This is a genomic window from Enterobacter sp. SECR19-1250 (assembly GCF_013391025.1).
In the GTDB taxonomy this organism is placed as follows: domain Bacteria; phylum Pseudomonadota; class Gammaproteobacteria; order Enterobacterales; family Enterobacteriaceae; genus Enterobacter; species Enterobacter cloacae.
In genome coordinates, this window is sequence record NZ_JACASJ010000006.1 from 1 (window position 1) to 57,671 (window position 57,671).

Below are 57,671 nucleotides of genomic sequence, written 5' to 3' on the forward strand. Positions count from 1 at the left end.
TGAACAAAATGACGAAAGCAGGTATGCCTGAAAGCGTGCGTATTGCCTGAAAACACAACCCGCTACGGGGGAGACTTACCCGAAATCTGATTTATTCAACAAAGCCACGCAGGGGAAACAATCCGGCAAGAAAACGCTATACGTTATAGCCATCAGGATCCCGTAAGGCTATGCTTCATTCAGCACGATAATAATTACAGAGGCAATGTCATGGATAAAGAACTACTGGATGCGGGTTACCGGGCCTATACCGGGGAGAAAATTGACGTCTACTTCAATACCGGGATCTGCAAACACTCCGGTAACTGCGTTCGCGGCAGCGCAAAGCTGTTTAATCTGAAACGTAAACCGTGGATCATTCCTGATGAAGTGGACGTGGAAACCGTTGTACGCGTGATTGATACCTGCCCGAGCGGTGCGCTGCAGTATCGCCAAAAATAAGCGAGGAACCATGGATATTCTGGAAGGCCATAACAAGTTTTATGTGAACGATGCGAACGGCAATCAGGTTGCAGAGATTGTCTTCGTACCCACAGGTGAGCATCTGAGTATTATTGAGCACACCGATGTCGATCCGAGCCTGAAGGGGCAAGGGGTTGGTAAGCAGCTGGTGGCGAAGGTGGTGGAGAAAATGCGCGGTGAGAATCGCAAAATTATCCCGCTGTGCCCGTTTGCAAAGCATGAGTTTGATAACACGCGGGAATATGACGATATTCGGGCGTAAAACACACCGGCGATGGCCGGTGTTTTTTTATCTCACCTGCTCCAGCAGCAATCCCAGCGCGATCGCCACCATAATCCCCCCTGAGGCCATACTCACCGCACGTGCCGCCTGCGGACGGGTCGCCAGCACCGCTTTCGAACCATACCCCACCAGCAAATAGACCAGTGTGCAGGTAATAAGATGCATCACACCCAAGGCTGACATCTGCGTGGCAATCGACCAGCTTCCCTTTGGATCGGTAAACTGCGGAAGCAACGCCAGAAACAGTAAGAAGACTTTTGGGTTGAGCCCGCTGATACATAATCCCTTCACCGCCCACTGTTTCCAGTTTCCTGCATGCTGCACGGTGCTTTCCGGCGCAGCAGGATGGCGTAACAGCGTGATGCCGAGCCACAGCAGATAAACCGCCCCCGCAATTGTCAGCCCTGATAATGCCAGTGGATGTTGAGCAATCAACACACCCACGCCCGCCACTACGACCAGCGTGGCGAGCAGATGCCCGGACATCAGCCCCATCACCGCCGGCACTACGCGCCGCCCGTTGATCCCGGCGCTGATCGCATAGGCCCAGTCTGCACCCGGTGTCATGATGAGCAGGAAGGACACCACCCAAAAACCGGCCACAATACTCATTTCCATCGTCTGTGAAACTCCTGTACCTGAATTACCCGGAGAGAAAGAATATCGGTATCGGTACGAAATGAGTTTTCAATGTTATGCTCATAAAACGCTAAAATTGAGAAAATCTTCCATATGGATAGCATTGATCGAAAAATTCTTGCTGAACTGCAGGCTGATGGCCGTTTATCTCTTACGGAGCTGGCGGAGCGGGTGAACCTGAGCCTCTCTCCGTGTCACCGACGCGTACGTGCGCTGGAGCAGAGCGGAGCCATTACGGGGTATCGCGCCAATCTCGATCCCGCCAAAATGGGGTTTAATTTCCTGGCGATTGTGTTTGCCACCCTGAAAGAGGGTGATAAGAAAGCGGTCAGCGCGTTCGAAGAGGCGGTGGAAGAGATCCCGCAAATCGTGCTGGCCCAGCGATTATTTGGCGATCCCGACTACCTGATGCATGTTGTCACCCGCGATCTGTCGGCTTTTCAGAAACTGTATGACGAGAAACTTTCTGCCATGCCAGGCGTACAGCATCTTCGCTCTACGCTGGTGATGAAAACGGTCGTGCAGGACAGACCGTTTCCACTGTAAAAATCAGACGCGCCCGGCAGAAGGCCGGGCACGCGAGGGTTAGCCGACAAACATCACCGACACGCACAGCACGCCAACAATGAGCGTGAGCAGGCTGCCAATGGAGCGATACGGCTTCAGGGCGGGGATCAGGTAGGTCGACAGCGTCGGCATGATAAACAGGATCATGGCGATAAGCGGACCGCTGATGGCGTAAATCATCGAAATGGCGTTCGGGTTAATGCAGCAGACCGCAAAGGTGATCAGCGACACGCCCAGAATAGAAATCGCACGGTTAAAGGCGCGGCTCTTCTTCACGCCGACCTGATTCAGCGACGACTTTACGATTTCCGTCGCCCCTTCAATCACCCCAAAATAGGTGCCCAGGAACGATTTCGACATGGCAATAATCGCCACAATAATGCCGGAAATGCCGAGCCAGGCCGGAGAAGAGGGCATCATCGACAGCGCTGACAGGATCGTCACCCCTTGCTCTTTTGCGGTCACAATATAGGACGGCGGAATCGAGAGCAGGCAGCTGAACACAAAGAACAGCACGCTCAGGCAGATGATCAGATACGCCACCTTCATGATTTTCTTGCACTTGTCCATGGCTGCGTCACCGAACTTCTCGCGGCGATCGACGGCAAAGGTGGAGATAATCGGCGTATGGCTAAACGCGAACACCATCACCGGGATTGAGATCCACACCTGATGCAAAGTGTGGCGATCAAACGCCATCTGGCTGGTAAGCAGTGAGGGTTGCCAGCTGCCGGTCAGGTACAGGGAGACAAACAGGAAATAGGCGATCAGCGGAAACACCAGGAAGCCCATCACTTTGATCGTGATATGTCGCCCCATCAGGAAGATAAGATTCAATACCAGCACCACGCCAAAACTGACCAGCACGCGAGTGGCGGTATCCACCGTCATCCTTTTTGCCAGTTGCTCGGTTAATGAATTGGTGATGGCCACGGCGTAAATCTGCACCACCACGAAGAAGGCGACGAAATAGAGCGTGGTGATCAGATTCCCGATTTTCCTGCCGTAGTAGTGGGAGACCGCGCCGGTGATCCCTTCATTGCCTTTCGTTTTTGACGACAGGATAAATTGCGCCAGCGCTTTATGCGGCCAGTAGGTTAATGGGTAGGCCACAAGGGCGGTAATGAACAGGACAATAGCGCCTGCGGAGCCCAGCTGGATGGGCAAGAACAGCGTTCCTGCGCCCACGGCCGTGCCATAGAGAGCGAAACACCACAGAGTCTCATCTTTTGACCAAATTTTCGACATTAGAGCAACGTATCAACTAGCAAACCATTCAGAATGGAGTGCAATTTACCATAGTTATGCGTTGAGAGCGCAGTTGCTTCGACGGAGTTTGGCCGGACCAGTCGTCCGGCCAGGGGGGAGTTAGCCCGCCAGAGCGCGTCGCTGCTGACGGCGCTTCAGGAATTTCTCACGTAACGTGTCATACGCCCAGTTGTAGAACATGGTGTAGGGCAGGAAGAACAGGAAGAAACCTATTTCCAGCGTGAATGCCTGCACCAGCGTGACGCCAAGAACCGCAGCGACAATCGACACGCCAATCACGATAAACCCACATTCGAACCCCAGGGCATGCAGCGCGCGGACTTTTGCCGTGCGTTTTACGCGCTGGACAGGCCAGAAACGGTCGAAACCGAAGTTATAGATAATGTTCCAGAGCATGGCCGTAGTGGCGAGGATAATGGTCAACCCACCCATCTCCACCACGGAACGCTGCATCAGCCACGCTGCTGTTGGGGCGAGGATCGCCGTGGCAATCCCCTCAAAGCAGACCGCGTGGAAGATCCGCTCCGGCAGTTTACGTTGGAGTGCATCCAGATGTTGCATAGCTTTCGACCTCATTAATTCGCCGGTATGGGCGTTGATGGCGCCTATTTTTATCGCTAAAGGTGATATATTAAAGATGGTATCCATCGATAAAGTAGATAGGTTATGCGCTACTCACCTGAAGCCCTTACCGCGTTTGTTGAAACCGTGGCAGCGGGCTCTTTCTCTGCTGCCGCACGGCGGCTGCGTAAAAGCCAGTCAACAATCAGCACCTCGATTGCCAATCTTGAAGCTGACCTCGGCTTTGATCTGTTCGACCGTTCGGCGCGCCAGCCGGTGTTAACCGCTCAGGGAGAGCAGGTGCTGGGCTATGTCCAGGCGATCCTCGCCGCCAGCACGCGGCTGGACGAACTGGCGGTATCGTTGACCGCGCAAACGGAGGCGCGCCTGACGTTTGTCCTCTCTGATACGCTTAACCCGGACGTGCTGGAAGATCTGATGAACCAGTTTGACCAGCGTTTTCCCAATACGGAATTTGAGTGCCTGATTGGCGAGGAAGAGGACGTCATCGATCTGCTGCAAAAGGAGAGGGCGCAGGTTGGCCTGACGGAGGCGCGTGACGCTTACCCGACCGATATTGGCGTCACCCGGTTGCCGATGCAAACCCGGATGGCGATTTATGTCGCGACCACGCATCCTCTGGCCGGGCAACATGAAGTGCAGGCCGATGAGCTGCACGGCTGGCGGGAACTGCGGCTCAGCACCTACCTGGAGCGCGAGGCAACGCTCGCCCGGGGGCCGGTCTGGTCGGCACCGAATTACCTGTTACTGCTGAGTATGGCGGTGCAGGGATTTGGCTGGTGCGTGTTGCCGTGTGCGCTGGTGGAAGAATTTGCCGCCGCGAAATCGCTGGTGCAGTTGAATGTTCCTGGCTGGCCTCGCGCGATCGGTATCGATCTGCTGTGGAATAAACGATCCCCTCCCGGCGTCGCCGGAAGCTGGCTGCGGCAGTATCTGCAGGACGCACGCTGATCCTTGTGATTAAACTCACTATTTTTAAACAATTAAGATAAATGCCAGTAACAATCCTCTACTATCGTCATGTCCTTTAACGCAGAGGTGGTGATGAAAGATGTCGTTATAGTGGGTGCGTTGCGTACAGCTATCGGCTGTTTTCAGGGAGCGCTGGCGCGTCACTCGGCTGTTGAACTGGGTAGCGTGGTGGTGAAAGCGCTGGTGGAGCGCAGCGGGATCCCGGCACATGAAGTCGATGAGGTGATCCTCGGACAGGTCCTGACGGCCGGCGCCGGGCAAAACCCTGCCCGTCAGGCGGCGCTAAAAGGCGGCCTGCCCAACACCGTCTCGGCAATCACCATCAACGACGTCTGTGGCTCAGGGTTAAAGGCGCTGCATCTTGCCACGCAGGCCATCCAGTGTGGTGAAGCGGATGTAATCATTGCCGGTGGGCAGGAGAACATGAGCCGCGCGCCGCATGTCCTCACCGACAGCCGCACCGGCGCGCAGCTGGGTAACAGCCAGCTGCTCGACAGCCTGGTGCATGACGGGCTGTGGGACGCGTTTAATGATTATCATATGGGCGTGACGGCGGAAAACCTGGCGCGTGAGTACGGTATAAGCCGTGAGCTGCAGGATGCTTACGCGTTGAGCTCGCAGCAGAAAGCGCGTGCCGCGATTGATTCCGGGCGTTTTCGCGATGAAATTGTCCCGGTGTGCACCCAGCGCCAGAACGGTCAGACGATTGTCGTCGACACCGATGAGCAGCCGCGAACCGATGCCAGCGCAGAAGGGCTGGCCATGCTCAATCCTGCTTTTGAAACGCAAGGGTCGGTCACGGCGGGAAATGCCTCTTCGATTAACGACGGTGCGGCAGCGGTGATGATGATGAGCGAAAGCAAAGCGCAGGAACTGGATCTCCCCGTGCTGGCCCGGATTAAGGCGTTTGCCAGCGTGGGGGTTGATCCGGCGTTAATGGGGATCGCACCGGTGTATGCGACCCGCCGCTGCCTGGATCGTGCGGGCTGGCAGCTTTCCGATGTGGATCTGATTGAAGTCAACGAGGCCTTTGCCGCGCAGGCGATCTCAGTGGGCAAAATGCTGGAGTGGGATCCGCTGCGGGTGAATGTCAACGGCGGTGCGATTGCGCTCGGTCATCCCATCGGCGCTTCCGGCTGCCGCATTCTGGTATCGCTGGTTCACGAGATGAAAAAGCGTAACGCCCGTAAAGGCATTGCCACGCTCTGTATCGGCGGTGGGCAAGGAGTAGCGCTGGCTATCGAACGTTAATCCCTTCCTTCATAAAAAAACCTCCCGATGGGAGGTTTTTTTATGCGCGTTATTCCTGCCTGACGTGATCTCCCTCCATTAATTTCGCCTAAATCCCACTTGTTTGTTGACGTGTATCACGCCGATTTGTACCGAAAAAAATGAAACAAATAATTACGATCTTGCTCACTAAAATAGCATTTATTAAAAAATAAACTGACATTTCATAAAAATGAAACGTTATTTTAATTGAGGGTTTTTGTCATGTTTAACAAATCTCTGGTTGTAGCTTCTCTTATTGGTACTTCTTTCGCCGCGCAGGCGGTGACCGTCGATCTGCGTCATGAATACATCGACAACGGCGCAAATGCAGACCGTGTTTCAGTCTCGCATCGCTTTGCGAATGGCGTCGGTTTTTCTGTAGAAGCGAAATGGAAATCGGGTGGCGATAAGGCCGACCAGCCGTTTGCGGATGTGGTGGGTAACGGTCATGAAGATCAAATTAGCTGGCGCTGGAAAGCGACAGAGAATATTGCGCTGACTCCCGCGTTCACGCTTGAGAGTAACGACAGCCGTACCATTTATAAACCGAACCTGCACCTGCAATACAGTTTCGATAATGGCTTTTACGTGGCCGCGCGTTACCGTTATGAATATACCCGTTATCCGTCGAGCTCTAATAAAGACGATGACAAAGTTAACCGTGGTGATGCCTGGGTCGGCTGGGTCATGGGAGACTGGCGTACCGAACTGAATTATGTTTATGCAAAAAGTACGGAAGGGATGGTCCGTAATAATAATAAAGATTATTCCACCGAATATAACGCGAAGCTGGCGTATAAATGGGATAAAAACTGGGCGCCGTATGTTGAGGTGGGTAACGTGGGTGTGAAAGAGAGCGATGAACGTCAGACCCGCTTCCGTTTAGGCGTGGCGTATTCCTTCTGATATTTCCCTCCAGGCCCGGTGAGCGCGGCGTCACCGGGCAAAACGTTCAGAGCAAAAAAAGCCCTCCGTAAGGAGGGCAAGGCCAGTTACAGAAACACATTTTTAAATCATGCAGACAACATATCCGGTTGCGCGGGGAGTTTCGCAATATAGAGGGCAGGTTTACCGTCTTTATCGGAACTGAATAGCACCGCTTTCTCGTCCGGTGTAAAGGAGGGATGCGGATGGGTGACCTGGCGGCTATTTTCTACCGTCGCCCAGGAGGTGTCATGACGGGCGATGCGATAGTAGCGCTTTTTGGCCACGTCAAAGGCGTAGAGATAGGGATCGTTATCGATGGTGTAACCGTGGGTGTCTTTCACATCCACCGGTGTGCCGGAACCGTCGCCCACCAGTAACGTGCCGTCGAAATTACTCATCAAATGTGAACAGGATGGCATCTGCATTATCGTCTCATTCACGCCGGTTTGTGGATCGAAGCGGCAGATGGAACGACCCTGCTGGCCTTTCAGATACGAGACGTATACCAGCGCGGAGCCATCCGGGACCCAGAATTCGTGGGTACAGCTTTCACCTTGTGCATGCGTTTTGACTTTACGTATGTCGGTGCCATCTTCGTTGACCAGCCACATCCGGGCATCGACCAGATCGTGTGGTCCCTCGTGACAAAACGCCACCGTATGGTCATCAAACGGACGATAAATAGGATGCCCCAGCCACTTCTTCTCTTCATGAATGATTGAGCTCTCGCCGGTTTTCAGATCCACGCGCAGCAGCCGGCAGTGTGGCCCTTTATGAAAGAAGTCGTGGAAAATTTGCCAGTCGTTCAGCGGTGTCCAGTCGCGTTTCGCAATTTCAATGCCCACAAGGCTGGTGCAGTCACTGTTTGCCACCCAGGTGCCGTAACCGACCCAGTCATCCGGGACGCGGTACACTTCACGCTCTGCCCGTGTCTTAAGAGAGACCTCCATAAGCGTGCGATCGTTCTTCACATAGTAGAAGGCGCGATCGTCCGGGGAGAGAAATCCGCCAAAGGTGTTATCGCCTGCGCCCTCTGTCAGCTGTACGGCTTCGGCGTTCTGCAGATCCAGCAGGTAATAGTTCCAGTGACCATCGAACGCTCCGGAGAACAGCAGATGACTGCCGTCATTAAAGAAGCACTTCTGGTAAAAGTAGTTGCGATGACAGGTTACTTCAGGCGGGGTCAGACGCGTGACTTCCACGCCTGTATCCGGATCCCGGCCGATCTCGTAGTTCAGCTTGACCCGCATACCTTTAGCCATAATGCGCTCCTTTCGGCAATAAAAAATAAGATTAAAAAGTAGGTATTAAATTATCAAAACACTGTTTTATTTAGTGTGACTTATCGCGCAGTTTGTCAGTTTGAGGGAGATGAAGCGGCGAATCCTGACGCTTCCGTGATCGGAACACCATTTCTGGTATAAAGAATCACAAAAAATGAAACGATGTTTTAAATGTAATTGAAAACCCCATTATGGGCGTTTACACTGTGCTTATCCTTAAAACGGAACGTCGTTTCGTTAATTTTCTGCCTTCGGGCACGATCCATTCTGGAGGTTATCGTGGACGTCAGACAAAGCATCCACAGCGCGCACGCCAAAACCCTCGACACGCAGGGGCTGCGCAGTGAATTTTTAGTTGAGCAGGTGTTCGAAGCCGATCGCTACACCATGGTCTACAGCCACATTGACCGCATTATTGTGGGTGGAATTATGCCGGTGACCAAAACTGTCTCCGTGGGTGGGGAAGTGGGGAAGCAGCTCGGCGTGAGCTATTTCCTGGAACGGCGTGAACTGGGCGTGATTAACATTGGCGGGCCGGGCACCATTACGGTTGACGGCCAGTGCTACGAAATTGGTCACCGCGACGCGCTGTATGTCGGCAAGGGCGCGAAAGAGGTGGTCTTTGCCAGCGTCGATGGCAGCACGCCAGCGAAGTTTTACTACAACTGCGCCCCGGCTCACACCACCTGTCCTACCAAAAAAGTTACCCCGGCAGACGTAGCCCCGGTGACGCTGGGCGATAACCTCACCAGCAACCGTCGTACCATCAACAAATACTTCGTTCCGGATGTGCTGGAGACCTGCCAGCTCAGCATGGGGCTGACCGAGCTGGCGCCGGGCAACCTGTGGAATACCATGCCGTGCCATACCCACGAGCGCCGCATGGAGGTCTATTTCTACTTCAACATGGATGAGGATGCCTGCGTATTCCACATGATGGGTCAACCGCAGGAAACACGCCATATCGTGATGCATAACGAGCAGGCGGTTATCTCTCCGAGCTGGTCAATTCACTCCGGCGTGGGGACGAAGGCGTATACCTTCATCTGGGGAATGGTCGGTGAAAACCAGGTCTTTGATGACATGGACCACGTCGCGGTAAAAGATCTGCGCTAGTCGCGGGCAGTTAAGCATAAATCTGCCTGTTGCTGACAGGCATCGAAAGAGTAAGGAACAAACATGATTCTGGATGCATTCTCTCTGCAAGGTAAAGTGGCTGTGGTTTCCGGTTGTGACACCGGTCTGGGCCAGGGCATGGCGTTGGGGCTGGCAGAAGCGGGCTGCGATATCGTGGGCATCAACATCGTCGAGCCTACGGAAACCATCGAGCGCGTGACCGCGCTGGGCCGCCGTTTCCTGAGCCTGACCGCGGATCTGCGTAAAATCGACGCCATTCCTGACCTGCTGGATCGCGCCGTGGCGGAATTCGGTCATATCGATATTCTGGTCAATAATGCCGGGCTGATCCGCCGTGAAGACGCGATTAACTTCAGCGAGCGCGACTGGGACGACGTGATGAACCTGAATATCAAAAGCGTGTTCTTTATGTCTCAGGCGGCGGCGAAACACTTCATCGCTCAGGGGAACGGCGGCAAGATTATCAATATCGCTTCCATGCTCTCCTTCCAGGGGGGCATCCGGGTGCCGTCTTACACCGCGTCAAAAAGCGCAGTGATGGGGGTCACCCGTCTGCTGGCGAACGAATGGGCGAAGCACAATATCAACGTTAACGCCATTGCCCCGGGCTACATGGCGACCAACAACACCCAGCAGCTGCGTGCGGACGAGCAGCGTAGCGCGGAAATCCTTGACCGAATCCCGGCAGGGCGTTGGGGGCTGCCGGACGATCTGAAAGGGCCTGTGGTGTTCCTGGCATCGAAGGCGTCGGACTACATCAACGGTTATACCGTAGCGGTTGATGGCGGCTGGCTGGCGCGTTAATTCGCGCTGACGAAAGAGCCTCTGCCTGCGGGTGGAGGTTTTTTTTGCTCAAAAATTGTCATTATCCATATCGACAAAGATGAAAAATCCATACTAAAAAATCATAAATGACACGCATCACAGTTTTATTACTTAAATATTAATCAATTAGTAAAATATGGCGATATTTCACCGCGAGTTGAAATTGTAATGTCCATCACAGATCGCCATGCCATAGCGAAATAATCCATATCTTCGCGAATTCCGGCCTGACACTTTTCTTCGCTATCTCGTAATTTCACTTAACGAATTTCTCTGTTCAGGCAGGAAACTATGACATCTATAAATGACTCTACCCTCATGCCCGCGGCGCTGCGCGATACTCGCCGCATGAACCAGTTTGTCTCCATTGCGGCGGCAGTGGCTGGCTTGTTATTTGGACTGGATATCGGCGTCATTGCTGGCGCATTACCGTTTATTACCGATCACTTTACGCTGAGCAGTCGCCTGCAGGAGTGGGTGGTGAGCAGCATGATGCTTGGCGCGGCCATCGGCGCGCTGTTCAACGGCTGGCTCTCGTTCCGTCTCGGGCGCAAATATAGCCTGATGGTCGGGGCAATTCTGTTTGTGGCAGGTTCCATTGGCTCTGCGTTCGCCACCAACGTGGAAGTGCTGCTGCTCTCCCGCGTCCTGCTGGGCGTGGCGGTCGGGATTGCCTCCTACACTGCGCCGCTGTATCTCTCGGAGATGGCGAGCGAGAACGTGCGCGGCAAGATGATCAGTATGTACCAGTTGATGGTCACGCTCGGCATCGTACTGGCGTTTCTGTCAGATACTTACTTCAGCTACAGTGGTAACTGGCGCGCCATGCTGGGGGTGCTGGCGCTGCCCGCGCTGTTGCTGATTGTGCTGGTGATTTTCCTGCCGAACAGCCCGCGCTGGCTGGCGCAGAAAGGTCGTCACGTGGAAGCGGAAGAGGTGCTGCGCATGCTGCGTGATACCTCAGAGAAAGCGCGTGAAGAGCTGAACGAGATCCGCGAAAGCCTGAAGCTGAAGCAGGGCGGCTGGTCGCTGTTTAAAGCCAACCGCAACGTGCGTCGCGCGGTGTTCCTTGGCATGCTGCTGCAGGCGATGCAGCAGTTCACCGGGATGAACATCATCATGTATTACGCGCCGCGTATCTTCAAAATGGCCGGATTTACCACCACCGAACAGCAGATGATTGCAACGCTGGTGGTCGGGCTGACCTTTATGTTTGCCACGTTTATCGCGGTATTTACCGTGGATAAAGCCGGTCGTAAACCGGCGCTGAAGATTGGCTTTAGCGTAATGGCGCTCGGTACGCTGATCCTCGGTTACTGTCTGATGCAGTTTGATAATGGCACCGCTTCGAGCGGTCTCTCCTGGCTCTCTGTCGGGATGACCATGATGTGTATCGCCGGATATGCCATGAGTGCCGCACCGGTGGTGTGGATCCTGTGCTCTGAAATTCAGCCGCTGAAGTGCCGCGACTTTGGCATCACCTGCTCCACCACCACCAACTGGGTGTCGAACATGATCATCGGCGCAACCTTCCTGACGCTGCTGGATGCCATTGGTGCAGCAGGAACGTTCTGGCTCTACACGGTACTGAACGTGGTGTTTATCGGGGTGACCTTCTGGCTGATTCCTGAAACCAAAGGCGTGACGCTGGAGCATATTGAACGCAAGCTGATGAGCGGGGAGAAATTACGTAATATTGGCGTGTAATTTATTCCCTCGCCCTAACCCTCTCCCCAAAGGTTGAGGGATCCCCATAAAATAATGTCTGCACGGAGGACCCCCTCTCCCTTGAGGGAGAGGGTTGGGGTGAGGGGGAACATACGGCTGTAGAGGTAATTCCGTTCACTTTCTGTTCCTTGCTACTCTGTAACGGCATGACTTGTGAACGTGCCAGGGTGGCTCAATCGCCACCACCCTGGCGACCCGGGCTCCCGGCGGTAAATCGCCGCTTCGCGGTGCCCTCGGCTTATTCCTTCCGGCTGATCGGGGACGGGCGGATGTAACATCCCTGTAAAGCCGCCCTCTCGGCGCATCCATGCGCCTCGCCCCGGCCTGCAGGGAACGCCTCAGCGATTTACAGCCGGACCAGGGCGTCGCTGTAAGTCATTAATTTTCCTGAAGCAACATTCATCGCTTTCGGTAAAAAATTACTGGGGATCCATCAGCCCCAAAGGAGAGGGAATGGTTTGCTCCCTCTCCTTTTAAGGGAGAGGGCCGGAGTGAGGGTTAACGCATCGCCCGCTTCAGAATACGCTCAGCCTGACGCTGGAAATCTGCAGCGGTCTCTTCCACCGATTTCTGACCATAGTCGATATACTGCAGCGAGGTGCCGAACTGCGCCACAATCTGCGGATCGTCAAAGTAAGGGGACACGCTGAGTTTTGCAGGCAGCGACTGCGCCAGACGCAGGCCTGCAACCGACGGGTCGTTTTCTTTAATGGTACCGGCTTCAGTCAGGTACTGAACCGCCACTTTGCTCAGCGGTACGCCACGCTCCAGGCCCAGCGTCTCCACGCCCTCTTTACTGTTCAGCAGGAAGTTAATCAGCTTTGCCGCCGCTTCCGGGTTTTTGGTCGATTTACCGATCGACAGCATCTGTGCCGGTTTGAAGAACAGGCCCGCATCCGTGGCACCCGGCAGCATCGGGTAACTGCCCAGCACCAGTTTTGCCGGTGGCTTGAGGTTATCGGAGTATTTATTGATGGTGGAGTTCCACATATAGGTGCCGCCCCATTCCCCCTGGATCCACGGCTTCATCTCATACATGTTGCTCTTGCCAAACGACGCATAGTATTTGGTGTCCGGCATCACATGGCTATCAATCAGTTTTTTGTAGGTCTGGAAGAACTCCACCCATTGCGCCTTGCTGTAGGTGAATTTTTTGGTTTTCTCGTCCACGGCAGGGATGTTGTATTTCTGAACCATGTAAGAATTCAGCAGCGCCAGCGTGTCCTGGTGTTCCAGTATGACAGGGTAATACTGCTTGCCGAGCTTGCTTTCGAAGGTTTTACCGGCGGCCATCAGTTCGTCCCAGGTTTTTGGGTACTCGATGCCCGCTTTTTTCCACGTTTCGTCGTTAAAGTAGAAGACGCGCGCGGTCACGGAGATTGGGATCCCGTTCAGCTTGCCGTTGACCGTTGTGGACTGGAGCTCTTTGGCATCAAACTGGCTTAGATCTATCACGTCCTTCATTTTATTCAGATCGTAAAAGCCGTCGCCGGTTTTCGAGAAGATCGGCAGCCAGTTCCAGTTGGTTTGCATCACATCCGGCTCTGTGCCGCCTGCGATCTGGGTGGTCAGACGGGAAAGATGGCCGTCCCAGCCGGTGTATTCCGCCTTAACGTTAATGTCCGGGTTCTGTTTATGGAACTCTTCTAACGCTTTCAGCGTCACCTGGTGACGGCCATTACCGCCCCACCAGGACATACGTAAATCGGTAGTTTGCGCCATCGATGGCAAAGCAGTAAGGCCCAGGGTCGCGGAGATTGCTGCGCTTAAAAGCACATTTTTCATTTTTCTTGCTCCATCAGAGAGAGAGGTTCAGTTCAGTTTTTGCGTCAAAAATATGGCACTTATTCATGTCGAAGCGGAAATAGACTTTGCGGTTAAGCCCTTTAGCAATCATCGGCTTAGCCTCTTCCGAAGGGATTCTGGCGGTCAGTTCGTGGTCTGCTACCTTCAGGTACACAAAGAATTCGTGGCCCATGTTCTCCACGCGCACCATTTCGCCGCTGCACCCATCCGGGAAAGGCGAGTCTGAGATCGACACAAATTCCGGACGCACGCCGTAGAACACGTCCTGACCGGCGTAAGCAGCGACTTTTTCCTGCGTTTGCGCATTGAGCGGCATGGTTTCATTGCCGAGGGTGATGTGCAGTTGACCGGCTTTTTCCACCAGCTGGCTTTTACGAATGTTCATCTCCGGTGCACCGATGAATCCCGCGACGAACATGTTGTTGGGCTTGTGGTAGAGGTTATCCGGGGTATCGACCTGCATGATGTGGCCCAGCTTCATTACACAGATACGGTCGCCCATGGTCATCGCTTCGGTCTGGTCATGCGTGACGTAGACGGTGGTGGCCGGTTTACCGGACTGCTTCAGCTGCTTATGCAGATCAGAAATACGAATACGCATCGAGGCACGGAGCTTGGCATCAAGGTTTGACAGCGGTTCGTCAAAGAGAAACACGTCCGGCTTTTTCACAATCGCGCGGCCAACCGCGACTCGCTGGGCCTGTCCACCGGAAAGCTGACGCGGCAGGCGGTCAAGCAGCGACTCCAGTTCCAGGATTTTGGCCGCTTCGTTTACCTGCGACTCAATTTGCTCTTTCGGCAGTTTGCTTAGCTTCAGACCAAAGGCCAGATTTTCGCGCACCGTCATGTGCGGGTAGAGCGCGTAGTTCTGGAACACCATAGCAATGCCGCGCTCCTTCGGTGCGAGGTTGTTCACGATCTTATCGCCGATCCGCACTTCACCGCCGCTGATGGTTTCCAGCCCCGCCAGCATGCGAAGGGTGGTGGACTTGGCACAGCCGGATGGACCGACGATCACCATAAACTCCCCCTCGGCGATCTTCAGGTCGATAGCATGTACGGCTTTGAAGCCGTTGGAGTAAACCTTTTCCAGTTTATTGAAGACAACTTCAGCCATGATATTTCCCTCTTAACCTTTAATTCCGCTGCTGGAGACGCCCTGCACGAAGTAGCGTTGGGCCAGGAAGAACACAATGATGGATGGCAGAATGGAGATGCTCGCCATTGCCAGAATTTCGTTCCACGGCGCACCTTCGGTAACGTCGATGGACATTTTCAGCGCTAATGCAATCGGGTATTTATCCACGCTGTAGACGTAAATCAGCGGCCCGATAAAGTCATTCATTGACCACATGAACTGGAACAGGGCGACGGAGATAATGGCCGGTTTCAGGATCGGCACCACCACGTACCACAGCACCTGAAGGGAGTTACAGCCGTCGATTTGCGCCGCCTCTTCCATGTCACGCGGCACGCCGCGCAGGAACTGGATCAGCATAAAGACGAAGAACCCCTGCGTGGCGAAGGCCAGCGGCAGGTACAGCGGCATGTAGCTGTTCAACATGCCCATTTCACGGAACATCAGGTACTGCGGAATCAACAGCACGGTGCTGGGCAGCAGCATGGTAGTGATGAGCGTGGCGAACCAGAATTTTTTCCACGGGATCTCAAAGCGGGCAAAACCATACGCCACAATGGTGGAGGAGATAATGGTCAGGATCACTTTGGGGATCACATACTTAAAGGTGTTCAGCATGTAATGGCCGAAGGTGTACTCGGTCCCGGTCTTCCAGCCGTTGATAAACCCGTCCCAGGTGGCATGTGCTGGCCACAGGCTCAGGGTAGTGAAGATCTCGTGGTTCGGTTTGAACGACGCTGAGAACATCCACACCAGCGGGTAGAGCATCAGCAGGCCGACAAACAGCAGGATCGTATAGCGAACGGTGGCGTTGATTTTCTCTCTGCGCTGCGTACGGGCAACCTCGCGTTCGGCGACGCTTCTTGCCGCGGAAAGGTGTTGAATATCAGCCATTTTTGCCTCCTTTATCGGCGGAGTAGAACACCCAGTATTTCGACGACTTAAAGGCGATACCTGCAAAGACGGCCACCACCAGGAACAGGATCCACGCCAGCGCCGCGCCATAACCCATATCGAAATATTTGAACGCCGTGTCGTAGATGTAGAGCGAGAACAGATAGGTCGAGTAGGTTGGCCCGCCGCCGGTAATGACGTACGGCCCGGTAAATTCCTGGAATGCCTGAGTGGTTTGCATGATGAAGTTGAAGAAAATCACCGGCGTAATCAGCGGCACGGTCACTTTCATGAACATTTGCCATCTGGACGCGCCGTCGATCATTGCCGCTTCATACTGAGACTGCGGAACGTTTTGCAGCGCCGCCAGGAAGATGACCATCGCGGAGCCGAACTGCCAGACGCGCAGCAGGGTCACGGACATCAGCGCCAGAGAGGGCTCACCCAGCCAGTTCACCGGGTCGAAGCCAAATACGCCAATAAAGCTGTTCAGCAGACCATCTATCGCAAATAAGGCGCGCCACAACACAGCAATCGCCACGGAGCTGCCGAGGATCGACGGAATATAGTAAGCGGTACGGAAAAAGCCGATCCCGCGTAATTTGAAGTTGAGAACAAACGCAATCCCTAATGCAAACGCGAGCTTCAGCGGAATGGTCAAAAATACATACGCGAACGTGACACCCATTGATGTCCAGAAGAGCGTGTCTTCAGTAAACATATAGCGATAGTTTTCGATGCCGTTAAACACCGGTGGGCTCATCAAATCGTAATCCGTAAAACTGAGGAAAAACGATGATACGAAGGGGAAAGCCGTAAAGAGTATCAACCCAATAATGTAGGGTGATATCCATGCGAGCCCCAGCAGCTTGTTTTCATTCATACAGACCTACCTGGCAATCAGTGGGTGAAATGACGGTATGAGTTTCATGACATCCGAACCGTAGTTTTCGAATAATAAAACAGTGTTTTATTTTATATTATGGCTATTTTTTCCCGCGTCATTCGCTTAATGATGGAAATGTGATCAGCATCGAAACGCTGTTTCAATAAAGTGAGGAGGGTGGCATTTTGCCGCTATTTCTGGCGATCAAGGCAGGTCTTGCATGTAAGCAGAAAGAAAAGCGGATGATTAATAACAATAATACCGGTAAGGTACTAACTACCAACTTTGATAGCCAGTACACAGATAGATCAATATCGCGTTCAGATTATTCTTACTTTCTTGTATCATCGGACCACTTGAACTCACGAGGCAGAAATTACCTGCACTCTTAACAGAAGAACGTCTATGTCAGCGATGGATTTCAAAAAAAACACGGACCTCGATTTTCCTTCTTATGCCACCCCGGCTGTCAGCACTAAAGAAATCGACCTTTTGGGGCTGTTAGACATCCTGCTTGCCGCCAAAAAACGCATCATCGCAATTGCGTTCGCGTTTGCGCTGGCCGGACTGGCGATTGCCTTTTTACTGCCGCAGAAATGGACCAGTAAAGCGGTGATCACGCCTGCCGAACAGACGCAGTGGAACCCGCTGCGCCAGATGATGGTGGCACTCCAGGTTTTGGATGTGGACGTAAAAGTGTCCCGTGATGAAGTGTTTGGACTGTTTATCAAAAAGTTTCAGTCGCAGTCATTGCTTGAAGAGTATATGAAATCCTCCCCTTACGTTATGTCACAGCTTGAAGGGACAAACGTGGATCCGCTGGAGCTGCATCGTGCGGTGGTCAATATCTCTGAGAAGATGAAAGCGATTGATAACACTCAGGTAAAAGACGCGGATAAAGCGCCTTACGTCTCCTGGACGCTCAGCTTCACCGCCCCCACGGCGGGAGATGCGCAAACCGTTCTGGAAGGGTATATCAAGTATATTGCCGCGATTGTCGAGCAAGAGATCATGCTGAATATCCGTAACCAGCTCGCCCTGAAAACGAAGGTGGTAGAGCAGCAGCTGGATCTGGATCGGGTGCGTCTGACCAATATTCACAACACCAATCTGCAGCGTCTTAACTATTCGCTGGAAGTGGCTAACGCGGCGGGCATTAAGAAACCTGTCTACAGCAACGGACAGGCCGTAAAAGACGATCCGGATTACTCCGTTGCCCTCGGCGCTGACGGTATCGCGCAGAAATTGCAGATTGAGAAAAATCTTAAGGATGTGTCTGAGCTGAATGCAGACTTCCAGAACCGTGAATATTATCTGGCGCAGCTGAAAAAACTCTCCGTTGAAGACGTTAAACTGGAACCCTTCAAGTATCAGCTTTCACCTTCCATGCCGGTGAAAAAAGATGGCCCGGGGAAAGCGCTGATTGTCATGCTGGCGGGGATCCTGGGTGGGCTGTTCGCCTGCGGTAGCGTGCTGCTTCGTGAAGCGATGCTTAGCCGTAACCCGCTGCCAGAGCCGGTAGCGGAATAACTGACGCAGAGAAAAAGGGCGCTGAAATCAGCGCCCTTTTTTATTGCAAAAAATCTTCCCGTACGGGGGTAAAGGTATCCAGCAGGGTGCCGGGTTGAAGACATACGCAGCCGTGCATGACATGCGGCGCTTTGTAGAGCGTATCGCCGGCCCTGACAATATGCTTCTCTTCACCAATGGTGAATTCGAACTCACCGGACAGCACATAGGTTAGCTGTTCATGCGGATGGCTATGCATCGGGCCAATCGCGCCCTGGGCGAAATTCACTTCAACCGCCATCATCTTACCGCTATGGGCCAGGATCCGACGGGTTATGCCGTTACCCAGATCGTCAAGCGTGGTCTCGTTGTGGAAAATAAACATGCTTTCCCTCGTCATAAAATGAAATATTGTTTCATTTAATTTATATCACCTTCTTTTAAAAAGAAACGGCGCGACAAAGAACTGGAAACGCGATCACAAGTTTGCTTCACTGAGATAAACAGAGAAGGAGGGATAATGAAAACAATCGGCCTGCTGGGTGGCATGAGCTGGGAATCGACCATTCCCTACTATCGTTTAATTAATGAAGGGGTGAAGCAGCGCCTCGGGGGACTGCATTCTGCCAGTCTGCTGCTGCACAGCGTGGATTTCCATGAGATTGAAGCGTGCCAGTCGAGCGGTGAATGGGACAAAGCCGGAGAGATACTGGCGCAGGCGGCACTCGGGCTTCAGCGTGCCGGTGCCGAAGGGATTTTGCTCTGTACCAACACGATGCATAAAGTCGCTTCGCACATTGAAGCGCGTTGCCCGCTGCCGTTTTTGCATATTGCGGATGCGACCGGGCGCGCGATTGGCGCGGCGGGGATGCGTCGCGTGGCGCTGCTGGGAACGCGCTACACCATGGAGCAGGATTTTTACCGTGGCCGGTTGAGCAGTGAGTTTGGTATCGAAAGCCTGATCCCGGATGACGCCGACCGGGCGCGCATTAATCAGATTATTTTTGATGAGCTTTGCCTCGGCACCTTCAGTGAGTCTTCCCGGACGTATTACGTCAGCGTGATTGAACAACTTGCCCGGCAGGGGGCAGAAGGGGTGATCTTCGGCTGTACCGAGATCGGCCTGCTGGTACCGGCTGAGCGAAGCGCGATCCCGGTATTCGACACTGCCGCCATTCACGCTGCTGATGCGGTGGAGTTTATGCTGTCATAACGGATTTTGCCGGTCAGGTAAGCGAAGCGCCACCTCACGCGCATGCTCAATCAAATGCCCGGTAAAGGCGTCAACCAGTGCCGACGCCGGGCGATGCAGGGGGCGGATCAGGCTGACGGTAAACGGGACGGAGAGGCTAAACGGGCGAATCACAATCTCGCTCCCGGCATAGTCCAGTGCCGTAAGCGGGTTAACCACGGCTACGCCTACCCCGGCACGTACCATCGCGCATATTGAGGCCGCGCTGTGCGTTTCCACCACCATCCGGCGTTTTACCTGATGTTCGGCAAACAGCGTGTCCAGCAGTTGTCGATAGCTGTCGGTCTGCGACAGGCTAATGTAATTTTCCCCGTGGAAATCAGCGGGGGTCAGCATTGCTTTACTGGCAAGCCGGTGCCCGGCAGGAAGCACGCAAACCTCATCCAGCGTGAGCAGTTCCGTGCGCTCCGTACCTGCAGGGGTGGTGAGGGTTTCGGTTAACCCCAGGTCGTGACGCTGCGCTGAAAGCCACTCTTCCAGCAGCGGAGATTCCTGCGGCACGATAGTGAGACTGACCTCCGGATAGCGGGCCAGAAAAGGCTGCAGCAGCGTCGGTAAAAAGGATTGTGAAAAGACGGGCAGGCAGACAATCGACAGTTCGCCCTGACGAAACTCGCGCAGGCTTTCCGCCGCACTGACAATTCTGTCCAGCCCATACCACGAGCGCTGCACTTCCTCGAACAGACGCAGCCCTTGTACCGTTGGGTGCAGCCGGCCCCGGGTGCGTTCAAACAGTTTCAGTCCCAGCACTTTCTCGAACCGTGCCAGCTCGCGGCTTACCGTAGGCTGCGAGGTGTGCAGCATCTGCGCGGCTTCGGTGAGGTTGCCGGCGGTCATCACGGCGTGAAAAATCTCAATATGGCGTAGGTTGACGGCGGGCATAGGGCACCTGAAAGCGAAGGACTGTCCATATCATTTTTGCATAGACTCGCGATAAAACGATATTTTTTATTCTCTTTCTGCTGTGGCGTAATCATAAAAAAGATGACCACCCGGAGAAGACCATGCCACGCCCGCTTAACCAGACTGACACCGATTTAAATGCCGATAACCTGCTGCGCCTGCCTGCCGAGTTTGGCTGCCCGGTATGGGTCTACGATGCGCAAATCGTTCGCGAGAAGATTGCTGCGCTGCATCAGTTTGACGTGGTGCGTTTTGCCCAGAAGGCGTGCTCCAATATCCATATCCTGCGCCTGATGCGCGAGCAGGGCGTGAAGGTTGACTCCGTGTCGCTGGGTGAAATCGAGCGCGCGCTGGCGGCTGGCTTCGATCCTAAAACCGATCCTGACGCAATTGTCTTTACTGCGGATCTGATCGACGACGCGACGCTTGCCCGCGTGCATGAACTGCAGATCCCGGTTAATGCCGGGTCTGTGGATATGCTGGAACAGCTTGGACAGGTTTCTCCCGGCCACCGCGTCTGGCTACGTGTGAACCCCGGTTTTGGGCATGGTCACAGCCAGAAAACCAACACTGGCGGTGAAAACAGTAAACACGGCATCTGGTATGCCGATATGCCAGCCGCCCTGGAGGTATTACAGCGTTACAACCTGAAGCTGGTGGGCATTCATATGCACATTGGTTCGGGCGTGGATTACGGTCACCTGGAACAGGTGTGCGGCGCGATGGTGCGTCAGGTTATCGACTTTGGGCAGGATCTGGAGGCGATTTCCGCCGGTGGTGGCCTCTCGATTCCTTATCGTGAAGGGGAAGAGGCGATCGATACCGATCACTATTACGGCCTGTGGAGCGCCGCCCGCGACAAAGTTGCCGCGCATGTGGGGCATCCGGTGAAGCTCGAAATTGAACCGGGTCGTTTCCTGGTGGCGGAATCTGGCGTGCTGGTTGCTCAGGTGCGTAGCGTGAAAGAGATGGGATCGCGCCACTTCGTGCTGATTGATGCGGGCTTTAATGACCTGATGCGTCCGTCCATGTATGGCAGCTACCACCATATTTCAGCGCTCGCCGCCGATGGCCGCGATTTAACCGACGCCCCACGTATTGATACGGTTGTCGCAGGCCCGCTGTGTGAATCGGGCGATGTCTTTACCCAGCAGGAAGGGGGGAAAGTAGAAACCCGCGCGCTGCCGGAGGTGAAACCCGGGGATTATCTGGTGCTGCACGATACCGGCGCTTATGGGGCGTCGATGTCTTCTAACTACAATAGCCGCCCGCTGCTGCCGGAAGTGCTGTTTGATAACGGCAAGGCGCGGCTGATCCGTCGCCGCCAGACCATTCAGGAGCTGCTGGCGCTGGAACTCGTCTGAGTAAAATATGGCCCCGTGGTTACCGAGTCGCGTAGTACCAGCGTACCGGTAAACGGCGGGATCGCTTCTACCGGCTGGTTTTTTGCCAGCCGGATCGCCTGGTCGATGGCCGTGACAATCATATTATCTATCGGTAGATAAACCGATGAGAGCGCAGGCTCCAGCCATTTTGCGCTGGGCGCATCGTCAAAGCCAAACAGTGAAATATCCTGCGGGATCTTCAGCCCTGCCTGGTGCAAGGCTTTGGAGGCTCCCAGCGCCATATCATCGTTACAGGCAAACAGGGCGCTAAACGGCACACCGTCAGCAATCAACTCCCTGCACAGTTCATACCCCCGCGTCATGCCCGCATCGCCGTACTTAATCCGCCGCTCATCCAGACGAATGCCGTGCTTTTCCAGCGCCTTACGGTAGCCCATCAGGCGGGCTTTACCGGTAGGGGTGTGGATAGGGACGGTAATAAAGGCGATCTCCCGGTGGCCCTGGTTTATCAGGTAATCCACGGCCTTAAAGGCGGCATCCTGCTGTTCGAAGAAGACGCAGCGATCGGGAGCCTGGCTGACTTCCCGGTTGATGACCACCAGCGGGGTTTGCACGGAGTGGATCAACTTCATGATCGCTTTTTCGCTCATGTACCGCGTGTAGAGCACAATGGCGTCACACTTGCGATCGGCCAGCATCTGTACCGCCTGTTCTTCCTGTTCCGGCGCGTCATGACCATCGGTGACGATCAGCTGCTTCCCGTGCGTTTCGGTCTGCCGGGAGGCCTGCTGAAGGAGGCGGCCAAAGTAAAAGCCATCGAAGGTTGAGACCACCAGACCAATGCTGTTGCTGGTCTGGTTAGCCAGCGAACGCGCGAGAAAATTCGGGCGATACCCCAGCTCTTCCATTGCCGCGAACACCTGCTGACGCGTGCTCTCTTTGACCTGACCTGTGCCGTTCAGCACGCGCGATACCGTGGCTTTTGATACACCTGCGCGCAGTGAGACATCCAGCATTGTTGCCATTAGACATTCCTGATTCCACGTAACGATCTGCAGTTTAACACAGACCATCCGGCGCATAAGCGACGCGGGAAGGGCAAAACGCCCATCACGATCACGCTTTTCAGTAACGATCTGTCAGAACCGAAGAAATTGCTGCAATTGGTATACCAAATTGGTCATAAATCACGATCTGGAATACCGCTGGTGGTGTTGAGAGCTTAATCACAGAACCATTACCCTCATAAAGCTATTTTTGGTATGCCAATAGTATCCGGCTGTACACCTTATTCAATAAAAGCCCTTTTACTGAGGTAATACCCTATGGCATTGCAGGAAAAACTGATCGACGCTCTGGGCAGTTTCGCCACTAAATTCAACAGTTATCGCTATATCATGGCGATCAAGTCAGCCTTCATTACCTTAATGCCGGTCATCATCGTTGGGGCGTTCTCTGTGCTGATCTCCAATATGGTGCTGGATCCGAAAAACGGCCTGGCGAGCTTTTCGTCGCTGTCGTTCCTCGCCGCGCTAAAGCCGATCACCAGCGCGCTGAATTACGCCACGCTGAACTTCCTCAACATTGGCGCGGTATTCCTGATTGGCATTGAGCTGGGGCGCATCAACGGTATCAAATCCCTTTTCCCGGGGCTGCTGGCGGTGATCTGCTTTATTTGCGTGACGCCCACCACCGTGGAAATGCTGGTGGATGGCGAAATGCACGTGGTGAAAGACGTGCTGCTGCGCCAGTTCTCAGATACCCGCAGCCTGTTCCTCGGCATGTTTATCGCCATTCTGTCCGTTGAAATCTACTGCTGGCTGGAGAACCGCCCGGGGCTGAAGATCCGAATGCCGGACACCGTGCCGCCTAACGTGGCCGCGTCGTTCTCCGCGCTGATCCCGGCGATTATTACCACCACTGCCATTGCCACGCTGGGGTTTGTGTTTCATCAGATCACCGGGATGTATCTCTACGACGCGGTGTATCAGGTGGTGCAACAGCCGCTGGAGCGGGTGGTGCAAAGTCTGCCTGGGATCCTGCTGCTGATGTTCGTTGCACAGCTTTTCTGGGTGATTGGTATCCACGGCAACCAGATGATCAAGCCGATCCGCGAGCCGCTGCTGCTGGGGGCGATCACCGTCAACATGAGCGCGTTTGAACAGGGTAAAGAGGTGCCGAACATCATCACCATGCCGTTCTGGGATGTATATATGAGCATCGGCGGTTCGGGCCTGACTATCGGCCTGCTGATCGCGGTGATGATTGCCACCAAACGCAAGGAGATGAAAGAGATCGCCAAGCTTTCCATCGGCCCGGGGATTTTTAATATCAACGAGCCGGTGATCTTCGGTATGCCAATCATGCTTAACCCGATCCTCGCCATTCCCTTCATTATCACTCCACTGGTGACGGGCTCCATCGGCTACTTCGCCACCGTGACCGGGTTTGCCGGTAAAGCGGTGGTGATGGTGCCGTGGACGCCGCCGCCGCTGATCAACGCCTGGCTTTCTACGGCAGGTTCGATGGGGGCGGTGATCACCCAGCTCATCTGCATTGTGACTGCCGTCATTATCTATCTGCCGTTTGTGAAAATCGCTTCACGCCGCGCAGAGCAGGCCGCGCTGCAGCAGGCCACTGACAACCCGTGAGGATGCGATGAGCACAAAACAGATAGTCATACCGCAGGATTTTATTCTCGGCGCGGCCGCATCGGCCTGGCAGACCGAAGGCTGGAGCGGTAAAAAGCCGGGGCAGGATTCATGGATCGATCTCTGGTACAAGAATGACCGCCACGTCTGGCACAACGGCTATGGCCCGGCGGTGGCGACCGATTTTATCAACCGTTTTCGCGAGGATGTGGCCCTGATGAAGCAGGCGGGGCTGACGCACTACCGCACCTCGATCAACTGGTCACGCTTTTTAACCGACTACGAAAACGCGACGGTGGATGAAGAGTACGCTGCCTACTACGACGCGCTGTTCGATGAGATGCACCGTCAGGGCATTGAGCCGATGATCTGCCTCGAACATTACGAACTGCCGGGCGTGCTGCTGGATACCTACGGCGGCTGGGCGTCAAAGCATGTGGTTGAGCTGTTTGTCCGCTATGCGGAAAAGGTCTTTGCACGCTACCACGGTAAAGTGACCCGCTGGTTTACCTTCAACGAGCCGATTGTCGTGCAGACCCGCGTCTATCTGGACGCGCTGCGTTGGCCGTATGAGCAGAACACCGGCACGTGGATGCAGTGGAATCACCATAAGGTGCTGGCGACGGCAAAGGTGGTGAAGCTGTTTCGCGAGAAAGGCCATCGCGGTTCTGTGGGCTGTATTCTCAACCCGGAGGTGACCTATCCCCGCTCCCGCGCACCGCATGACCTGCGGGCCGCTGAGATGTACGATCTTTTCTACAACCGTCTCTTCCTCGACCCCCTGGTGCACGGGCGCTATCCAGCAGAGCTTTTTCTCCTGCTGGAGCAGCATCAGGTTGAGTGGGAGTACACCGCGGACGAGCTGGCGCTGATTGCGGATAACACCGTCGACGAACTGGGGATTAACCTCTACTACCCGCACCGTGTGAAGGCACCTTCCCGCGCCTGGCATCCGGACACGCCATTCCACCCGGCATACTACTACGAGCCGTTTGAACTGCCGGGGCGGCGCATGAACCGCTCCCGCGGCTGGGAGATCTACCCGCGCATTATTTACGACATGGCGATGCGGATTAAAAAAGACTATCGCAATATCGACTGGTTCGTGGCGGAAAGCGGAATGGGAGTGGAAAACGAAGCGCAATTTCGCAATCGCGATGGGATTATCGACGACACTTACCGCATCGATTTCATCAGCGAACACCTCTACTACACGCTGCTGGCGCGGGAGGAGGGGGCGAACTGCCATGGCTATATGCTGTGGGCATTTACCGACAACGTCTCGCCGATGAACGCGTTTAAAAACCGCTATGGGTTGATTGAGATCGATCTGGATAACCAGCGTGCCAGACGAGCAAAAAAATCAGCCTCCTGGTTCCGGCAGCTACGCGATACGCGGAGGCTCACGCTTCAGGTTGATGATGAATGGAAGTAGGCGAAAAGCATGCCGGTTCTGGTAAAATAGCGCACAAACTGGCCGGGAGGACGCCCGGTCTGCGCATTAACTGAAAAAACAGGTGAAAACGTGGATAAGGCTGTCATCCTGCCGGAAAAAAAACAGTACCAGGAAATTGGCGAGGATTTACGGGCGCAGATTATCCAGGGGCACTATCCCGTTGGTTCGCGTCTTCCTCCTGAGCGCAATATTGCCGAGAAGTACGGCGTAAGCCGCACCATCGTGCGCGAGGCCTTACTGATGCTGGAGTTGCAGGGCACGGTGGATATTCGCCAGGGCTCCGGTGTTTATGTGATGCGCATCCCCGAAGAGCATGAAAACGAAGAAGAGCGTTTTCTCAATAGCGACGTGGGGCCGTTTGAGATTTTACAGGCCCGTCAGCTCCTCGAAAGCAATATTGCCGCGTTTGCCGCCAAAATGGCGACCCGTGCAGACATCGACAATCTGCGCCGTATTATCGAGCAGGAGCAACGCGCGATTGCCGCCGACGATAATAGTCAGGACAACAATAAGATGTTCCATCTGGTCCTGGCGGGCGCGACGCAAAATCAGATGCTGCTGGCGACGGTGGAGAGTATCTGGCATCACATGGACAGCAGTCCGCTGTGGCAGCAGTTTAATGGCCACATCGCCAGCCGCGCGTACCGCCTGAAATGGCTGGGTGACCGGCAAACCATCCTGGCCGCGCTGCGCCGCCGTGACGTCATGGGCGCCTGGCAGGCAATGTTCCAGCATCTGGAAAACGTGAAAAAAAGCTTACTTGAACTCTCAGACGAAGACGCGCCGGATTTTGACGGCTATCTCTTTGAATCTGTGCCTATTTTCCAGGGGAAGCTGGTATGACTATTCTGCCGCTCTACGCCGCACCGCAGTATGCGGAGCAGGTGACCGACTGGATCTGGCAGGCCTTTGGCGACGGCCTGCCCCGGGCGTTTTTCCACAGTATTGTTGAGCACAGCCAGACGCCGGGCGCATTACCGCTGACCTTTATTGCCCTGAAGAACGAACAGCTTGTGGGCACCGTGGGGCTCTGGCGCTGCGATCTGATCACCCGACAGGATCTTTGCCCCTGGCTGGCAGCCCTGTACGTGGATGACGCGGCGCGAGGCAAGGGGCTGGCGGGGCTGCTGCAAAAGCATGTTATCCACTATGCCGCACAGGCCGGGTATGACACGTTGCATCTCTGGTCTGCCTGCCGTGACTTCTACGAACGTTACGGCTGGCAGTATATCGGCGATGCGCTGGAGTACCCGGACAAAACGGTACATCTCTATCGCTATTCGTCCGGGGCTTCGGCGGGTGATCCAACAGAGTGACGGCGCACTAACGTTGGACTAAACAGGTGGGTGATTTCCGGTGGCTGACGCTGCTCGGCGAGTGCTAACGCCAGCTCGGCCGCCTGCGTGGCCATGGTGATAATGGGGTAGCGGACGGTGGTCAGGCGAGGGCGCACGTAGCGGGAGACCAGCACATCATCGAAGCCAATAAGGGAAATTTCTCCCGGCACCTCAATACCGTTGTCATTTAACACCCCCATAGCTCCGGCTGCCATTGAGTCGTTATAGCTGGCGACAGCGGTGAAGTTCCTTCCACGTCCTAACAGCTCTGTCATTGCCTGTTCGCCGCCGCTCTCGTCGGGTTCACCGTAAGCCACCAGCCGGTCATTGCACGGCAGACCGTTTTCGCGCAGGGCATCGTAATACCCCTGCAGGCGATCTTCGGCATCGGAAATGGGGTGATTTGAGCAGAGATAACCAATGCGGGTGTGACCCTGTTGAATCAGATGGCGGGTGGCAAGCCAGGCACCGTAGCGGTCGTCGAGCGCCACGCAGCGTTTCTCAAACCCGGGAATAATCCGGTTGATGATCACCATTCCGGGGATCTGCTTCATCAGATGAATGAGTTCGGCGTCGGGGATCATTTTGGCATGGACAACCAGCGCCGCGCAGCGGTGGCGGATCAGTTGCTCGATAGCCTGGCGTTCTTTTTGTTCATTGTGATAGCCATTGCCGATCAGCAAAAAATTCCCGGTCTGATAAGAAACCTGCTCAACCGCTTTCACCATGGCGCCGAAAAAGGGGTCAGAGACATCACCCACAACCAGCCCGATGGTTTCGGTTGACTGTTGAGCGAGCGCACGGGCGTTAGCATTAGGATGGTAGTTCAGAGATTCCATGGCGTTTTGCACCGCCTGGCGTGATGCGTCACTGGCTTTTGGGGAGTCGTTGATCACGCGCGACACGGTCGCGACGGAAACACCTGCCAGACGGGCCACATCCTTTATTGTCGCCATTCATTACCTTCTTAGTGGGGGTAAGCGTTTACACGCCAATAAGTGTTGCGGAAAAGCGCCGTGCATTCAAGGGGGGCGCACTTTCCCTCTCCACAAACGTGACGCAGCACAACCCCGGCGGTGTAATCGTTACACGGCCAGACATGTCGGAATAATGTCAATCTGAACCTTTAGTTACACTTTGCCTCAGGCTGTTGCGATTGTCCGATAGCGGGAAAGAAGACGACATTGATAAAGTTGAGATCCCAGAGGTATTGATTGGTGAGATTTCTTAGTACGGTTTCGTACTCATCTCTTGCACCAACCTGCGCGGATGCGCAGGTTTTTTTTCGCCTCTATTTTTGCTGTCGCTCCTGTACCACTTCTCGTGTAATCTGCCACCATTTACTTACCCTTCACACTGGCTGGCAAAGGGAGTTGAGATGCTTTTTGGGTTCTTTCGCACACTGTTCCGTATCCTCTTTCGCGTCCGTTTAACGGGCGATGCAACGGCGCTCCGCGGCGAGCGTGTACTTATCACACCAAACCATGTTTCCTTTATCGACGGCATCCTGCTGGCGCTGTTTCTGCCTGTGCGCCCGGTGTTTGCGGTCTATACCTCTATTAGTCAGCAGTGGTACATGCGCTGGCTCACCCCGCTGATTGATTTTGTGCCGCTCGACCCGACAAAACCGATGATGATTAAACATCTGGTACGTCTGGTTGAGCAGGGACGTCCGGTGGTGATTTTCCCGGAAGGGCGGATCTCGGTCACCGGCTCGCTGATGAAAATCTACGACGGGGCAGGGTTTGTGGCGGCGAAGTCAAAAGCGACCGTTGTGCCACTGCGTATTGAAGGGGCGGAGCTCACCCATTTCAGTCGTCTGAAAGGGTTAGTGAAGCAGCGCCTGTTCCCGAAAATTACCCTGCATATTCTGCCGCCAACCTCATTACCGATGCCCGACGCGCCGCGTGCGCGCGACCGCCGTAAAATCGCCGGTGAAATGCTGCACCAGATCATGATGGAAGCGCGGATGGCCGTCCGCCCGCGCGAAACGCTCTATGAATCTCTGCTGTCGGCGCAGTACCGCTATGGCGCGAAGAAAAACTGCATTGAAGACATTAACTTCACTCCGGACACCTATCGCAAGCTGCTGACCAAAACCCTGTTCGTGGGACGTATACTTGAGAAATACAGCCAGAAAGGCGAGAGAATTGGCCTGATGCTGCCGAACGCCGGGATCAGCGCGGCGGTGATTTTTGGCGCGGTTTCCCGGGGCCGTATCCCGGCGATGATGAACTACACGGCGGGCGTAAAAGGGCTGACCAGTGCCATCACCGCGGCTCAAATCAATACCGTTTTCACCTCGCGCCAGTTCCTCGATAAAGGCAAGCTGTGGCACCTGCCGGAGCAGCTGACGCAGGTACGCTGGGTCTTCCTGGAAGATCTGAAAGCGGACGTGACGGCGGGTGACAAGCTGTGGATTTTCGCTCACCTGCTGATGCCGCGTCTGGCCCAGGTCAAACAGCAGCCGGAAGATGACGCCATTATCCTCTTTACCTCTGGCTCAGAGGGAAACCCGAAAGGGGTGGTTCACAGTCACAAGAGCATTCTGGCAAACGTGGAGCAGATTAAAAGTATTGCTGACTTTACCGCCAATGACCGGTTCATGTCGGCGCTGCCGCTGTTCCACTCCTTTGGCCTGACAGTGGGGCTTTTTACCCCGCTGTTGACCGGTGCCGAAGTGTTCCTTTACCCAAGCCCGCTCCATTATCGCATTGTGCCGGAGCTGGTGTATGACCGTAACTGCACCGTGCTGTTTGGCACCTCAACCTTCCTCGGTAATTACGCGCGCTTTGCCAATCCGTATGACTTTTACCGCGTGCGCTATGTGGTGGCCGGGGCGGAAAAACTGCAGGAGAGCACGCGCCAGATTTGGCAGGACAAGTTTGGTCTGCGCATTCTTGAAGGCTATGGCGTTACCGAATGCGCGCCGGTGGTCTCGATCAACGTGCCGATGGCGGCGAAACCGGGGACGGTGGGCCGTATTCTGCCGGGAATGGATGCGCGTCTGCTGGCGGTACCTGGCATTGAGGACGGTGGCCGTCTGCAACTCAAGGGGCCAAACGTGATGAACGGTTATCTGCGCGTGGAAAATCCGGGCGTGCTGGAAGTGCCGACGGCGGAAAACGTCAATGGCGAGAGTGAGACGGGCTGGTATGACACCGGAGATATTGTCCGTTTCGATGAACAGGGCTTCGTGCAGATCCAGGGCCGGGCAAAACGCTTCGCCAAAATTGCGGGTGAGATGGTCTCGCTGGAGATGGTTGAGCAGCTGGCGACAGCGGTATCCGCTGACAAGCTGCATGCTACGGTTGTGAAGAGCGATGCCAGCAAAGGCGAAGCGCTGGTGTTGTTCACCACCGACAGCGAACTGAAACGCGACCGGTTGCTACAGCATGCGCGTGAACATGGCATTCCTGAGCTGGCGGTACCGCGCGATATTCGTTACCTGAAGCAGCTTCCGGTGCTGGGCAGCGGTAAGCCTGATTTCGTGACCCTGAAGGGCATGGTTGACGAGGCGGAACAGCAAAATGCGTGAGTCAGTACACACTAACACCTCACTCTGGTCGAAGGGCATGATGGCGGTCATTGCCGCCCAGTTTCTCTCTGCCTTTGGTGACAATGCGTTACTGTTTGCCACCCTGGCATTGCTGAAGGCCGAGTTTTATCCAGACTGGAGCCAGCCCATCCTGCAGATGGTATTTGTGGGTGCTTACATTATTTTCGCTCCGTTTGTCGGACAGGTGGCGGACAGCTTCCCGAAAGGCCGGGTGATGATGTTTGCGAACGGCCTGAAACTGCTGGGCGCCGCCAGTATTTGTTTTGGTATCAACCCGTTTATCGGCTACACGCTGGTGGGCATTGGCGCAGCGGCGTACTCCCCGGCGAAGTATGGCATCCTGGGGGAACTCACGACCGGCGATAAGCTGGTGAAAGCCAACGGGCTGATGGAGTCCTCTACCATTGCGGCGATCCTGCTCGGTTCTGTCGCAGGGGGCGTGCTGGCGGACTGGCATGTGCTGGCGGCGCTGAGCGTGTGTGCCGTGGTGTATGGCGGGGCGGTGATAGCCAACCTGTTTATTCCAAAATTGCCGGTGGCTCGCCCGGGGCAATCCTGGCGCTTTACGCCTATGACAGGCAGTTTCTTCAACGCCTGCCGCGTGCTGTGGCGTAACGGTGAAACGCGCTTCTCCCTGATGGGCACCAGCATGTTCTGGGGCGCAGGCGTCACGCTGCGTTTCCTGCTGGTGCTGTGGGTGCCGGTGGCGCTGGGGATTACTGACAATGCGACACCGACTTATCTTAACGCAATGGTGGCGATTGGGATTGTCGTTGGGGCTGGCGCGGCGGCGAAGCTGGTGACGCTTGAGACCGTTGCACGCTGCATGCCTGCGGGGATCCTGATTGGCGTGGTGGTGCTTATCTTCTCGCTGCAGCACGCCTTGCTACCCGCCTACGCGCTGCTTGTCCTGATTGGTATTCTGGGGGGCTTTTTCGTTGTGCCGCTCAATGCGCTGTTGCAGGAGCGCGGCAAGCAGACCGTTGGCGCAGGGAATGCCATTGCAGTGCAAAACCTCGGTGAAAACCTGGCGATGCTGTTAATGCTGGGGCTCTATTCGCTGGCCGTTAAAGTCGGTGTGCCGGTGGTGGGGATTGGCGTAGGATTCGGTGCGCTGTTTGCGCTGGCGATTGCCGGATTATGGATCTGGCAGCGTCGCCGTTGATCTGTGACCCTCACCACGGCCCTCTCCCACAGGACTGAGGGATCCCCATAAAATAATGCCTGCACGGAGGACCCCCTCTCCCTTGAGGGAGAGGGTTGGGGTGAGGGGGAACATATGGCTGTAGAGGTCATTCCGTTCACTTTATGTTCCTTGCTACTCTGTAACGGCATGACTTGTGAACGTGCCAGGGTGGCTCAGTCGCCACCACACTGGCGACCCGGGCTACCGGCGGTAAATCGCCGCTCCGCGGTGCCCTCGGCTTATTCCTTCCGGCTTATCGGGGACGGGCGGATGTAACTTCATCGCTTTCGGTAAAAAAAACTGGGGATCTCTCAGCCCACAGAGAGAGGGGGCAAACCCTAAAAACGGCAACCAGGTTGCCGTTTGCTTTTATTACGGTGCCGGGTAGGTGTATACCTGATGCACCGCTTCAATCTCTGCTAATACCTCTTCACTCAGATTCAGATGGAAACTCTCGATATTCGTTTTCAGCTGTTCCATGGTCGTTGCGCCCAGCAGAGTGCTGGCAACAAACGGCTGACGACGCACGAAGGCCAGGGCCATCTGAGCCGGATCAAGGCCGTGACGTTTCGCGATATCCACATAGGCCGCCACGGCTTTTTGTGTCTGCTCACCGCTGTAGCGGGTAAAGCGGTTGAACAAGGTGTTACGCGCTCCGGCAGGTTTCGCGCCGTTAAGGTATTTCCCTGTCAACGTACCAAAGCCCAGACATGAATAGGCGAGCAATTCCACCTCTTCGTATTGCGTCACTTCGGCCAGACCCACTTCATAGCTGCGGTTGAGCAGGCTGTATGGGTTCTGGATGGTGACGATGCGGGGCAGGTCATGTTTGTCCGCCAGGTGCAGATAGCGCATCACGCCAAAGGCCGTTTCGTTAGAGACACCGATGTAGCGGATTTTTCCCGCTCGCTGGCATTCGGCCAGGGCTTCCAGCGTTTCCAGTAGCGTAACGGCCGGGGCGCTCTCATTCCAGCTATAGCCCAGCTTTCCAAAGCAGTTGGTGGGGCGCTGCGGCCAGTGAACCTGATAGAGATCGAGATAGTCGGTTTGCAGGCGCTTCAGGCTGGCATCCAGCGCGGCGCGGATATTTTTGCGATCGAGGATCTGGTTTGGACGGATCCCGGCATCGTTGTTGCGTGCGGGGCCGCTGACTTTTGACGCAACAACCAGCTTTTCGCGATTCCCGCGTTTGGCGAGCCAGTTGCCGACGTAGGTTTCGGTAAGCCCCTGCGTTTCCGGACGAGGCGGTACAGGGTACATCTCTGCAACATCAATCAGGTTAATGCCCTGGCTGACGGCATAATCGAGTTGTGCATGGGCATCGGCTTCGCTGTTTTGTTCACCAAATGTCATCGTGCCCAACCCCAGTTGGCTTATTTCCAGAGCGCTGTGGGGGATACGGTGATAATGCATAGCCGGCTTCCTTCATTAGAAATACAGACCACGTCAGGAACCTCCCGACAAAGGAATATAAACATGGCAGAGGGGAAGCAAAAGGGGAAGAAAAAAATCAAAAAGGCCAGCAAGCCACTGACCTTTATCTGTTTATCGCTCGATAATCTGCGAAACTTCGTCGCGATTGATCTGCATTTTATTACCCTGCTGGTCATGGTAGCTGACCAGGCCAGTATCATCGTCGACTTCAGGTTTACCGTCGGTCAGGATCATGCGGCCATCTTTCGTCGCCATAACGTAATCGCTGCTACAGCCCGATACCGCAAACGCTAAACCCACTGCTGAAATCAACACTGCCCATTTTTTCATCGTTATCGTCCTCACCTGGCTCGTATCAAATCATAGTGTAGTATTAACCTGATATATCGAAAGGAGAAAGGGGGAAAATCTTAAATCCCCGTCGATTATGTTTGATAGTTCGCAAAATGAGTAAAAAACTATGTTTTCAGTAAGAAATGGCGAGCCAGCAGCGCACCTGTGAAGTTCTTTTTGAGATAAAAGCCGCGCGGCAACGTGAGTATCGGTTCGCCCTTGACGCCAATAGCCTCGGTGAGGGCTTTGCTGTTGGCCGCTTTCGGACGCAGCTGTAAAACTTCTCCGTGTCGGGCCGTGATGCGCTCTACCTGTCCAAGGACGATCATATCCATCAGCTCTTCCCAGTCCAGCCTTAGCTGCCGCTCTTCATCTTCATCGGGACTCCAGAGCAGCGGCGCGCCTACCCGGCGTTCAGCCAGCGGGATCTGGCGTTCACCCTCAACCGGAACCCAGAGCACACGCTTGAGTTTATGGCGAACATGGCTGGTTTCCCACGTCACGCCGGTATTCCCGGTTAACGGCGCCACGCAGACAAAGGTGGTTTCAAGGGGCTTTCCCAGACGGTCTATGGGAATGGTTTTTAGCTCAACGCCCAGAGCCGCAAAATCCTGCTCGGGTTTACTCCCCGCACTTGCCCCCAGCCACAACTCAAGCAACATGCCGATCCAGCCCTTATCTCGTTTCAGATCCTTTGGGATCGGCAATCCTGCCATCGCTGCCAGTTCGCCAAGCGAAAAGCCCGCCAGACGCTGCGCCTGCCCAAGCAACTGGGCTTCGCTTGTTGGCGGAGAAAGCATGGGTGAGAGCGCAAGCATGACGGCAACCTTTTGATTAAAAAATAAACTAAGAAACTATCCCCTGTGGATAGAGTTTAACTTTTTCTGTACGAATATGCCATGTGCATGATTTTTAGGTTTTTTTAGTTATGTGCGACCGTCCTTTCAGAAGTGAAAAACGGGTTGTTCAATTCTGGTCACTGACAATAAACAGGATCTTACACCATGTTATCCACAGAAAAGTGGGATAACTGGGAATAACCCTGACTACTGTTTCAATTTACAGCCTTGACGTGCGACGAAAATCGAATTTTCACACAAATTGTGCCTAACTTATTGGCACAATCTGTGGATAAAACCGACGCTGTTCGATCTTTCATCAGCATAACGATCATAGGTGTGATGATCATCACGTAATTCCTTCCTGGGGCGCTAAAAACAGAGCTAATTAAATGAATATTATAGGAATGTTTTCAGCGGGTGACACGGTGTAGCGAGGGGCTCTTCAGGTTGTTCATCGGTAATTCCACACTTCTTCACAACTATATCCACAGAAAAGGTGAATAAAATTGCCCTTGTTGTCGCTTATCTGTTTATAACTCTGCGCATATTTGTGAGTTATTCAAATGTTATTAGGTTGCAGGCCTGTAAGAGAGTGGTTTACCGCCTCCCTGTAGTGTGAAACAATCATTCATATATCAGATTTAGTTTGGGGTAGTCCGGTGATTGATGACGATGGCTACCGCCCGAACGTAGGAATAGTAATTTGTAATCGTCAGGGCCAGGTGATGTGGGCCCGGCGATATGGTCAGCACTCCTGGCAGTTTCCGCAAGGCGGGATCAACCCAGGGGAGTCCCCAGAACAAGCGATGTACCGGGAGCTGTTTGAAGAGGTCGGTTTAAGCCGAAAAGATGTTCGCATCCTGGCTTCGACCCGCAACTGGTTGCGTTACAAGTTACCGAAACGTTTGGTGCGTTGGGACACAAAGCCGGTTTGTATCGGCCAGAAACAGAAGTGGTTTCTGTTGCAATTGGTGGGCAACGATTCAGATATCAATATGCAAACCAGCAGTACGCCGGAGTTTGATGGCTGGCGCTGGGTGAGTTACTGGTATCCTGTTCGTCAGGTCGTGTCATTTAAACGCGATGTTTACCGTAGGGTGATGAAAGAGTTCGCAAGTGTTGTCATGCAGCTTCAGGAGATCCCGCCTAAGCCGCAGAGCGCACCTGCCTGGCGACGTAAAAGAGGTTAAGCTACGCAAATCATGCTCACCCGCTTGCGAGAAATAGTCGAGAAAGTGGCCAGTGCGCCTCGTCTGAACGAGGCGCTGAATATTCTGGTCACTGACATCTGTCTTGCGATGGAAACTGAAGTCTGTTCGGTGTATCTGGCCGATCATGACCGACGTTGCTACTACCTGATGGCGACCCGTGGTTTAAAAAAACCACGCGGTCGTACCGTTACGCTCGCCTTTGATGAAGGTATCGTAGGCCTGGTGGGGCGACTGGCTGAACCCATCAACCTTGCCGACGCGCAAAAGCACCCCAGCTTTAAATACATTCCCTCCGTAAAAGAAGAGCGTTTCCGCGCCTTCCTGGGCGTACCGATCATCCAGCGTCGTCAACTGCTTGGCGTACTCGTCGTTCAGCAGCGCGAACTGCGTCAGTATGACGAAAGCGAAGAGTCTTTCCTCGTGACGCTAGCCACGCAGATGGCTGCGATCCTCTCTCAGTCTCAGCTTGCCGCCCTGTTTGGGCAGTACCGTCACACGCGTATTCGTGCGCTGCCGGCCTCGCCTGGCGTGGCGATTGCTGAAGGCTGGATGGACGCCACCCTGCCGCTGATGGAACAGGTGTACGAAGCCTCAACGCTGGATGAAGCGCTTGAGCGCGAGCGCCTCACCGCGGCGCTGGAAGAGGCGGCCAACGAATTTCGGCGTTACAGCAAACGCTTTGCCGCCGGGGCGCAAAAAGAGACGGCGGCCATTTTTGACCTCTATTCGCACCTGCTCTCCGATGCGCGTCTGCGCCGTGAGCTTTTTGCCGAGGTTGATAAAGGTGCCGTAGCGGAATGGGCCGTTAAAAAGGTCATCGAAAAATTTGCTGAGCAATTTGCCGCACTGACAGACGGTTACCTGAAAGAGCGTGCGGGAGATTTACGTACACTCGGTCAGCGACTGCTGTTCCACCTTGATGACACGATCCAGGGGCCGAATGCCTGGCCAAAACGCTTTGTACTGGTTGCCGATGAATTGTCCGCGACCACGCTGGCGGAGCTGCCGCAGGACAGGCTGGCAGGTGTGGTGGTGCGCGATGGCGCAGCTAACTCCCATGCGGCTATTATGGTTCGTGCCCTGGGTATCCCCACCGTTATGGGGGCCGATATTCAGCCCTCGGTGCTGCACCGACGCACGCTGGTGGTGGATGGCTATCGCGGTGAGCTCCTGGTCGATCCTGAGCCGGTCCTGCTCCAGGAATACCAGCGCCTTATCAGTGAAGAGAATGAATTAAGCAAGCTGGCGGAAGATGACGTCGACCTGCCTGCACAGCTCAAAAGCGGCGAGCGCATCAAAGTTATGCTCAACGCAGGTTTAAGCCCCGAGCATGAAGAGAAGCTCGGCAGCCGCATTGATGGCATCGGCTTATATCGCACTGAAATCCCGTTCATGCTGCAAAGCGGCTTTCCCTCAGAAGAGGAGCAGGTCGCACAGTATCAGGGCATGTTGCAGATGTTTAACGACAAGCCGGTTACCCTGCGTACCCTGGACGTTGGGGCGGATAAACAGCTGCCGTATATGCCAATCAGTGAAGAAAACCCGTGCCTGGGCTGGCGTGGGATCCGCATTACGCTGGATCAGCCTGAGATCTTCCTGATCCAGGTGCGCGCCATGCTGCGCGCGAATGCGGCGACCGGGAACCTCAGCATTTTACTGCCTATGGTCACCAGCATTGATGAGATCGACGAAGCGCGACGGTTGATCGAACGTGCAGGCCGTGAAGTCGAAGAGATGATCGGTTACGCGATCCCCAAACCGCGGATCGGGGTGATGCTCGAAGTGCCTTCCATGGTCTTCATGCTGCCGCAGCTGGCGAACCGGGTCGACTTTATCTCTGTCGGGACCAACGATCTGACGCAGTATATTCTGGCTGTCGATCGTAACAACACGCGTGTTGCCAGTATTTATGACAGCCTGCATCCGGCTATCATTAGGGCGCTGGCGATGATTGCCCGCGAAGCGGAACAATACGGTATCGATTTGCGGCTGTGTGGCGAAATGGCCGGGGATTCAATGTGCGTTGCGATCCTCATCGGCCTGGGGTATCGCCATCTGTCGATGAACGGCCGCGCTGTCGCTCGTGTGAAATACCTGCTGCGCCATATCGACATCGAGGATGCCCGCGAGCTGGCCGAGCGCAGTCTTGAAGCGCAACTGGCAACAGAAGTGCGTCATCAGGTCGCCGCGTTTATGGAGCGACGCGGCATGGGCGGCCTGATCCGCGGTGGCCGCTGAAGTTTTTATCTCTCTACCTGTAGGCTGAGGGATCCACAATGATTCATAAACAGAAGCAATAACGCTGCTCTCAGAATGACCACCAGAGCTGTATGTTCCCCCTCACCCCAGCCCTCTCCCAGGAGGAGAGGGAACCGTCCGTGCGTAATTTTTCTGTGGGGATCCCTCTGCCCCGTGGGAGAGGGCAACATCCCACACCATCCTCTATACACATCTTTTACATCTCTGGCGCATCCTCCGCGTCCGCCTTGTGCTATGATTCGCAACTTTGGAGCCTCTGCTGACCGCCGGGGCGCATCTCTACCGCTGTCCACTTTCAGCGGAATAACAACATCTTGTGGTGACAGATGAACAGTGGTTATCTGCATTTTCCGGAATTTGATCCGGTCATTTTCTCAGTAGGACCCGTTTCGCTTCACTGGTACGGTCTGATGTACCTGGTGGGCTTCATTTTTGCTATGTGGCTTGCTGGCCGTCGCGCCAGTCGTCCTGGCAGCGGCTGGACCAAAAACGAAGTCGAAAACCTGCTTTACGCGGGCTTCCTCGGTGTGTTCCTTGGTGGGCGTATTGGCTATGTCCTGTTCTATAACCTCCCGGTATTCCTCAACGATCCGCTCTATCTGTTCCGCGTCTGGGACGGGGGGATGTCCTTCCATGGCGGCCTGATTGGTGTGATTCTGGTGATGGTGATTTTTGCCAAACGCACCAAACGCAACTTCTTCCAGGTATCGGATTTTATCGCGCCATTGATTCCGTTTGGTCTGGGGGCTGGTCGTCTGGGCAACTTCATTAACGGCGAGCTGTGGGGACGTGTCGACCCGAGCGTTTCCTTTACTATGCTGTTCCCGGGCTCGCGCGCAGAAGACCTGGCGCTGCTGCCGTCTCATCCTGAATGGCAATCCATTTTTGATACGTACGGCGTTCTGCCGCGTCACATGTCTCAGCTCTATGAACTGGCGCTGGAAGGCGTGGTGCTGTTTATCATCCTGAATCTGTTTATCCGCAAACCGCGCCCGATGGGGGCTGTCTCCGGCCTGTTCCTGATTGGCTACGGTGCGTTCCGTATCATCGTTGAGTTCTTCCGCCAGCCGGATGCGCAGTTCACCGGCGAGTGGGTACAGTACATCAGCATGGGGCAAATCCTCTCCATTCCGATGATCGTGGCGGGTGCCATTATGATGATTTGGGCGTATCGTCGTCGTCCACAGCAACAACTTTCCTGAGGAACCATGAAACAGTATCTTGAATTGATGAAAAAAGTGCTCGACGAGGGCACGCCGAAAAATGACCGTACCGGAACCGGCACGCTCTCCATTTTTGGCCACCAGATGCGCTTCAACCTGCAAGAAGGCTTCCCCCTGGTGACGACAAAGCGCTGCCACCTGCGCTCGATCATTCATGAACTGCTCTGGTTCCTGCAAGGCGATACCAACGTTGCCTATCTGCACGAAAACAATGTCTCTATCTGGGACGAATGGGCAGATGAAAACGGCAATCTGGGCCCGGTGTACGGCAAGCAGTGGCGTGCGTGGCCAACGCCTGATGGCCGCCATATTGACCAGATCACCACCGTGATGAACCAGCTGAAAAACGACCCGGACTCGCGCCGTATTATCGTTTCTGCCTGGAACGTGGGTGAGCTGGATAAAATGGCGCTGGCACCGTGCCATGCGTTCTTCCAGTTCTATGTGGCTGATGGCAAACTCTCCTGCCAGCTTTACCAGCGCTCTTGCGATGTCTTCCTCGGCCTGCCGTTTAACATTGCCAGCTATGCGCTGTTAGTACATATGATGGCCCAGCAGTGCGATCTGGAAGTGGGCGATTTTGTCTGGACCGGTGGGGATACGCACCTGTACAGCAACCACATGGAACAGACGCATCTCCAGCTGACCCGTGAGCCGCGTGCACTGCCGAAGCTGATTATCAAACGTAAACCGGAATCGATCTTCGATTACCGCTTTGACGACTTCGAGATTGAGGGATACGACCCGCATCCGGGCATCAAAGCGCCTGTCGCAATCTGATACAGCAAATCGTTACATAACCGGCGCATTTACGCGCCGGTTTTTTTTCGTCTGTACTCTGTTCCCCGAGGCGTTATCCAGTCGGCGTGCAACGCACTGCAACGGATAACATTCTCTGGATAACGCCTCGTAACACCCCGAATTGCGGCTCGTCATGTTCACGGCGTTTCGCCACACTCCCGGCATGAAAAAAGAGCACGGCTTTACGCTTATCGAAACTCTGGTTGCCATTTCGCTGGTTATTATCCTCAGCGCGACAGGGCTCGCCGGCTGGGACAACTGGCAACAGCGGCAGAGGTTGTGGCAGGTCGCCTGTCAGGTCCGCGACTATCTGGTGTTTCTGCGAAACGATGCCAATCGTCACAACCGTGACCACCTGATTACGCTTCAGCAGGACGACAGAGGCGCCTGTTTGATGAGCTCTGCGGTGCAGGGCTGTGAGAACAACAGCCCGTATGTGCTCAGACCGTTGTGGCCTGACGTCGTGCTAAGGGAGGTTACGCCTTCATTAGGATTCTATGGATTAAGGGACACGGCGTGGGCAGGGCGGATACGCGTACAGAGCAGGGCAGGAGAATGGATGATTGTCGTCTCAAACGGAGGGCGTATCAGGATGTGCACTGTTACAGGGGAAAATGCATGCCGATGAACCAGCACGGCTTCTCACTCACAGAGGTGCTGGTTGCAATGGCGATTAGCAGCCTTCTGTTACTCAGCACGTCGCGTTTTTTACCGGAGCTGCAACGGGCAGTTTTGCTGCAATCCAGGGCGCAAGAGCGTGAAGAAGAGATCTGGCAACGCCTGTTCGCGATTGGCAAGCAGTTACAGCGCGCGGGGTATTGCGCGGGTAATTGTCAGGGGCAGAGCCTGACCATCGGCAGGGAGGGAAGCTGTGTGATTGTCCGGTGGGATGCAAACAGTAACGGCACCTGGGACACCTCAGCATCGGATAACGAAAGTACGGGGTTTCGTCTGGAATCAGGCGCGCTGGAAACCCTGCGTGGCGCGACGGGGTGTGAAGGAAAAGGATGGGAGAAGCTTACCGACCCGGCCCGGCTTATGATCCACACATTTGTGGTACGTAAACATGAGCACCCGGGATTTGCGCCAGCGTTATATCTCGAGTTGACCGCCAGCGGGGTGAATGATAAGCACGCTGCCCCTTACCAGGTTCGCTATGGCGTTACGGGGTTTAACTTGTGAACCGCCAGAATGGGATTGCCTCACTGACGCTGGTTCTGCTGTTACTGGTGTTAGGCACACTGATCCTGACCGGCCTTAACCAGCAACTCATAACATTTACCATGCTGGTTGGCGACGAGAGCCGCGCCATCCAGCAGCAGGCAGCCGCGCAGTCTGCGCTGGAGTGGGGGCGCGTTCAGCACTGGTCGTTGCAGCCTGATGTACAGTGCAAACAGAGACAAACGCAACGTGTTTGTTTGCGTGTACTGAATGAGTCGCAGGTGTTACTCATCGCTGGAGATGGAGAGCTGTTGCTCTGGCGTGGCGGGGAGATTGTCAACGGGCACATACGCTTTTTACCTCATGGCTGGAGTGATTTTTGCCCGCTAAAGGAGCGTGCATTATGTCGGTTGCCGTAAAGAATGAAAAGGGGTTCAGCATGGTCGACGTGTTGCTGGCGATGATGCTGCTGGTGGCGATCGTAACGGCGCTGTCCGGCTATCACCGGGCGCTGGCTTCCCGCTTTGCCCTGTTTAGCCAGTATCGTCAGCTCTGGCACATCGCCTGGACGCAGTCGCAGATGGATGCTGGTGCGCTGCCAGCAGGCTGGCAGATAAACCGGATGCAGACAACGCAGTCTGGATGTGTCAGCATCACGGTTACACTTATTTCTCCTCTGGGTCGACGCGGTGAGATGACGCGTCTGCATTGCCCGGTTAGCCAGTAGTCGGGAGCGTCTATGTTAAGGGTCTACCACTCAAATCGTCTGGATGTGCTGGAAGCGCTGATGGAATTTATCGTTGAGCGTGAGCGGCTCGACGATCCGTTTGAGCCTGAAATGGTGCTGGTGCAGAGCACCGGTATGGCACAATGGCTGCAGATGTCGCTTTCCCGTAAATTTGGCATCGCGGCGAATATCGATTTTCCGCTTCCCGCGAGCTTTATCTGGGAGATGTTTGTCCGCGTGTTGCCTGACATCCCGGAGCAGAGCGCGTTTAACAAACAGAGCATGAGCTGGAAGCTGATGGCGCTTTTGCCAGATATGCTCGCGCATGATGAGTTTGCCATGCTGCGCCACTACCTGCATGACGATACCGACAAACGCAAGCTGTTCCAGCTGGCATCACGTACCGCGGATCTCTATGACCAGTATTTAGTGTATCGTCCGGAATGGCTGACTCGCTGGGAGGCGGGTGAGTTAGTGGAAGGTCTGCCGGAGGCGCAGGTCTGGCAGGCGCCGCTGTGGAAAGCGCTGGTGGAGCATACCGAAAAGCTGGGTCAACCCAAGTGGCACCGTGCGAACCTCTACCAACGGTTCATCTCCATACTGGAAAATAGCACTGACCGACCGGCCCGGCTGCCCTCCCGCGTATTTATCTGCGGTATTTCCGCCTTGCCACCCGTCTATCTGGATGCGCTGAAAGCGCTCGGAAAACACACCGACATCCATATTCTCTTTACTAACCCTTGCCGCCATTACTGGGGTGACATTCAGGATGACCGGTGGCTTTCGCGGCTTGTGACGCGCCAGCGGCGACGTCTCTTTGAAGAACGCACGGTGCCCTTGTTTAAAGACAGTGCCTCTGCCGCGCAGCTTTTTGATGAGCAGGGCATTCAGAACCTGCCTAACCCGCTGCTTGCCTCATGGGGCAAGCTGGGCCGGGACTACATTCATATGCTCTCTGATATCACCTCGTCAGGCGAAGGCGACGTGGATGCGTTTGTTGAAATCACGCCGGACAGCCTGCTGCACAATATCCAGTCCGATATTCTGGATCTGGAAAATCGCGCGGTGATGGGCGTGACGGCCGAAGAATTTGAACGCAGCGACACGAAACGGAGACTGGATCCCGACGATCGCAGTATCACGGTGCATGTTTGCCACAGTGCGCAGCGTGAAGTCGAAGTCCTGCACGATCAGTTGCTCGCCATGCTACAGGACGATCCTGACCTGACACCGCGTGATATCGTGGTGATGGTGGCGGATATCGACAGCTACAGCCCCTTTATTCAGGCCGTTTTCGGCAGTGCGACGGGAGAGCGCTACCTACCTTATGCCATCTCTGACCGTCGGGCTCGCCAGTCTCACCCGGCCTTGCAGGCATTCGTTACCCTGCTGTCACTGCCCGACAGCCGCTTCATTTCCGAAGATGTCCTGGCATTGCTCGATGTCCCCGTGCTGGCCGCTCGTTTCAACATTAACGAAGAGGGGTTGCGCTACCTTCGTCAGTGGGTAAACGAGTCTGGCGTACGTTGGGGGATCGATGACGACAACGTACAGGAGTTTGAGCTTCCCCCTACCGGGCAGCACACCTGGCAGTTTGGTCTGACGCGTATGCTGCTGGGGTATGCCATGGAAAGCAGCCAGGGCGAGTGGAACGAGGTCCTGCCTTATGATGAGTCCAGCGGGCTCATCGCGGAGCTTGTCGGGCATTTAGCCTCGCTGCTGATGCAGCTTAACCGCTGGCGACGTGCGCTAATGCAGCCGCGTCCGCTGGAGGAGTGGCTGCCGGTTTGCCGGGAACTGCTCAATGATTTCTTCCTGCCGGACAGTGACACGGAAGCCGCAATGGCGCTGATTGAAACACAGTGGCAGGCGATAGTCGATGAGGGGGTGAACTCCCACTATAACGAAGCGATCCCGCTTTCGCTTCTGCGGGATGAATTGACCCTGCGCCTCGATCAGGAGCGTATCAGCCAGCGCTTCCTTGCCGGGCCGATCAATATCTGCACGCTGATGCCCATGCGTTCCATTCCCTTCAAAGTGGTGTGTCTGCTTGGTATGAATGACGGTGTATATCCGCGAGCCCTGCCGCCGCTGGGCTTTGATCTCATGAGCCCGGCACCGAAGCGGGGCGACCGTAGCCGTCGTGATGATGACCGCTACCTCTTCCTTGAGGCGCTTATTTCCGCGCAGAACAAGCTTTACATCAGTTATATCGGTCGGTCGATTCAGGACAACAGCGAGCGTTTTCCCTCTGTTCTGGTGCAGGAACTGGTGGACTATATCGGACAGAGCCACTACCTGCCGGGGGATGAAGAACGTAACTGCGATGAGAGCGACCAGCGGGTGAAAGCGCATATCACCTGTTGTCACAGCCGTATGCCGTTTGACCCGATGAACTACGTCGCCAGCGAATTGCAGAGCTATGCCCAGGAGTGGCTGCCCGCGGCGAAAAAAGAGGGGAAGGCGCACAGTGATTTCATTCAGGAGCTCGACGCGCGGCCCATTGAAACCCTGACCTTCGAACAACTGCAGCGGTTTTGGGCGCATCCGGTACGCGCCTTCTTCCAGCAGCGGTTGCAGGTAAATTTCCGCTCGGAAGAGAGCGAAATTCCTGACGCAGAACCGTTTACGCTGGAAGGGCTGGAACGTTATCAGTTAAACCTCCAGCTGCTGAATGCGCTGGTGGAGCAGGAAGATGCTGACAAACTGTTCCGCCGCTATCGCGCTGCGGGGCAATTACCGTATGGTGCGTTCGGGGAGATCGTCTGGGAGGCGCAGTGCACAGAGATGAAGGCGCTTGCCGAGCGTGTTATCGAATGCCGACAGCCGGGAACAAGCCTTGAAATCGACCTCAACTGCAACGGTATCCAGCTGACGGGCTGGCTGACGCAGGTTCAACCGGACGGGCTGCTGCGCTGGCGGCCTTCCATGCTGAGCGTTTCACAGGGTTTGCAACTCTGGCTCGAACATCTTGTCTACAGTGCTGGCGGTAACCAAGGTGAAAGTCGGATGTTTGTACGCAAGGAGGGCGAGTGGCGTTTCCCGCCAATGGAGCCGGAGCAGGCGTTACATTACTTGTCCTTGTACATTGAAGGTTACCGTCAGGGGATGAACAAGCCGCTGCTGTTACTGCCTGAAAGTGGCGGGGCGTGGATAAAAGCCTGTTATGACGCGCAGAATGATGCGATGTTAACGGATGACGTTTCACTGCAGAAAGCGCGGAGTAAATTTGTTCAGGCCTGGGAAGGTAACATGATGGTCCGTGGTGAAGGCGATGATGTCTGGTATCAACGGTTATGGCGAACGCTTGAGCCAGAATACTTTGAGACCATCACGGAAGAGGCACAACGTTACCTGTTACCGTTGTTCAAATTTAATCAGTCCTGAGCGCTGTATAAAAATTGCGCAGCAAAGGGTGTTCATTTATGATGCACCTGCTATCACGGACTGATGTACAGAAAGAAAGAGATGCTGGCGTGTCCAGCACGAAGTTTGTTAATGATGTAGCCGTGATAAAGAGGTCGTTAATGCCAGGCAGCACCTTGTTCAAAGCGTTTGTTTTGTTTGTCGCCCTTTGGGCTCCCGTCACTCAGGCAGACTCCGGTTGGCAACCCGTTCAGGAAACTATCCGTAAGAGCGAAAAAGATACCCGTCAGTATCAGGCTGTCCGCCTTGATAACGGGATGACCGTGCTGCTGGTTTCCGATCCGCAGGCGGTGAAATCCCTCTCGGCGCTTGTGGTACCCGTTGGGTCGCTGGAAGATCCCGAAGCGCACCCGGGTCTTGCGCATTATCTGGAACATATGACGCTGATGGGGTCCAAAAAATACCCCCAGCCGGATAGCCTCTCCGAATTTCTGAAAATGCATGGCGGCAGCCACAACGCCAGTACGGCACCGTATCGGACGGCGTTTTATCTGGAAGTCGAAAATGATGCGCTGGAAGGGGCGGTGGATCGTCTCGCCGATGCCATTGCCGCACCGCTGCTGGATAAAAAATACGCTGACCGTGAACGTAATGCCGTCAATGCTGAATTGACCCTGGCCCGTACGCGAGACGGTATGCGCATGGCGCAGGTGAGCGCCGAAACCATCAACCCGGCGCACCCTGGATCCCGTTTTTCCGGGGGTAACCTCGAGACGCTGAGTGACAAACCAAACAGCCCGGTGCTTGATGCGCTGCACGCGTTTCGCGACAAATACTACTCCGCAAACCTGATGAAAGCGGTTATCTACAGCAACAAACCGTTGCCAGAACTGGCTGCCATGGCGGCGCAGACCTTTGGACGGGTACCAAATAAAAACATCGACCTGCCGCAGATAAACGTACCGGTTGTCACCGACGCGCAGAAAGGGATCGTGATCCACTACGTGCCCGCACTGCCGCGCAAGGTGTTACGCGTTGAGTTCCGCATTGATAACAACACCGCACAGTTCCGCAGTAAAACGGATGAACTGGTCACCTATCTTATTGGTAACCGTAGCCCGGGAACGCTTTCTGACTGGCTGCAAAAGCAGGGGCTGGTGGAAGGGATCCGTGCCGACTCCGATCCAGTGGTTAACGGCAACAGCGGTGTGCTGGCGATTTCCGCCACCCTGACCGACAAAGGGCTGGCGCACCGTGATGAGGTGGTCGCGGCTATCTTCAGCTATCTCTCGTTGCTGCGCGATAAAGGCGTCGATAAACGCTACTTTGACGAACTGGCACACGTGCTGGATCTCGATTTCCGCTATCCGTCCATTACCCGCGACATGGACTATGTTGAGTGGCTGGCGGATACCATGATCCGCGTGCCGGTTGAACATACCCTGGACGCGGTCAACATTGCCGACCAGTACGACGCTGAGGCGATAAAAGCGCGCCTGGCAATGATGACCCCACAGAATGCCCGCATCTGGTACATCAGCCCGAACGAGCCGCATAACAAAACGGCCTATTTCGTGGATGCCCCTTACCAGGTGGATAAAATCAGTGAGCAAACGTTCGCAAACTGGCAGAAAAAGGCCAGCGAGATCGCGTTGAAGCTGCCGGAGCTGAATCCCTACATCCCGGATGATTTCTCCCTGATTAAAACCGCGAAAGCGTACCCACACCCGCAGCTTATTGTTGATGAGCCAACGTTGCGCGTGGTGTACACCCCAAGCCACTACTTCGCCAGCGAGCCAAAAGCCGATGTCAGCGTTGTTCTTCGCAACCCGAAAGCGATGGATAGCGCCAAAAATCAGGTGATGTTTGCGCTTAATGACTATCTGGCCGGTATCGCGCTTGACCAGCTCAGCAACCAGGCCGCGGTGGGTGGAATCAGCTTCTCTACCAACGCCAATAACGGACTGATGGTCAATGCAAACGGCTATACCCAGCGTCTGCCTCAGCTGTTCCAGGCGTTGCTGGAGGGCTATTTCAGCTACACGCCAACGGAAGAGCAGTTTGAGCAGGCGAAGTCCTGGTATGCGCAGATGATGGATTCCGCTGAGAAAGGCAAGGCGTACGATCAGGCGATTATGCCGGCGCAGATGCTGTCGCAAATCCCTTATTTCCAGCGTGAAGATCGCCGGGCGCTGCTGCCATCCATCACATTAAAAGAGGTGTTGGCCTACCGCGACGCGCTGAAAACTAACACGCGTCCGGAGTTTCTTATCGTCGGCAACATGAGCGAGGACCAGGCCAAAACGCTGGCAGAGAACGTACGTCAGCAGCTCGGTTCAAAAGGCGACGAGTGGTGCCGTAACCAGGACGTGCTGGTTGAGAAAAAACAGAATGTGATTTTTGAAAAAGCAGGTAACAGCACGGATTCCGCGCTGGCCGCCGTGTTTGTTCCTACGGGCTATGATGAATTTGCCAGCTCTGCGCAGAGTGCCGTTCTGGGACAAATTATACAGCCGTGGTTCTACAATCAGCTGCGCACAGAAGAGCAGCTTGGCTACGCGGTCTTTGCATTCTCCATGAACGTTGGCCGCCAGTGGGGGCTGGGTTTCCTGCTGCAGAGCAGCGATAAACAGCCCGCTTATCTCTGGCAGCGTTACCAGGCTTTCTTCCCGCAAGCGGAAGCTAAACTGCGAGCCATGAAGCCGGATGAGTTTGCCCAAATCCAGCAGGCCGTCATCGCGCAGGTGATGCAGCCGCCTCAGACGCTGGGTGAAGAAGCATCCCAGCTGAGCAAAGATTTCGATCGCGGTAATCTGAAATTTGATTCGCGTGATAAAGTAGTGGCCGAGATAAAACAGCTGACGCCTCAGAAGGTTGCCGACTTCTTCCATCAGGCGGTGGTTAAACCGCAGGGAATAGCCATTCTGTCTCAGGTTTCTGGTAGCCAGAACGGAAAAACGGACTACGTTAACCCGAAAGGCTGGAAAATCTGGAAGAGCGTCAGCGCCCTGCAGCAATCTATGCCCTGGAGTAAGAAAGAATGACCGACACCGCTGAGTCCCTTGATCCCTTACGTTTACCTCTGCAGGGTGAACGATTGATTGAAGCCTCAGCGGGAACGGGAAAAACCTTCACCATTGCCGCGCTTTATCTGCGTCTGTTGCTGGGGCTTGGCGGCCAGGCCGCTTTTCCGCGTCCGTTAAGCGTGGAGGAGCTGCTGGTGGTGACCTTCACCGAGGCCGCCACCGCTGAGCTGCGCGGCCGTATCCGTGCCAATATTCATGAACTGCGTATCGCCTGTCTGCGCGAAAGCACGGATAACCCTCTCTACGCGAGCCTGCTGGAAGAGATTGCCGATAAACAGCAGGCCGCACAGTGGCTGCTTCTGGCTGAACGGCAAATGGACGAGGCATCTGTCTTCACCATCCACGGTTTTTGCCAGCGCATGCTGAGCCTGAATGCGTTTGAATCCGGCATGCTGTTTGAACTGCAGCTTATTGAAGATGAGTCTGAGCTTCGCTACCAGGCCTGTGCTGATTTCTGGCGTCGCCACTGCTATCCGTTACAGCGGGACATCGCCGAAGCGGTACATGCGTTGTGGAAAGGCCCTGAGGAGCTTCTGCGCGCCATTGAGCGCTATCTGCAGGGGGAGGCCCCGGTCATTAAATCTCCACCGCCTGCGGATGAAACGCTGGCCTCGCGCCATGAAAAAATCGTCGCGAAGATTGCAGCCGTTAAGCAAAAATGGATTGAGTCTGTCGGCGAGATCGACGCCATTATCGAAAACTCCGGGATCGACAGGCGCAAGTTTAACCGTGGCAATCAGGGGAAATGGATCGATAAGATCACTGCCTGGGCGCAGGAAGAGACGCGCGGTTACCAGCTCCCGGATGCGCTGGAAAAATTTTCCCGGCGTTTTCTGGTTGAGCGAACCAAAGCCGATGGCATTGTCCCAGAACACCCGCTGTTTGTTGAGATTGAAACCCTGCTGGCAGAGCCATTAACCCTTAACGACCTAATGATCACCCGCGCCATGGCGGAGATCCGTGAAGCGGTGTCGCGTGAGAAACGCCGCCGGGGTGAGCTGGGTTTTGACGATATGCTAAGTCGCCTGGACGCGGCGTTGTGCAGTGAAAATGGCGAGGCGCTTGCCGCCGCCATCCGCACGCGCTTTCCGGTGGCGATGATTGACGAATTTCAGGATACCGATCCCCAGCAGTACCGCATTTTCCGCCGCATCTGGCGACAGCAGCCCAACACGGCACTGTTGCTCATTGGCGATCCCAAACAGGCCATTTATGCCTTCCGTGGCGCGGATATTTTCACTTACATGAAAGCCCGCAGCGAGGTTGAAGCGCACTACACCCTGGACACCAACTGGCGCTCCTCGCCGGGGATGGTGGAGAGCGTCAATGCGCTCTTCAGCCGCATGGATTCGGCGTTTATGTTCAGGGAGATTCCCTTCCAGCCGGTAAAGTTCGCCGCCAGAAATGCTTCGTTGCGCTTTGAATTCAACGGCGTGAACCAGCCCGCCATGAATTTCTGGCTGCTGGACGGCGAGGGGTGCGGCGTTACGGACTATCAACATGCGATGGCTCAGCACTGCGCCGCGCAGATCCGGGACTGGCTCAGCGCAGGTACGCGCGGTGAGGCGTTGCTTTGGAAGGGGGACACATCAGCCCCGGTAAAAGCATCCGATATTACGGTGCTGGTGCGCAGCCGTCAGGAGGCGGCGCTTATCCGTGATGCCCTGACGTCACTGAACATCCCGTCCGTGTATCTCTCTAACCGCGATAGCGTCTTTGAAACGCTGGAAGCGCAGGAGATGCTGTGGCTGCTGCAGGCCGTGCTGGCGCCGGAGCGGGAAAGCACCCTTCGCAGCGCGCTGGCAAGCAGCATGCTGGGACTGAACGCGCGCGATATTGATGCGCTAAATTGCGACGAAGCCGCCTGGGATGCGGTGGTCGAAGAGTTTGTGCAGTACCGCGAGCGCTGGCAAAAACGCGGCGTGATGGCGATGCTGCGTGAACTGATGAGGCAGCGTCACATTGCCGAGAATATGCTCGCCACAGCGGGCGGCGAGCGCCGTCTGACCGATATTTTGCATATCAGCGAACTGTTGCAGGAGGCGGGCACGCAGCTGGAGAGCGAGCATGCCCTGGTGCGCTGGCTGGCGCAGCAAATTGCCGATCCGAACAGTAACTCGTCGAGCCAGCAGATGCGTCTTGAGAGTGATAAACACCTGGTGCAAATCGTCACCATTCACAAGTCGAAAGGCCTGGAGTATCCGCTGGTCTGGCTGCCGTTTATCGCCAATTATCGGGTGCAGGATCAGGCTTTTTATCACGATCGCGAGTCGTTCGAAGCGGTGCTCGATCTCAGCAAAGCTGAGTCCAGCGTAGAACTGGCCGAGGCCGAGCGCCTGGCGGAAGATTTACGCTTGCTCTATGTGGCCCTGACCCGCTCGGTCTGGCACTGCAGTCTGGGTATCGCTCCGCTATTCCGCCGCCGTGGCGAAAAGGCAGGCGATACCGATTTTCATCTGAGCGCGCTGGGCAGGCTGATTCAGCTTGGTGAGCCAAAAGATGCTGCCGGGCTGCGTCAGTGTATTGAAACACTGTGCGGGGAACATATTGCCCTGCATATCCCGTCGCAACCCGATAACAGTCGCTGGCAGCTGCCAGAACAGCAGACAACCGACCTGCAGGCCCGGCAGATTACGCGAACCGTTGCAGACGACTGGCGCGTGACCAGCTATTCCGGTTTACAGCAGCACGGGCAGAGCATTGCGCAGGATCTGATGCCTAAGCTTGACGTGGATGCCGCAGGTACCGGCAGTGTGCCGGATGAACCGGTGCTGACCCCTCATCAATTTCCGCGCGGCGCGTCACCGGGCACATTTTTACACAGCCTGTTTGAAGAGCTGGATTTCACGCAACCTGTCTCTGAGGAGTGGGTGCTGAAAATGTTGCAAAGCGGCGGCTACGACGCGCAATGGCAGCCGGTGCTCAGCGAATGGATCACCGCTATCCTTCACGCCCCGCTCACGGCACAGGGTGTTTCGCTCAGCCAGCTGACCGCCAGAGATAAGCAGGTGGAGATGGAGTTTTATCTCCCCATCGCCAGCCCGCTAAGAGCCGAGGCACTGGATGCGCTGATCCGCGAGCACGACCCGCTATCCGCCGGTTGCCCGCCACTTAACTTCCGTCAGGTTCAGGGGATGCTGAAGGGCTTTATCGATCTGGTGTTCCGCCATGAAGGGCGTTACTACCTGTTGGATTACAAATCGAACTGGTTGGGTGAAAACAGCGAAGCCTATACCCAACAGGCGATGGCCTCTGCCATGCAGATGCATCGTTACGATCTGCAGTACCAGCTGTATACCCTGGCGCTGCATCGCTATCTGCGTCATCGCATTGCAAATTACCGCTACGAAGACCATTTTGGCGGGGTGATTTACCTCTTCCTGCGCGGGGTGGATGCCGCCGATCCGCAGTCTGGTATTTTTAGTACGCGCCCGGACGCGGCACTGATTGAGAAAATGGACAGTTTATTTGCCGCAGGCACGGAGGAGTTGGCATGACGATGCAGGAATTACTGCTGGAAGCCGTAGAACAGCGTTTACTGCGCCATCTTGATGTGCAGTTCGCCATCATGGTGGCTGGCGAGCAGCCGGCCGTGATGCTGGCTGCCGCTATCCTGAGCAACGACGCGGGGGAAGGGCATGTCTGCCTGCCGCTTTCGCGTCTGGCCATTGATGAGAAAATGCCTGCGGCTCTTCAGTCCTGTTTTGCCCTGCTAGGCGAGTCGGTAGACTGGCAGAGCGTTTTGCTAAGCTCTCCTGCTGTCAGCAGAGCTGATACCCAGACGCCCATGATCCTCATCGGCGACCGGTTGTACCTTAACCGGCTGTGGCGTAATGAACTGACGGTAGCGCGCTTTTTCAGCGAGACAAATGCGCCGCTTCCCTGTGAAGAAGCGCGGCTCCGGCAAACGCTGGATGCCCTGTTTACCTCAGATGAGGCGACAGACTGGCAGAAAGTGGCGGCGGCCGTTGCCTTAACGCGGCGGATCTCGGTGATCTCGGGCGGACCGGGCACGGGTAAAACTACCACCGTGGCAAAACTGCTTGCCGCGCTGATTCAGCTGTCGGGTGAGCAAAAATGCCGTATTCGCCTGGCGGCACCCACCGGCAAAGCGGCGGCCAGGCTGACGGAGTCGTTAGGCGGCGCGCTGCAAAAACTGCCGCTCACGCAGGAACAGCTTGCGCTTTTCCCCAATGAAGCCAGTACCCTGCACCGGCTACTGGGCGCCCAGCCGGGCAGCCAGCGCCTGCGTTATCACGCCGGAAACCCGCTGCATCTTGACGTGCTGGTGGTGGATGAAGCGTCGATGATCGACCTGACGATGATGTCGCGGCTGATTGACGCCTTACCTCCCCACGCGCGCGTAATTTTCCTTGGCGATCGTGACCAGCTTGCCTCGGTGGAAGCCGGGGCCGTACTGGGCGATATCTGCACCTATGCGAGTCTTGGGTATACCGCGGAACGTGCTGAGGAGTTAGCCCGCCTCACTGGATGTTCGCTCGCAGCCGAAAGTCAGTCTCTCGCGGCGGCGCTGCGAGACAGCCTCTGTCTGCTGCAAAAAAGCTACCGTTTCGGGAGTGATTCCGGCATTGGCCAACTGGCGGCGGCCGTGAACAGAGGGGATCGGCATGCGACCAGTGCCGTTTTTGACGGCAGCTTCAGTGATATTGAGAAGAAATCGCTGCAAACCGGGGAAGAGTATCAGGCGATGCTGGATGATGCCCTGCTGGGCTATCAGCACTTCCTGACGAGCGTGCAGCAGCAACATACGCCTGCGCAGGTCATTGCCGCGTTTGGCGAGTATCAGCTGCTGTGTGCGCTGAGGGAAGGGCCTTTTGGCGTCAGCGGCCTCAACGACAGGCTTGAGCAACTGCTTGCGCAAAAGCGCAAAATCACCCGCACGCCGCATTCACGCTGGTACGAAGGTCGGCCAGTGATGATCTCCCGTAACGATAGCGCGCTGGGGTTGTTTAACGGCGATATTGGCATTGCGCTTGATCGTGGACAGGGTCTACGCGTCTGGTTCCTGATGCCGGACGGAAGCGTGAAGTCTGTGCAGCCCAGTCGCTTGCCTGAACATGAAACAGCATGGGCGATGACGGTACACAAGTCCCAGGGCTCGGAGTTCAACCATGCGGCGTTGATCCTGCCCACCCAACTTTCACCCGTGATTACCCGCGAGCTCATCTACACCGCCATCACCCGCGCGCGTCAGCGCTTGTCGCTCTATACCGACGAGCGCGTGCTGGTGCAGGCGATTGCCACCCGTACAGAACGGCGAAGCGGCCTGAGCGCGATATTTGAGTCCCTCTGAATGAGGTGAGAAAGAGAGGCCGGGTCGGCGCAACGCCACCCGGCGAAGGAGCTGTTATCCCAGGTCGGCCATCAGCACCTTTGAGCGGCGTTGATAGTTGTACATCTCTTTTTTACTTTCAGGCAGCAAATCAATATCCACAGGCGTAAATCCGCGCTCCTGGAACCAGTGAATGCTGCGCGTGGTCAGGACGAACAGCTTGCTCAGGCCCATCTGGCGCGCCTGAGCCGCCACGCGCTCAAGCAGCATCTCGCCGCGTGAAGAGCTGCGGTAGTCTGGATGGACGGCAACGCAGGCCATTTCGCCGATCTTCTCCTCCGGGAACGGATAGAGCGCGGCGCAGGCGATGGTCAGATTATCGCGCTGGATAATCGTAAATTTGTCGATCTCCATTTCCAGCTGTTCGCGGGAACGGCGTACCAGGATCCCTTGCTGCTCCAGCGGGCGAATTAACTCCAGAATACCGCCGATATCGTTAATGGTGGCGCGGCGGATCTGCTCCGCGCTCTCCATTACAATCTGGGTGCCGATACCGTCGCGGGAGAACAGCTCCTGCAGAAGGGCACCGTCTTCCTGATAGCTGATGAGATGGCTGCGACGCACGCCGCTGCGGCAGGCTTTCACAGCACCGCGCAGGAACCGGACGGTACCAGAGTAGTAATCTCCCTCGGCTTCCAGCGCTTCCACGCGGGCCTGGGCCTCATTCGGGAAGAGCTCTGGCACGATCACCCCTTCTTCGTTCACGACGCCCTGAGAGGAGCAAAACCCAATCATTTTCTCCGCCTTCAGTTTGATCGCCAACTGGGTGGCAATCTCTTCTGAAGTGAGGTTAAAGCTCTCGCCGGTTACGGAAACGGCCACCGGCCCCATCAATACAATGGCACCGCTGTCCAGTTGACGATGAATGGCTTCCTCATCAATACGACGAATGCGTCCGCTGTGGCAATAGTCCACCCCGTCGTCCACGCCGAGAGGCTGAGCGATGATGAAGTTACCGCTGACGACGTTGATATGTGCCCCCTGAAGCGGCGTGTTGTTCAGGCTCATGGACAGACGCGCGGTGATATCAAGCTGCAGCAGACCCGCTGCCTGTTTCACCAGCTCAAGGGTTTTGGCATCCGTAACGCGGGTATGTTTGTGATAAATCGGCTCGTGATGGTGTGCGGCCAGGTTCGCATCGATCTGCGGACGCGCACCATACACCACCACCAGGCGGATGCCGAGGCTGTGCAGCAGGCCAATGTCATTGACGATGCTGGAAAAGTTTTCATGCTCAATGGCTTCGCCGCCGAGCATGATGACAAACGTTTTTCCCCGATGGGCGTTGATATAGGGAACAGAATGGCGGAATCCCTGGACCAGTTCGGTTCTACGTTCCTTCACCATGGCACAACCCTTAATGAATGTTTATTCGTAATTTCTGTATTTTTATTCGATTGTGGCCGCATGTGCAAGCCTAAATTTTCTGCGACCCACAGAAAATAATAAGTAATCCGTGCGTTAACGTATGATTGTTTACCCTTTTATAGATGACAGTTTATGCGTCATTCGTTAAAGTTTTCGGTCAATTTTGATGTTTTGTCTGTCAATCAGATTTCTTGCTCGGGAGAAGCATGTCGGGATCCAATTCAGCAATAAGCCGCCGCCGTTTGTTAAAAGGGGCAGGGGCGATGTGGCTGCTCAGCGTCAGCCAGGTGGGTCTTGCCGCCACAAGCCAGGTGGTGGCGGTGCGCGTCTGGCCGTCGTCAACCTATACGCGCGTGACGGTGGAATCCAATCGGGTGCTGAAATATAAGCAATTTGCCCTGAGCAACCCTGAGCGTGTGGTGGTGGATCTCGAAGGCGTTAACCTGAACTCCGTTCTGAAGGGGATGGCGGCGCAGATCCGCGGTGACGATCCGTTTATCAAATCGGCGCGTGTTGGGCAGTTTGATCCGCAAACCGTGCGCATGGTGTTTGAACTCAAGCAGAACGTGAAACCGCAGCTGTTCGCCCTTGCGCCTGTGGCATCGTTCAAAGAGCGTCTGGTGATGGATCTCTATCCGGCGAATGCAACGGACATTCAGGATCCGCTCCTGGCGTTACTGGAAGACTACAACCAGGGCAATCTGGAGAAACAGGTTCCGCCTGCGCAGAGTGGTCCGCAGCCCGGAAAAGCAGGGCGCGATCGCCCGATTGTGATCATGCTCGATCCTGGCCACGGCGGAGAAGACTCGGGGGCGGTAGGCAAATACCGGACGCGGGAAAAAGATGTGGTGTTGCAGATTGCCCGCCGTCTGAAGGCGTTAATCGATAGAGAGGGCAACATGCGCGCCTACATGACGCGTAATGAAGACGTCTTTATTCCGTTGAAAGTCCGCGTGGCAAAAGCCCAGAAGCAGCGGGCGGATCTCTTCGTCTCTATCCATGCTGATGCTTTTACCAGCCGTCAGCCGAGTGGATCGTCAGTATTTGCGCTCTCAACCAAAGGGGCAACCAGTACCGCGGCGCGTTACCTCGCGGACACGCAGAACGCCTCGGATCTCATCGGTGGTGTGAGCAAAAGCGGCGACCGCTACGTCGATCACACCATGTTCGACATGGTGCAATCGCTGACCATTACCGACAGCCTGAAGTTTGGTAAAGCGGTACTGGGCAAGCTGGGGCGGGTCAATAAGCTGCACAAAAACAGCGTCGAGCAGGCCGGGTTTGCGGTGCTGAAGGCACCGGATATTCCGTCTATCCTGGTTGAAACGGCGTTTATCAGTAACGTGGAAGAGGAGCGTAAGCTCAAGACGGCCAAATTCCAGCAGGAAGTGGCTGAGTCGATTCTGGCAGGGATCCGGGCGTATTTCTCTGACGGGGCGACGCTGGCACGACGTGGATAATGCTGAACGCCGGGTTAACCCCCGGCAAATTCACAAACGACAGATACAAAAAAACACCCTTAAGGGTGTTTATTGTTTTTAGAAGTATTGGTTGCGGGGGCCGGATTTGAACCGACGACCTTCGGGTTATGAGCCCGACGAGCTACCAGGCTGCTCCACCCCGCGTCCGTGGAAGCGCACTATACTCGGTTAGGTTTGTGATGCAACCCCTTTTTCACATAATTCATTAATTTTGTATGTAAATTGAACGACATTGAAACCTTTGGACTATTTTTTGCTCAGAATTTGCCAAAGGGCATGTGATTCCGTTTCATTAGAACAGTGGGTTTGTTATCTTCATCACGCGGAAATGGGCAACTTAAAGACGAGATATAATGAAAGGACGTTGGGCAAAGTATCTGATCACGGGCGCAATGGTAGCCATTCTTGCGGCCTGTTCTTCTAAACCGACCGATCGCGGTCAACAGTATAAAGACGGGAAGTTATCCCAGCCTTTCTCTTTAGTTAACCAGCCGGATGCTGTCGGCGCACCGATCAACGCCGGTGATTTCTCCGAGCAGGTTTACCAGATCCGCAATGCGTCGCCGCGCCTGTATGGTGCCCAGAGTAGCGTCTATAACGCGGTGCAGGACTGGCTGCGCGCGGGCGGCGATACGCGCAATATGCGCCAGTTTGGTATCGACGCCTGGCAGATGGAAGGGGCGGACAACTACGGCAACGTGCAGTTTACCGGCTATTACACCCCGGTTATCCAGGCGCGACATACGCGTCAGGGCGAATTCCAGTATCCTATTTATCGTATGCCGCCAAAACGTGGTCGCCTGCCGTCCCGTGCGGAGATCTACGCCGGTGCGCTTAGCGAAAACTACGTCCTGGCTTACAGCAACTCCCTGATGGATAACTTCATCATGGACGTTCAGGGCAGCGGCTACATCGATTTTGGTGACGGTTCTCCGCTGAACTTCTTTAGCTACGCCGGTAAAAACGGCCATGCCTATCGCAGCATTGGTAAAGTGCTGATCGACCGTGGCGAAGTGAAAAAAGAAGATATGTCGATGCAGGCGATCCGCGAGTGGGGCGAAAAACACAGTGAAGCTGAGGTACGCGAGCTGCTGGAGCAGAACCCGTCGTTCGTCTTCTTCAAACCGCAAAACTTTGCGCCGGTGAAAGGGGCGAGC

Annotated in this window: 48 protein-coding genes, 1 tRNA gene and 1 pseudogene (1 of these 50 running past the window's edge); 32 read left to right on the forward strand and 18 right to left on the reverse strand. The window is 55.2% G+C overall.

Annotated features, from left to right (window positions below):
* Nucleotides 1-210 precede the first annotated feature (210 nt).
* Together yjdI and HX884_RS02725 are read left to right on the forward strand one after the other, a co-directional pair.
* Nucleotides 211-441 (forward strand): 4Fe-4S mono-cluster protein YjdI, encoded by a 231-nt coding sequence (gene yjdI, locus HX884_RS02720; protein ID WP_013098586.1) that lies wholly within the window; start codon nucleotides 211-213, stop codon nucleotides 439-441.
* A gap of 10 nt (nucleotides 442-451) precedes the next feature.
* Nucleotides 452-724: a GNAT family N-acetyltransferase gene (locus HX884_RS02725; RefSeq protein WP_013098585.1), complete on the forward strand. Its 273-nt coding sequence runs from the start codon at nucleotides 452-454 to the stop codon at nucleotides 722-724.
* A gap of 27 nt (nucleotides 725-751) precedes the next feature.
* Here the strand turns inward: HX884_RS02725 and HX884_RS02730 are convergent, their stop codons facing one another.
* Nucleotides 752-1,363: a LysE family translocator gene (locus HX884_RS02730; RefSeq protein ID WP_020687110.1), complete on the reverse strand. Its 612-nt coding sequence runs from the start codon at nucleotides 1,361-1,363 to the stop codon at nucleotides 752-754.
* Nucleotides 1,364-1,477: 114 nt separating this feature from the next.
* On the opposite strand from HX884_RS02730, the gene HX884_RS02735 reads away from it, so the two are divergent.
* Nucleotides 1,478-1,930 carry an Lrp/AsnC family transcriptional regulator gene (locus HX884_RS02735; RefSeq protein ID WP_013098583.1) on the forward strand — a complete coding sequence of 151 codons (453 nt, stop codon included), beginning with the start codon at nucleotides 1,478-1,480 and terminating at the stop codon, nucleotides 1,928-1,930.
* Between the two features lie 39 nt (nucleotides 1,931-1,969).
* Here HX884_RS02735 and HX884_RS02740 read toward each other — a convergent pair whose 3' ends face one another.
* Both HX884_RS02740 and HX884_RS02745 read right to left on the reverse strand, forming a co-directional pair.
* Nucleotides 1,970-3,199: an amino acid permease gene (locus HX884_RS02740; RefSeq protein ID WP_178327616.1), complete on the reverse strand. Its 1,230-nt coding sequence runs from the start codon at nucleotides 3,197-3,199 to the stop codon at nucleotides 1,970-1,972.
* A gap of 120 nt (nucleotides 3,200-3,319) precedes the next feature.
* Nucleotides 3,320-3,781 carry a multidrug/biocide efflux PACE transporter gene (locus HX884_RS02745; protein WP_061772264.1) on the reverse strand — a complete coding sequence of 154 codons (462 nt, stop codon included), beginning with the start codon at nucleotides 3,779-3,781 and terminating at the stop codon, nucleotides 3,320-3,322.
* A gap of 105 nt (nucleotides 3,782-3,886) precedes the next feature.
* On the opposite strand from HX884_RS02745, the gene HX884_RS02750 reads away from it, so the two are divergent.
* From HX884_RS02750 to HX884_RS02760, 3 genes are all read left to right on the forward strand, one after another.
* The gene (locus HX884_RS02750; RefSeq protein WP_178327617.1) at nucleotides 3,887-4,753 is read left to right on the forward strand and encodes a LysR family transcriptional regulator; all 867 of its coding nucleotides are present in this window, start codon (nucleotides 3,887-3,889) and stop codon (nucleotides 4,751-4,753) included.
* Nucleotides 4,754-4,846: 93 nt separating this feature from the next.
* Nucleotides 4,847-6,025, forward strand: coding sequence for an acetyl-CoA C-acetyltransferase (locus tag HX884_RS02755; protein WP_178327618.1), 1,179 nt, complete (start codon nucleotides 4,847-4,849; stop codon nucleotides 6,023-6,025).
* A gap of 243 nt (nucleotides 6,026-6,268) precedes the next feature.
* Nucleotides 6,269-6,952, forward strand: a complete 684-nt coding sequence (locus tag HX884_RS02760) for a porin (protein WP_020687115.1) — start codon at nucleotides 6,269-6,271, stop codon at nucleotides 6,950-6,952.
* A 107-nt stretch (nucleotides 6,953-7,059) separates the two neighbouring features.
* Here the strand turns inward: HX884_RS02760 and HX884_RS02765 are convergent, their stop codons facing one another.
* Nucleotides 7,060-8,235: an oligogalacturonate lyase family protein gene (locus HX884_RS02765; protein WP_178327619.1), complete on the reverse strand. Its 1,176-nt coding sequence runs from the start codon at nucleotides 8,233-8,235 to the stop codon at nucleotides 7,060-7,062.
* Between the two features lie 300 nt (nucleotides 8,236-8,535).
* On the opposite strand from HX884_RS02765, the gene kduI reads away from it, so the two are divergent.
* From kduI to HX884_RS02780, 3 genes are all read left to right on the forward strand, one after another.
* Nucleotides 8,536-9,372, forward strand: coding sequence for a 5-dehydro-4-deoxy-D-glucuronate isomerase (gene kduI, locus HX884_RS02770; RefSeq protein ID WP_013098576.1), 837 nt, complete (start codon nucleotides 8,536-8,538; stop codon nucleotides 9,370-9,372).
* A 63-nt stretch (nucleotides 9,373-9,435) separates the two neighbouring features.
* Nucleotides 9,436-10,197: a 2-dehydro-3-deoxy-D-gluconate 5-dehydrogenase KduD gene (kduD, locus tag HX884_RS02775; protein ID WP_013098575.1), complete on the forward strand. Its 762-nt coding sequence runs from the start codon at nucleotides 9,436-9,438 to the stop codon at nucleotides 10,195-10,197.
* Between the two features lie 294 nt (nucleotides 10,198-10,491).
* Nucleotides 10,492-11,925 (forward strand): sugar porter family MFS transporter, encoded by a 1,434-nt coding sequence (locus tag HX884_RS02780; RefSeq protein WP_286012102.1) that lies wholly within the window; start codon nucleotides 10,492-10,494, stop codon nucleotides 11,923-11,925.
* A gap of 519 nt (nucleotides 11,926-12,444) precedes the next feature.
* Here the strand turns inward: HX884_RS02780 and HX884_RS02785 are convergent.
* From HX884_RS02785 to HX884_RS02800, 4 genes are read right to left on the reverse strand one after another with little or no spacing between them, the layout of a single operon-like run.
* Nucleotides 12,445-13,731: an ABC transporter substrate-binding protein gene (locus HX884_RS02785; RefSeq protein ID WP_094916401.1), complete on the reverse strand. Its 1,287-nt coding sequence runs from the start codon at nucleotides 13,729-13,731 to the stop codon at nucleotides 12,445-12,447.
* Nucleotides 13,732-13,744: 13 nt separating this feature from the next.
* Nucleotides 13,745-14,869: an ABC transporter ATP-binding protein gene (locus HX884_RS02790; protein WP_023620437.1), complete on the reverse strand. Its 1,125-nt coding sequence runs from the start codon at nucleotides 14,867-14,869 to the stop codon at nucleotides 13,745-13,747.
* Nucleotides 14,870-14,881: 12 nt separating this feature from the next.
* Complete coding sequence (locus HX884_RS02795; protein WP_023620436.1) at nucleotides 14,882-15,784, reverse strand: carbohydrate ABC transporter permease; 903 nt, start codon at nucleotides 15,782-15,784, stop codon at nucleotides 14,882-14,884.
* Nucleotides 15,777-16,667 (reverse strand): carbohydrate ABC transporter permease, encoded by an 891-nt coding sequence (locus HX884_RS02800; protein WP_013098570.1) that lies wholly within the window; start codon nucleotides 16,665-16,667, stop codon nucleotides 15,777-15,779. The genes HX884_RS02795 and HX884_RS02800 overlap by 8 nt, the downstream gene beginning before the upstream one ends.
* 408 nt (nucleotides 16,668-17,075) lie before the next feature.
* On the opposite strand from HX884_RS02800, the gene wzz(fepE) reads away from it, so the two are divergent.
* Nucleotides 17,076-18,200 (forward strand): LPS O-antigen length regulator Wzz(fepE), encoded by a 1,125-nt coding sequence (wzz(fepE), locus tag HX884_RS02805; RefSeq protein WP_013098569.1) that lies wholly within the window; start codon nucleotides 17,076-17,078, stop codon nucleotides 18,198-18,200.
* 40 nt (nucleotides 18,201-18,240) lie between these two features.
* Here the strand turns inward: wzz(fepE) and HX884_RS02810 are convergent, their stop codons facing one another.
* On the reverse strand, nucleotides 18,241-18,564 hold the full coding sequence (locus HX884_RS02810) for a cupin domain-containing protein (RefSeq protein WP_178327620.1): 324 nt from the start codon (nucleotides 18,562-18,564) through the stop codon (nucleotides 18,241-18,243).
* A gap of 135 nt (nucleotides 18,565-18,699) precedes the next feature.
* Between HX884_RS02810 and HX884_RS02815 the strand changes: the two genes are divergently transcribed.
* Nucleotides 18,700-19,392 (forward strand): aspartate/glutamate racemase, encoded by a 693-nt coding sequence (locus HX884_RS02815; protein WP_038983872.1) that lies wholly within the window; start codon nucleotides 18,700-18,702, stop codon nucleotides 19,390-19,392.
* Here the strand turns inward: HX884_RS02815 and HX884_RS02820 are convergent.
* Entirely contained in the window at nucleotides 19,387-20,313 is a 927-nt protein-coding gene (locus HX884_RS02820) for a LysR family transcriptional regulator (RefSeq protein WP_020689348.1), read from the reverse strand. The genes HX884_RS02815 and HX884_RS02820 overlap by 6 nt on opposite strands.
* A gap of 122 nt (nucleotides 20,314-20,435) precedes the next feature.
* Between HX884_RS02820 and lysA the strand changes: the two genes are divergently transcribed.
* A complete protein-coding gene (lysA, locus tag HX884_RS02825) occupies nucleotides 20,436-21,698 on the forward strand; it encodes a diaminopimelate decarboxylase (RefSeq protein WP_040021662.1) in 1,263 nt (420 codons plus the stop codon).
* Here the strand turns inward: lysA and HX884_RS02830 are convergent.
* Complete coding sequence (locus tag HX884_RS02830; RefSeq protein WP_178327621.1) at nucleotides 21,668-22,705, reverse strand: LacI family DNA-binding transcriptional regulator; 1,038 nt, start codon at nucleotides 22,703-22,705, stop codon at nucleotides 21,668-21,670. The genes lysA and HX884_RS02830 overlap by 31 nt on opposite strands.
* A gap of 300 nt (nucleotides 22,706-23,005) precedes the next feature.
* On the opposite strand from HX884_RS02830, the gene HX884_RS02835 reads away from it, so the two are divergent.
* The 4 genes from HX884_RS02835 (at nucleotide 23,006) to HX884_RS02850 (ending at nucleotide 27,103) form a co-directional block, all read left to right on the forward strand.
* Nucleotides 23,006-24,331 (forward strand): PTS sugar transporter subunit IIC, encoded by a 1,326-nt coding sequence (locus HX884_RS02835; protein WP_178327622.1) that lies wholly within the window; start codon nucleotides 23,006-23,008, stop codon nucleotides 24,329-24,331.
* Nucleotides 24,332-24,338: 7 nt separating this feature from the next.
* Nucleotides 24,339-25,766, forward strand: coding sequence for a glycoside hydrolase family 1 protein (locus HX884_RS02840; RefSeq protein ID WP_178327623.1), 1,428 nt, complete (start codon nucleotides 24,339-24,341; stop codon nucleotides 25,764-25,766).
* A gap of 90 nt (nucleotides 25,767-25,856) precedes the next feature.
* Complete coding sequence (locus tag HX884_RS02845) at nucleotides 25,857-26,630, forward strand: GntR family transcriptional regulator (RefSeq protein ID WP_013098561.1); 774 nt, start codon at nucleotides 25,857-25,859, stop codon at nucleotides 26,628-26,630.
* Nucleotides 26,627-27,103 carry a GNAT family N-acetyltransferase gene (locus HX884_RS02850; protein ID WP_178327624.1) on the forward strand — a complete coding sequence of 159 codons (477 nt, stop codon included), beginning with the start codon at nucleotides 26,627-26,629 and terminating at the stop codon, nucleotides 27,101-27,103. The genes HX884_RS02845 and HX884_RS02850 overlap by 4 nt, the downstream gene beginning before the upstream one ends.
* Here the strand turns inward: HX884_RS02850 and galR are convergent.
* On the reverse strand, nucleotides 27,064-28,080 hold the full coding sequence (gene galR, locus HX884_RS02855) for an HTH-type transcriptional regulator GalR (RefSeq protein WP_045293188.1): 1,017 nt from the start codon (nucleotides 28,078-28,080) through the stop codon (nucleotides 27,064-27,066). The two genes, HX884_RS02850 and galR, sit on opposite strands and share 40 nt — an antisense overlap.
* 422 nt (nucleotides 28,081-28,502) lie before the next feature.
* Here galR and aas point away from each other — a divergent pair, with 422 nt between their 5' ends.
* Both aas and lplT read left to right on the forward strand, forming a co-directional pair.
* The gene (aas, locus tag HX884_RS02860) at nucleotides 28,503-30,662 is read left to right on the forward strand and encodes a bifunctional acyl-ACP--phospholipid O-acyltransferase/long-chain-fatty-acid--ACP ligase (protein WP_178327625.1); all 2,160 of its coding nucleotides are present in this window, start codon (nucleotides 28,503-28,505) and stop codon (nucleotides 30,660-30,662) included.
* Nucleotides 30,655-31,848 carry a lysophospholipid transporter LplT gene (lplT, locus tag HX884_RS02865; RefSeq protein WP_178327626.1) on the forward strand — a complete coding sequence of 398 codons (1,194 nt, stop codon included), beginning with the start codon at nucleotides 30,655-30,657 and terminating at the stop codon, nucleotides 31,846-31,848. The genes aas and lplT overlap by 8 nt, the downstream gene beginning before the upstream one ends.
* Nucleotides 31,849-32,241: 393 nt before the next feature.
* Here the strand turns inward: lplT and HX884_RS02870 are convergent, their stop codons facing one another.
* From HX884_RS02870 to HX884_RS27130, 4 genes and pseudogenes are all read right to left on the reverse strand, one after another.
* On the reverse strand, nucleotides 32,242-33,282 hold the full coding sequence (locus tag HX884_RS02870) for an NADP(H)-dependent aldo-keto reductase (RefSeq protein WP_178327627.1): 1,041 nt from the start codon (nucleotides 33,280-33,282) through the stop codon (nucleotides 32,242-32,244).
* 132 nt (nucleotides 33,283-33,414) lie between these two features.
* Nucleotides 33,415-33,633, reverse strand: coding sequence for a YgdI/YgdR family lipoprotein (locus tag HX884_RS02875; RefSeq protein ID WP_013098555.1), 219 nt, complete (start codon nucleotides 33,631-33,633; stop codon nucleotides 33,415-33,417).
* 128 nt (nucleotides 33,634-33,761) lie between these two features.
* Nucleotides 33,762-34,454 carry a DNA mismatch repair endonuclease MutH gene (mutH, locus tag HX884_RS02880; RefSeq protein ID WP_102751619.1) on the reverse strand — a complete coding sequence of 231 codons (693 nt, stop codon included), beginning with the start codon at nucleotides 34,452-34,454 and terminating at the stop codon, nucleotides 33,762-33,764.
* Nucleotides 34,455-34,608: 154 nt separating this feature from the next.
* Nucleotides 34,609-34,695 (reverse strand): annotated as a pseudogene (locus HX884_RS27130) (hypothetical protein); the annotation flags it as partial.
* Nucleotides 34,696-35,137: 442 nt separating this feature from the next.
* Here HX884_RS27130 and rppH point away from each other — a divergent pair.
* The 12 genes from rppH to recD all read left to right on the forward strand — a co-directional run bounded on the left by rppH (nucleotide 35,138) and on the right by recD (nucleotide 53,626).
* On the forward strand, nucleotides 35,138-35,668 hold the full coding sequence (gene rppH / locus HX884_RS02885; RefSeq protein ID WP_013098553.1) for an RNA pyrophosphohydrolase: 531 nt from the start codon (nucleotides 35,138-35,140) through the stop codon (nucleotides 35,666-35,668).
* 12 nt (nucleotides 35,669-35,680) lie between these two features.
* Nucleotides 35,681-37,927: a phosphoenolpyruvate--protein phosphotransferase gene (gene ptsP / locus HX884_RS02890; RefSeq protein WP_020689338.1), complete on the forward strand. Its 2,247-nt coding sequence runs from the start codon at nucleotides 35,681-35,683 to the stop codon at nucleotides 37,925-37,927.
* Nucleotides 37,928-38,274: 347 nt separating this feature from the next.
* On the forward strand, nucleotides 38,275-39,150 hold the full coding sequence (gene lgt / locus HX884_RS02895) for a prolipoprotein diacylglyceryl transferase (protein ID WP_013098551.1): 876 nt from the start codon (nucleotides 38,275-38,277) through the stop codon (nucleotides 39,148-39,150).
* 6 nt (nucleotides 39,151-39,156) lie between these two features.
* The gene (gene thyA, locus HX884_RS02900) at nucleotides 39,157-39,951 is read left to right on the forward strand and encodes a thymidylate synthase (RefSeq protein WP_013098550.1); all 795 of its coding nucleotides are present in this window, start codon (nucleotides 39,157-39,159) and stop codon (nucleotides 39,949-39,951) included.
* Nucleotides 39,952-40,135: 184 nt separating this feature from the next.
* Nucleotides 40,136-40,600, forward strand: a complete 465-nt coding sequence (locus tag HX884_RS02905; protein ID WP_023620429.1) for a prepilin peptidase-dependent protein — start codon at nucleotides 40,136-40,138, stop codon at nucleotides 40,598-40,600.
* Entirely contained in the window at nucleotides 40,591-41,154 is a 564-nt protein-coding gene (locus HX884_RS02910; RefSeq protein ID WP_178327628.1) for a prepilin peptidase-dependent protein, read from the forward strand. Before HX884_RS02905 ends, HX884_RS02910 begins: the two co-directional genes overlap by 10 nt.
* Nucleotides 41,151-41,552, forward strand: a complete 402-nt coding sequence (locus HX884_RS02915) for a DUF2509 family protein (RefSeq protein WP_013098548.1) — start codon at nucleotides 41,151-41,153, stop codon at nucleotides 41,550-41,552. The genes HX884_RS02910 and HX884_RS02915 overlap by 4 nt, the downstream gene beginning before the upstream one ends.
* Entirely contained in the window at nucleotides 41,537-41,860 is a 324-nt protein-coding gene (locus HX884_RS02920) for a prepilin-type N-terminal cleavage/methylation domain-containing protein (protein ID WP_013098547.1), read from the forward strand. The genes HX884_RS02915 and HX884_RS02920 overlap by 16 nt, the downstream gene beginning before the upstream one ends.
* Nucleotides 41,861-41,872: 12 nt before the next feature.
* Nucleotides 41,873-45,247, forward strand: a complete 3,375-nt coding sequence (gene recC, locus HX884_RS02925) for an exodeoxyribonuclease V subunit gamma (RefSeq protein WP_178327629.1) — start codon at nucleotides 41,873-41,875, stop codon at nucleotides 45,245-45,247.
* A 140-nt stretch (nucleotides 45,248-45,387) separates the two neighbouring features.
* Nucleotides 45,388-48,270, forward strand: a complete 2,883-nt coding sequence (gene ptrA / locus HX884_RS02930; RefSeq protein ID WP_013098545.1) for a pitrilysin — start codon at nucleotides 45,388-45,390, stop codon at nucleotides 48,268-48,270.
* On the forward strand, nucleotides 48,267-51,809 hold the full coding sequence (gene recB, locus HX884_RS02935; protein ID WP_178327630.1) for an exodeoxyribonuclease V subunit beta: 3,543 nt from the start codon (nucleotides 48,267-48,269) through the stop codon (nucleotides 51,807-51,809). The genes ptrA and recB overlap by 4 nt, the downstream gene beginning before the upstream one ends.
* A complete protein-coding gene (recD, locus tag HX884_RS02940) occupies nucleotides 51,806-53,626 on the forward strand; it encodes an exodeoxyribonuclease V subunit alpha (RefSeq protein WP_139936791.1) in 1,821 nt (606 codons plus the stop codon). The genes recB and recD overlap by 4 nt, the downstream gene beginning before the upstream one ends.
* Nucleotides 53,627-53,680: 54 nt before the next feature.
* Here recD and argA read toward each other — a convergent pair whose 3' ends face one another.
* Complete coding sequence (argA, locus tag HX884_RS02945) at nucleotides 53,681-55,012, reverse strand: amino-acid N-acetyltransferase (RefSeq protein ID WP_013098542.1); 1,332 nt, start codon at nucleotides 55,010-55,012, stop codon at nucleotides 53,681-53,683.
* Between the two features lie 227 nt (nucleotides 55,013-55,239).
* Here argA and amiC point away from each other — a divergent pair, with 227 nt between their 5' ends.
* Nucleotides 55,240-56,493, forward strand: coding sequence for an N-acetylmuramoyl-L-alanine amidase AmiC (gene amiC, locus HX884_RS02950; RefSeq protein ID WP_013098541.1), 1,254 nt, complete (start codon nucleotides 55,240-55,242; stop codon nucleotides 56,491-56,493).
* An 88-nt stretch (nucleotides 56,494-56,581) separates the two neighbouring features.
* Here amiC and HX884_RS02955 read toward each other — a convergent pair.
* Nucleotides 56,582-56,658 (reverse strand) — tRNA-Met (locus HX884_RS02955).
* 209 nt (nucleotides 56,659-56,867) lie between these two features.
* Between HX884_RS02955 and mltA the strand changes: the two genes are divergently transcribed.
* Nucleotides 56,868-57,671, forward strand: partial view of a murein transglycosylase A gene (gene mltA / locus HX884_RS02960; protein WP_013098540.1) — the 5' portion only. The gene runs 294 nt beyond the window's last position; 804 of the gene's 1,098 nt are visible here — the first part of the coding sequence; it begins with the start codon at nucleotides 56,868-56,870; its stop codon lies beyond the right edge, outside the window.

Bases quoted from the DNA above. Each gene is read 5' to 3' on its own strand.
- ptsP (WP_020689338.1), top strand. From the start codon at position 35,681: ATGCTCACCCGCTTGCGAGAAATAGTCGAGAAAGTGGCCAGTGCGCCT.
- kduD (WP_013098575.1), top strand. From the start codon at position 9,436: ATGATTCTGGATGCATTCTCTCTGCAAGGTAAAGTGGCTGTGGTTTCC.
- ptrA (WP_013098545.1), top strand. From the start codon at position 45,388: ATGCCAGGCAGCACCTTGTTCAAAGCGTTTGTTTTGTTTGTCGCCCTT.
- HX884_RS02910 (WP_178327628.1), top strand. From the start codon at position 40,591: ATGCCGATGAACCAGCACGGCTTCTCACTCACAGAGGTGCTGGTTGCA.
- thyA (WP_013098550.1), top strand. From the start codon at position 39,157: ATGAAACAGTATCTTGAATTGATGAAAAAAGTGCTCGACGAGGGCACG.
- HX884_RS02830 (WP_178327621.1), bottom strand. From the start codon at position 22,705: ATGGCAACAATGCTGGATGTCTCACTGCGCGCAGGTGTATCAAAAGCC.
- HX884_RS02840 (WP_178327623.1), top strand. From the start codon at position 24,339: ATGAGCACAAAACAGATAGTCATACCGCAGGATTTTATTCTCGGCGCG.
- recC (WP_178327629.1), top strand. From the start codon at position 41,873: ATGTTAAGGGTCTACCACTCAAATCGTCTGGATGTGCTGGAAGCGCTG.
- aas (WP_178327625.1), top strand. From the start codon at position 28,503: ATGCTTTTTGGGTTCTTTCGCACACTGTTCCGTATCCTCTTTCGCGTC.
- HX884_RS02785 (WP_094916401.1), bottom strand. From the start codon at position 13,731: ATGAAAAATGTGCTTTTAAGCGCAGCAATCTCCGCGACCCTGGGCCTT.
- HX884_RS02905 (WP_023620429.1), top strand. From the start codon at position 40,136: ATGAAAAAAGAGCACGGCTTTACGCTTATCGAAACTCTGGTTGCCATT.
- HX884_RS02760 (WP_020687115.1), top strand. From the start codon at position 6,269: ATGTTTAACAAATCTCTGGTTGTAGCTTCTCTTATTGGTACTTCTTTC.
- amiC (WP_013098541.1), top strand. From the start codon at position 55,240: ATGTCGGGATCCAATTCAGCAATAAGCCGCCGCCGTTTGTTAAAAGGG.
- argA (WP_013098542.1), bottom strand. From the start codon at position 55,012: ATGGTGAAGGAACGTAGAACCGAACTGGTCCAGGGATTCCGCCATTCT.
- HX884_RS02725 (WP_013098585.1), top strand. From the start codon at position 452: ATGGATATTCTGGAAGGCCATAACAAGTTTTATGTGAACGATGCGAAC.
- recB (WP_178327630.1), top strand. From the start codon at position 48,267: ATGACCGACACCGCTGAGTCCCTTGATCCCTTACGTTTACCTCTGCAG.
- HX884_RS02790 (WP_023620437.1), bottom strand. From the start codon at position 14,869: ATGGCTGAAGTTGTCTTCAATAAACTGGAAAAGGTTTACTCCAACGGC.
- galR (WP_045293188.1), bottom strand. From the start codon at position 28,080: ATGGCGACAATAAAGGATGTGGCCCGTCTGGCAGGTGTTTCCGTCGCG.
- HX884_RS02810 (WP_178327620.1), bottom strand. From the start codon at position 18,564: ATGTTTATTTTCCACAACGAGACCACGCTTGACGATCTGGGTAACGGC.
- yjdI (WP_013098586.1), top strand. From the start codon at position 211: ATGGATAAAGAACTACTGGATGCGGGTTACCGGGCCTATACCGGGGAG.
- HX884_RS02765 (WP_178327619.1), bottom strand. From the start codon at position 8,235: ATGGCTAAAGGTATGCGGGTCAAGCTGAACTACGAGATCGGCCGGGAT.
- HX884_RS02820 (WP_020689348.1), bottom strand. From the start codon at position 20,313: ATGCCCGCCGTCAACCTACGCCATATTGAGATTTTTCACGCCGTGATG.
- HX884_RS02800 (WP_013098570.1), bottom strand. From the start codon at position 16,667: ATGAATGAAAACAAGCTGCTGGGGCTCGCATGGATATCACCCTACATT.
- HX884_RS02750 (WP_178327617.1), top strand. From the start codon at position 3,887: ATGCGCTACTCACCTGAAGCCCTTACCGCGTTTGTTGAAACCGTGGCA.
- HX884_RS02730 (WP_020687110.1), bottom strand. From the start codon at position 1,363: ATGGAAATGAGTATTGTGGCCGGTTTTTGGGTGGTGTCCTTCCTGCTC.
- recD (WP_139936791.1), top strand. From the start codon at position 51,806: ATGACGATGCAGGAATTACTGCTGGAAGCCGTAGAACAGCGTTTACTG.
- HX884_RS02795 (WP_023620436.1), bottom strand. From the start codon at position 15,784: ATGGCTGATATTCAACACCTTTCCGCGGCAAGAAGCGTCGCCGAACGC.
- mutH (WP_102751619.1), bottom strand. From the start codon at position 34,454: ATGCTTGCGCTCTCACCCATGCTTTCTCCGCCAACAAGCGAAGCCCAG.
- lysA (WP_040021662.1), top strand. From the start codon at position 20,436: ATGCCACGCCCGCTTAACCAGACTGACACCGATTTAAATGCCGATAAC.
- HX884_RS02735 (WP_013098583.1), top strand. From the start codon at position 1,478: ATGGATAGCATTGATCGAAAAATTCTTGCTGAACTGCAGGCTGATGGC.
- HX884_RS02815 (WP_038983872.1), top strand. From the start codon at position 18,700: ATGAAAACAATCGGCCTGCTGGGTGGCATGAGCTGGGAATCGACCATT.
- lplT (WP_178327626.1), top strand. From the start codon at position 30,655: ATGCGTGAGTCAGTACACACTAACACCTCACTCTGGTCGAAGGGCATG.
- HX884_RS02850 (WP_178327624.1), top strand. From the start codon at position 26,627: ATGACTATTCTGCCGCTCTACGCCGCACCGCAGTATGCGGAGCAGGTG.
- HX884_RS02870 (WP_178327627.1), bottom strand. From the start codon at position 33,282: ATGCATTATCACCGTATCCCCCACAGCGCTCTGGAAATAAGCCAACTG.
- HX884_RS02875 (WP_013098555.1), bottom strand. From the start codon at position 33,633: ATGAAAAAATGGGCAGTGTTGATTTCAGCAGTGGGTTTAGCGTTTGCG.
- HX884_RS02755 (WP_178327618.1), top strand. From the start codon at position 4,847: ATGAAAGATGTCGTTATAGTGGGTGCGTTGCGTACAGCTATCGGCTGT.
- HX884_RS02835 (WP_178327622.1), top strand. From the start codon at position 23,006: ATGGCATTGCAGGAAAAACTGATCGACGCTCTGGGCAGTTTCGCCACT.
- HX884_RS02920 (WP_013098547.1), top strand. From the start codon at position 41,537: ATGTCGGTTGCCGTAAAGAATGAAAAGGGGTTCAGCATGGTCGACGTG.
- lgt (WP_013098551.1), top strand. From the start codon at position 38,275: ATGAACAGTGGTTATCTGCATTTTCCGGAATTTGATCCGGTCATTTTC.
- HX884_RS02745 (WP_061772264.1), bottom strand. From the start codon at position 3,781: ATGCAACATCTGGATGCACTCCAACGTAAACTGCCGGAGCGGATCTTC.
- HX884_RS02740 (WP_178327616.1), bottom strand. From the start codon at position 3,199: ATGTCGAAAATTTGGTCAAAAGATGAGACTCTGTGGTGTTTCGCTCTC.